Source organism: Haloarcula sp. H-GB4, from assembly GCF_030848575.1.
Classification (GTDB): Archaea; Halobacteriota; Halobacteria; order Halobacteriales; family Haloarculaceae; genus Haloarcula.
The window spans coordinates 169391-227061 of record NZ_JAVDDX010000004.1 but is presented as its reverse complement, the minus strand read 5'-3'; the positions used below and the strand labels follow the sequence as shown (position 1 = coordinate 227061).

Below are 57671 nucleotides of genomic sequence, written 5' to 3'. Positions count from 1 at the left end.
CCGGCATGACCGGTATCGGAGCCGTCGAGACGGAGTTGGCGTACGCACAGGAAGACGATGCCACGGTCACGATACGACGAGACGACTACGGCGTCCCACACATCTACGCCCGCGACGCTGACAGCCGCGCGCCGGTGTTCTACGGGTTCGGATACGCGACCGCGGCAGACCGGCTCTATCAGCTAGAACTGTACCGGCGGTACTATCACGGGACTGTCGCGGCGGTTCTCGGTTCAGGTGAGGGGGACACCGACTGGGTCCAGTTCGATATGGAGGCGCGGCGTAACACCGCCGGCGAGCCGTCACTCGACGAGCAGGCCGCTGAACAGTTGACGGCGGATCAGCGAGCGGTCCTGCAGGCGTTTACAGACGGTATCAACCGGTACATTACCGAAGTTCGTGACAGCGAGGAACTGGAATTCCATCAGGCATTTCAGGAGCACGGGTTCGAGCCTGAGGAGTTTACCACGACGGACGCCGCTGGGATGTTCGTCGCCAGTATGGCGTATTTCAGTGGCTTCCAGTTGGAGACGCTCGGTGCAACTGTTCTCGACGCACTCACGCAGGAAACCGGTAGCGAACAGCGTGCGATGGCGCTATTCGAGGACTTGCAGTGGGGCGACGACCCCGGCTGCCCGACCTCGACGGTCCAGTCATCGGATACCTACTCCCCTCCCTACACTGACGTGGGCGCAGGGCCAACACCCAACGTGGCTGGGGGCGAGCAGACAGACAGGGTAACGCGCGGGGCCAGCGGTCCGTCTGTGACACCGAGTAACCTGGTAACTGGCGGGGACTACACACCGCCAACTGACGCCGAAGGGATGCATGAAGGGGAGATAGAGCGGATGCGAACGCTCGCGTCCGGACTCGACAGCCTTGGCCTCCCGATCAAGTACGGCAGCAACGCTCTTGCTGTCCAGGGTGATATCACGGCCAGTGGCGATGCGCTACTGATGGGCGGACCGCAGATGGGGTTCAACACACCCTCGATAATGTACGAGGCGAGCCTGCATGGCCCGGATTTCGATGTCGCCGGTGTCACTGTTACGGGATACCCGTTCATCATGTTCGGCCACAATCGTAACGGGGCAATGACATCGACTGCTGGAATCGACAACTGCATCCAGATGTTCACGGAGTCGATCACGACCAACTCGTCCGGTCCGGACACGTACACCTTCCAGGGCGAGGAGTACGAGGTTGAGACGGCCGAGCAGACAATCACTGTCGCCGATGGCGAGGACGTGACGTACACTGAACGGTTCACACGCCACGGCGTTGTGACCCAGTGGGACCCCGACAACGGGGAAGCACTGGCACAGACGAAGTCATACGCCGGTCGGCACATGAACTGCTGGCGGGCCTTCTACGAGTGTCAGTTCGCAACGGATGCCGAGGAGTTCCGGGAGTCAGCAAAACGCTGTGACTACGCACTGAACTTCATGTGGGCCGACAAGGACGGTGACATCGCCTATGTGCATCTGGGTCGGTACCCGGATAGCGAAGCAGTCGACTGGGATACTCGGTTGCCAGCCGATGGAACACAATACGAACTCACATCGTCGGACTACCTTCGCGCGGCAGACGGTGATGTGCCCTATGCGATCAACCCCGACCCGGGATACTCAGCACAGTGGAACAACAAACCCGCGCCTGCGTGGAACAACGGCGATCTGAGCTATTCGTGGTCGACCGACCACCGCGTACAGCGGATCATCAATCTGGTCGAACAGCGGTTAGCACAGGAGGAGACAGTCGAATACGACTTCTTGAAGACTGTTATCTACGATATCTCCTTTACCGACCTGCGCTCGATTCGGTACAGAGACCACCTGCTTGATGCGCTTGCGGACGCAGACCTCTCCGATACCGAACAGCAAGCGCGCGACGAACTGGCCTCGTGGGACCACTTTGCACAGGCTGACGGCGAAGACAACGAAGGACGCCACTCTGCCGGATACACCATCTGGGACGCGACGTTCCCGTACATTCTGGAGGAGGTTTTCAGCGAGACGTTCGGGAGCGCCTACGGCCCGGCATCGTACTTCCTCGGCTACGACTACGGTCGCGGCACCCTGATGCGGGTCCTCAATCCGGCGGAGACAGCACTGGCAACGCAGGCCGAGTATGCCGATGGAGATGTCACGAACGCCCTGGTCAGCGCGTTCCAAACCGCCGTGAACGAACTCGCCGAGCAATACGACGGTGAACCGGCAAGCTGGCGGCGTGAGGCGGCCCTGCACGAGTTCGATAACCTCGCGCTGTTCGGGATGCCTATCGGCGTCACGTCCGCTGGGAACACGGCGCTGATGAACCGCGGGACTGAGAACCACATCGTCCGGCTCAGCGACGACCCGAAGGCAGAGAACATCCTTCCGCCCGGAAACGACGGCTATGTCGCTCCAGACGGCACTACTGGCGAGCATTACGATGACCAGCTGGCGATGTTCGAGAATTTCGAGTACAAACAGCTGTTGTTCGCCGATGCAGATATCGAGTCCGCTACAGCCGAGACTCGAGCGCTGTCGATGCCAGCAAATCCAGCTGGCGCCGCTATCGGTGACACGCCGACGAGTGACGGCACTGAGACAGACGAGAGTACTGTGGCGAGCGGCGCGACAACGACCGAAGAAACAGCGAGCGCGGACACAGCGACGGAAGCGAACACCGGGACTGAGGCCAGTGGGCCCGGCTTCACGACACTGACTGGAGTGACCGCAGTACTCGGGACTGCGCTGGCGTGGCTGTACAGGCAGGACGACAACACTAGCTAGATCACTGCGGTGGTGGGAGCGTAAGCGAGAGGACGCGATAGCGCCCTACTGAACGCAGCGAACAGCGTGAGACGCGCCGACAGGGGGCAAGGCTTTAATACGATTTGCTTAACAATAGATAATGAACCTATGTCGAACGAAGGTACCTCACCAGACAGTACTGTGGGAATCGACCGGTCACGGAGACAGTTCATCGCCGCTGCCGGGGCGGTCGGCGCGCTTGGCCTCGCTGGCTGTCAAGGCGGGTCAACAGGCGGCGAGGAGGCAGTAACTGTTGCGAGCCTGAACCCAATGACTGGCCCGTACAGCTCTCTCGGACCGGGCCAGCGCACTGGGGCTGAACTCGCTGTGACGGAGATAAACAACAACGACGACTACGACTTCGAGTTCGAGTTGGTGACGGGCGACACAGAAACCGAAGCTGGGGCCGCACAGTCAGAGGCTCAGCGTGTTGTTCAGGAGGATGGAGCAGAGTTCGTGTTCGGTGCGATTTCCAGTTCGGTTGCGCTTGGGCTGAATGACTTTGCCGCTCAGTCTGAGCATATCTACTTCCCCGGCGGTGCAGCGGTTCCGATCACCGGGTCTGCCTGCAACGAATGGGTGTTCCGTTTTGAGACGAATACTGCACAGATTGCCGAGGCGATATCGGCATACTCGGTCAACAATCTGGGGACCAATGTCTGGTTCCACTACGCGGACTACGCGTACGGCGACTCGGTGTACAACCGCACGAGCAGGCGCATGGAGAATGCCAGCGACGACTACACCGAGGTCGGAACATCAACGTCGGAGCTGGGTGCAAGCAACTACGGCTCGTTCATCACGCAGATCAGCAATTCCGAGGCTGACGTGGTCATGCTGGGGATGACCGGCGGTGATCTGGTGAACTTCACCAACCAGGCCGCGGACCAGGGCCTCACCGACCAGGTCGCTGTTGTCGGTCCGACCCAGACGTTCCAGAGTGTCCGTGCCGGGACCGGGTCGAACAGCGTTGGTACATTCGGTGGCGCTCGGTACGACCCCTCGATCGAGATGGGGGACAATCAGGCATTCGTTGAGGCCTACGCCAGCGAGAACGACAGAGAGCCCGGCAACTTTGCCCGCGTCGGCTACGACTCGATGCGACTGATGGCCAAGGGAATGCACGAGGCCGGGAGTACCGAACCGGGGGATGTCCGGGACGCACTCGAAGGTGGCACGTTCACGACAGTACTGGGGGACATCACGCTTCGGGAGAGCGATCACCAGGCCACCAATCCGACGTGGATGGCCGAACTCGTCGAGGGCGATAGTGATTCAGCGGATGTCGAACTCCTTGAGCAGGTCCCGGGTTCGGAGACGCTGCCACCAGCCAGTGACCTCGGCTGTGAGATGTAGGTAGTACAATGGTTGCTGCCGATTTCATTGAACAACTGCTGAATGGCCTCACCCTGGGGATGGTTTATGTCCTGTTAGCCGCCGGACTATCAGTCATCTTCGGCGTGATGGACGTGATCAACTTCTCCCATGGCGAGCTGTTCGCACTCGGTGCGTATCTCTCTTTGAGCATCATTGCGCCGTTCGGTGCGGGGACTGGGTTCTGGATCGCGATAGTGGTTGCACCGGTCGTCGTCGGTCTCATCGGTGCCGCTATCGAGCGAACGACTGTCCGGCCACTGTATGGCCGAGACCCGCTATATCATATTCTCCTGACGTTCGGGCTCGTGCTCGTCATCAATGACGTGATCCGTCTTATCTGGGGGACACAGCAACGACAGCTAGCTGTCCCTGAGTATCTGAGCCAGCCAGTGTCTATACTGGGCGTCCAGGTATCCGTGTATAATTATTTCATGATCGTCTTCGCAGCGTTGCTCGCGGTAGTGACGTGGTACCTGCTGAACCGGACAAAGTACGGGATGATCATCCGTGCCGGGTCGCAGGACCGCGAGATGGTTCGGAACGTCGGCATTGACATCGACCAGTATTACACGCTGGTCTTTGGCGTCGGTGCAGCGCTCGCCGCCGTCGCCGGGATTGTCCTTGGCGGCTACCAGAACGTGAACACTGGTATGGGGAACAGCGTCATCATTCCAGCATTCGTTGTCGTCGTCCTCGGTGGCCTCGGTAGCTTCAGAGGGGCTGTCTTCGGCGGATTGCTCGTCGGTGTCGTCCAGACGCTGATGCGGGCCTACAGTGGGAGTGTTCTGGCCACGTTTGGTGACACGACACTGAGCGTCCCCAATCTGGAAGGGTTGACCGTGTACCTGCTTATGATTGCGGTGTTGCTGGTGAAACCACAAGGGCTGTTTGGAACGCGGGGTGAAGAGTCAGAAGGTGAAGGCGAGATTCTCGTCGGCGGGTACGGCGGGATACTGGCAGACAGCACACGGGTACGGCTCGGTGGTATCGCCGTCGTCGCGCTTGCAGTTGCGCCAGTCGCGATTCTGTTCATGGGCGATCAGTACTACCTTGTCGTGCTTAATGAGATCCTCATCTGGGCCATCTTCGCACTGAGTCTGGATATCGTGATGGGGTACGCCGGACTGGTCCCGCTCGGCCACACGATGTTCTACGGCGTTGGCGCATACACCGCTGCGCTCGTCATGTTGCACTACTCACAGTCTGTTTTTGTCGTGTTACTCGGGGCTATTCTCATCTGTGCCGTCCTAGCCTGGATCGTCGGAAGCCTCTCTATTCGCGTTTCCGGCGTGTACTTCGCGATGATTACGCTGGCGTTTGCGGAGTTGCTCTACAGCGCTGTGTTCAAGTTCGACTTCACTGGCGGGAGCGACGGCCTGCTCGGCTTCGAGGCGTTCCTCGGACTCGGTAGTATCGGGGCGTCACTCTCGAACATCGAGTTCGGGGTCCTCGGGTATGAAGTCGGACAGCAGTTCGTGTTCTACTATCTCGCCCTGTTCATTGCCGTGCTCTCGCTCCTGTTCGCTCGGCGCATGATGAACGCGCCGTTTGGCAGTGTCCTGCAGTCGATCCGGGAAAGCGAAGAGCGAGCGGAGTTCATCGGGTACGACGTCAACAGATACAAGCGCCGAGCGTTTGTCATCAGCGGCGGTATGGCCGGACTGGCCGGCGGACTCCTCGCCATCAGTCCGTCAACTGTCATCATCTCACCGGACCAGACACTCAACTGGATCCACTCAGGCGAGGTCATTGTCATTGCGCTGTTCGGTGGGATGGGAACACTGTACGGTCCCATGATCGGCTCCGGTGTCTTCTTCGGCGCCGAGGAATTCCTCTCGTCGTACACCGACCAGTGGCGGCTTATTATCGGGACGATGTTTATCCTGTTCGTGCTGTTCGTCCCACGCGGTATCGTATCAATTCCGTCCCTCGTGGCACAGCGACTGGAGACGGCCAACAACGCGGATGGTACCGTAGATATGGATGAACCGGAGGTGAGAAGCGATGACTGAGACTGTACTCGAAACGGACGGACTGACGAAGCGGTTCGGCAAGCTCACCGCCGTTGACGACGTTTCACTGTCGGTTGCGGATGGTGAGTTCAGGAGCGTTATCGGGCCAAACGGGGCCGGAAAGACAACGACGTTTAATCTCATCACTGGCGCGCTATCGCCGTCAGAAGGCGTTGTGCGGTTCAAGGGTGAGGATATTACTAACGTCGCACCACACGAACGGGTCGGCCGGGGACTGGGACGGTCGTTCCAGATTACGAATGTTTTCGGCGGCCTCACCGTCAGAGAAAACGTGCGTCTGGCAGCACAGTCCGTCCACAGTGACGAGATCAATCCCGGCGAGGCACTGTTCCGTGACAAGAACGGCTTCGATGAAATTACGGAGCAAACTGGGACAGTGCTGGAGCAGATCGGTCTTCGAGACCGGGCTGACGAGCACGCAGAGGCTCTTGCGTACGGCGACCAGCGCCGACTCGAGCTGGGTCTCGTACTGGCGACAGACCCCGATCTCGTCATGCTCGACGAACCAACCGCCGGAATGAGTAGCGAGGAGACACAGGCCACGATGAATCTTATCGATGAGGTTCTCTCAGACCGGTCGCTGATGCTCATTGAACACGATATCGACCTTGTGATGCGTGTCTCGGACCGGATTACTGTCCTGACCCGCGGCGAAGAACTCGCAAGCGGGACTCCTGAAGAGATCGCAAACAACGAGGACGTCCGCGATGCGTACCTCGGTGGTGTTCGAGAATGACTGACCCGCTACTTTCTCTCGAGGATGTCCGGGCCGGGTACGGGATGACTGAGGTACTGCAGGGCGTCTCGATGGACGTCGAACGCGGAAGCGTTGTGTCGCTGGTCGGGCGCAACGGGGTCGGCAAGACAACGACGCTCCGGTCGATTGTGGGCAACATCACCCCGAACGGAGGGTCAATAACGTTCAACGGCGAGGATATCACGACACGCAACTCCGAGACGACGATCCGGCGCGGTATCGGGTTCGTTCCTGAAGAGCGCCGGATCTTCCCCGAACTCACCGTTCGGGAGAACATCAGAATGGGTGAGATTGGTGCCGAGTCGCCTGACGGGCCATCAGTCGACGATGTACTGGATATGTTCGAGAACCTCGCAGAGCGAGAACACAGAGATGGGTCGGTCCTTTCGGGTGGCGAACAGCAGATGCTTGCGGTCGGTCGTGCCCTGACTGCTGACCCGGATCTGTTGTTGCTTGACGAACCGACCGAAGGGCTTGCTCCCTATGTCGTCCGGCAGATAGAGGACCTCATCCTCGAATTGAACGAGCAAGGTATCACAGTGCTGGTCGTCGAGCAGAACATCCCGGTTGCACTCGAGGTCTCGGAGTATACGTACATCCTGGAAAAAGGCAAAATCGTCCACGAGGGAACTGCGGCGGAGATCCAAGACGACAAGGACGTACTCGACAGACACCTCGGCGTCGGTGTCACTGACTGATCTAGGCGACAATCAGCAGACATCGATCCAATCTCTGGTCATTAGCTCACATGGCGTAGGGGTCTGCTTGACACAAGTCCGACCACCCATCGCTTGAGTTCCATGCACGATCGGGAGCGGTTAAATAGTTGTGAACATATCTCACGGATCGTTCTATTCTCTTGAATGGGGGAGACTGTTGTGTCAGCGCCTTGCTGGGCGGGGAACAAACGGCCTCACGGAGAGATAGCCCAAATCAGTAGTGTTCGAGTCAGTAGAACTATTGATAGGATAGATTTACCTGTAGCTCGCCGGAGATTCCACGGATGAGGTCGGTCAGTTCGTTCTCGATGCGTTCCGAGTCTAGCCTGTTCGCCGGCCCCGAGACACTGATAGCACCGTACGTGTTGCCGGCGTTGTCTACCAGCGGTGCACCGACACCGGCTACGCCTTCGAGGAACTGGTCAATGCCGTAGGCAACCCCGCGGTCCTGAATCTCGTCAAGTTCCGCTTCGAGTTCCTGCCGATTTCGACCGTCTGGAAGGGGGTAGTCGTAGCCGTCAACGATTGATTGCCGTCGGTGTTTCGGCAATACTGAGAGAATTGCCATTCCACCAGCCAGCCTGTACAGTTCGGTGTACTGGCCGATTTGTGAGTTTGTCTGAATCGCCCGACTGCCGAGTGATTTCGCCAGGAAGACTGCCTTGCCGTTCTCTTCGACGATCCACCACGCTTTTTCATCAGTTTCGTCGGCTATCTCGTTCAGTTTTGGAGCGACTTCCTGATACATTTCCTGTCGCTCGCGGACTTTCATCCCAATATCAAGAAATCGTAAGCCCAGCCGATAGGCCTTGTTCTGGTCCTGTACGACGTAGCCTCGACTCTTGAGAGTTGAGAGATGAACGTGGACCGTGCTCTTGGGCATCCCCACCCGCTCTGCCAGTTCAGTGACGCCGAGTGCCTGCTCCGTTTTCAGTGCTTCAATAATATCGAGCACTCTTTCGGCGGACTCTATAGGGTCTTGTCCTGTCATACACGTATATTTAGCTAAGTGGTTATAAAATTATTCAACCAAATTGAACTCTGTCCAAGGACTGTTCTGCCCGGTGTATTCTCAGTGGCGTCGCGGTGACTGTACTGTGACACGGTCTCTTCGCCTCGCCGATCCACTCCACTCCCTGAATTTCCGTTCTTTCGGTCCACATGCTTGGTAACCACTGAAAAACGGAGGCGGGCAATCGTATATCGATGTCTAGTTCGACTGGTGTAGATATCGCACACTGGTACCCTTACTGCTCAATATTGCGTTCAATCTGATTGAATCTGATCTCAGTATACGAAATGCAGTGAAACCCTAGGAAAGATATCAGCGGCAACCGGGACAAATCTTGCCACCGTATCCCAATCCGCTCCGACTGGTCCTGTTCGTACTCCGCTCTCTCGCTGTACAACCGCCACTCCTTCACGTAGCAGTTTGATACTGGGTGTTACTGCACTCCACCACTATAACCCGAAATTGGCGAGCCTCAGTGCGAGAACCGATACTAGTAATAGGCGTACACATGTTATTTAGTGGTCGGCCCTCCAGAGGTTGCGAGCTATGGGTCCACAGTGCAACCATCAGGATATACTGTGAACTGTTCACTGCTGTTGAATCTCAGTCAGGGATGTGTCTGCCTCTCTGTTACTCTTGAGCGTTTGGTGAGAGATGTAGCCCGACCCGATAATGTATGTACATCTGTTATCTGTCCTCTCTAAAGATGTCGCATTACGAAACAAAGCAGTGGTACTATCCTGACGCTCCGCAACTATGGCAGTTCATCTAGCGAGTGATTCCGCCTTGCTAGCTACTTCTAGTGGCTATCCGAACAATTTCATATTACGAAACAAACTCTCACACTCGCTTGTGGGGAGAGAATATTGAATACTAAGCAAGTACTTCTCGGATCATATCGTCAGCCAGCCCTGCGCTCAGTGTGCCGGCAAAATGGGCTTGGCAGTGCTCTATTTCCTTCGGTGGCCGACTGGGTATTCTCCCGGTCGTCACTACCACTGGGTGTTCTTCTCTCAAGTCACGTCCTCTCGGGCGTTACCGGACAAGAAAATCAGGCGGCAACCGGACTCTCTTCGTCGATCTCCGTTTCACTGTTTTTGATCGCGGTGCCAGAGTCCGCATCAAAGAGATGGATGACATCCTCTGGGAACTTCAATCCGACTCTGACCCCATTCCCGAGGTTTGTCCCATCCTCGACGGTGACCGTATACTGCTGCCCATCAATAGTTACGTACACGTGAAATAGATCCCCAAGTGGCTCAACAACGTCGACGGTCGCGGTGACTGTCTGCTCCGGTCCCGTCGCGGTGCTGAGTTGAATATCCTCAGGTCGGACGCCGAGAATGACTTTATCGTGCCCGTCAAGTTGGGCGGCGGTTTCGGCAGATAGCGCATAGGTAAACTCCTGATGTACTAGTGATCCGTCCTCAACAGCGGCAGGAATGAAATTCATCGAGGGCGACCCGATAAATCCGGCGACAAACCGATTGGCTGGACGGTGATAACACTTCAGTGGCGTTCCAACCTGCTGTAATACGCCGTCGTCCAGAATAGCGATACGGTCGCCCATCGTCATTGCCTCCGTCTGATCGTGGGTGACATAGATGGTCGTAACATCGAGTTCGTTCTGGAGGCTCTTTAGTTCGGTCCGCATTTTCGTCCGGAGTTTGGCATCCAGATTGCTCAGCGGTTCGTCCATCAAGAACACTGCCGGGTCCCGGACGATTGCTCTTCCGAGCGCCACTCGCTGTTGCTGGCCGCCAGAGAGCTCCTTTGGCGGATCATCAAGCAGGTCCTCAATGCCCATCATCTCGGCTGTCTCGGTTACACGCTGTTCAATCGTCTCTGTATCCAGATCTGTCGTCATCTTCAACCCAAACGACATATTCTCTTTTGCGGTCATGTGTGGATAGAGCGCGTAGTTCTGAAAGACCATCGCGATGTCGCGGTCACGGGGCTCGGTGCCGATAACGGATTCATCTCCGATCAAAATATCGCCCTCAGTTACCGTCTCAAGCCCGGCAACCATCCGCAAGGTTGTCGATTTTCCACAGCCGGATGGGCCGACCAGTACCAGAAATTCGCCGTCGTTCAGCGACATATCCACCGTATCGACAGCGACAACCTCGTCGCTCCCGTCGGAGAACGTCTTGACAAGGTTATCGAGCGCTAACTGTGCCATGCGATATCTGTTATTGCTTCACAGAGATATATAATAGTTTGTGTTCTTCGATTATAGATGGGAACCTTTCATATACCTGGAGAAGGTTTGAGTTCGTATACAGGATTAGCGGTAGTGAAAAGAGCACAACTATGGTTCCATTCACAACAGAGTCAGAGTCAGTGTATCGTCAGTTAGGCGTCACGCCGGTCATCAATGCAGCGGGAACGAAAACGCGGATCGGTGGCAGCCTCATTCGGGAAGAAGCCGCGGACGCCATGCGCGCTGCTGCCGACGAATTCGTTCAGTTGAGTGATCTAGAAGCAAAGGCGTCCGAACAGATCGCTGAAATCGCTGGGGCGGAAGCCGGATACGTTTCGCCGGGCGCTGAAGCCGGTCTGTTGTTGGCCGCAGCTGCCGCGATCGCGGGGGACGACCCGAAGACTATGTCGGAGTTACCCCATCCGACAGACGCACCAAACGACATCGTGATGCCCCGGACTCACCGGACTGGATATGACCATGCATTGCGGGCGGCGGGCGCAAACATCGTCGATGTCGGGACAAACGATTACCACCTTGGAACCGGCGCAACAAACGTTGAACCCTGGGAAATCGAAAGCGCTATTGACCAGAACACTGCTGGGGTTGCGTACGTCCAGAAAACGTACACACAGCCCGAACTTTCTACTGTCTCGGAGATTGCACATCGACACGATGTGCCCGTGATTGTCGACGCTGCCGCCGAGGTTCCGCCCATTGAAAACCTCTCCCGTTTCGTCGAACAGGGAGCAGACATGGTGGTGTTCAGTGGTGGTAAAGGAATCCGTGGCCCGCAAACGACGGGTCTTATCGCCGGCAAACGTCGGTATATCCGCTCAATCGCGGCCCAGCATCAAGATATGCACGTCGACCGTCGAGTCTGGAACCCACCCAGTTCGCTTATCGATACGGAACGATTCGATGGGGTCCCCAGACAGGGTATCGGACGGTCGCTCAAGGTCGGGAAAGAGGAACTTGTCGGCCTCATTCGCGCGCTAGAACTATTCATCGAAGAGGATCAGGAGGCGCTTGTTGCCGAGTGGGAGAATCTCGCCCAGAGCATGGCAGGCCAGCTTGAGTCGGCGGGCGTGGCGACCACAGTTGTCGCTGGCGGTGAGCAGAGTGTGGCACCTCACGTCATTGTCGACATTCCCAGCTCCCAATCCACCTCCCCGGCAGCGACGCTGGTCTCAGAGCTTCAGCGGGAGGACCCCCGCGTGTATGTCGGTGAGGATCGTATCGACGAGGGGGAGATTGTTCTCAACCCAATGTGTCTTGATGAAGACGGTGCTGCGTACGTCGTTGACCGCCTGCTCACGCATCTGTGACAAAGAAAAGTATAAATAATAACTGACAATATCATAGCACAGCATGAATGTCCTCGTAGTAGTTGCCCACCCAGACGACGCAGATGTCTTCTGTGGCGGTACGATAGCAAAGCACGCTGAACGTGGTGATGAGGTTAGTATCGTACATATGACCCGGGGCGAATACGGCGGGCTACAAACGAACTCACAGGAAGCGGTCGGGCGAGTGCGCGAACAGGAGGCCCGCGACTCGGGAGCCGTGTTAGGCGCGTCAGAAGTCGCTTTTCTCGATTTCAAGGACGGGCGAATCACTTACTCCCTAGAGCACCGTGTCGAGATAGTGGATGTAATCCGGGAGTATGAGCCGGACATCATCCTCACGCATTACAAAGACGATATGCATCCAGATCATCGGGCGACTTCACGGTTAGTTACGGACGCGTACTACATGGCGTCGCTGCCACTCGTTGAGACGGATTTCGAACCCTGCGATCCGGACAACATCTACTACTTCGGCAAGCCGACATCGGAGTTTACTCCATCCATGTTCATCGATATTGATGGGTATCTGGAACAAAAGGTCACAGCAATTGAGAAACACGAGTCACAGGTGGAGTTCCTCGTTGAGCACGGCGGTATCGATGCTGAGTTCGATAACCTCATTGATGGACTTCGCGCCGAGAATCTCGTGTTTGGCAAACAGGCTGGTGCCCGCAGTGCGGAGGGGTTCGTCCCGCTCCACGAGTCTGCACAGGAATTCCTCGGATAGCGCCGTGGGCGCTTGACAAGCACCGTGTTTGAAGATACCTCACTCGGGAATTGTGACCGGCAGCGTCCCTGTTGGTTTGACTGCCCCTGCCAGTGTTTTCGCCGCTGCCTGAATCACACCCGGCGAGTAGTCGTATGTCGTCAAAAACGTCGCCGCGTCTGGACAGACAGCGAGGTCGTACGGGTTCCGCACAGCAAGGACTGCTACCTGCTCGTGGTGCGCAACGAGTGTCTGGAGTGTCTCTGCCTGTGCCTCGCTCGACAGGGCATCGTAACTGACGGCCACAATCTGCTCGTTTGCTGGCGTTATATCGACGGTCTCACCGCCAGCCATGGTATGCGTCGTAATTTCAAACCCGACCTCTCTGAGCGCAGCAGCGACCACCTCTGGGTCGTATCGGTCGTCCTCGGCGGGCGACCCCCGCGTCCCAGTAAAGCTAACCACGTGCAGATGACGTGACGTATCGAACGGCAGTGTCTCGTTGTCGTCCCTGACGAGTGTTATCCCACAGTTTGCGATTTCAGTTGCAAGCTGTTTCGACGCAGCCGCACAGCCATCCCACTCCGGCGCTTCGGCAGTCTCAGATTCACCCAGCCGTTGCTCTTTATAATGCTGGATGCGATGCAGCGACCGGTCGATTCGCTCCTCGGTAAGCCGTCCCGTCCGGACGGCAGTAAGAACGGCCTCAATCGCTGCGCGCTGTTGCTCAAGCGTGTGCGAAACAGTGACGATATCACACCCGGCCTCTATTGCACGGACAGCCCCTTCGGCGCTGCCGACGCCTTCAGCAATCGCATCCATCTCGAGACAGTCCGTGACGAGTAACCCATCAAACCCGAATTGCTCCCGAAGCAGTGCTGTCTGGACTGCTGAAGATATCGTCGCCGGCAGTTCCTCGTCCCCTGTTATCGCCGGAAAGGCGACGTGCGTGGTCATAATCGCGTCGATGCCGCCCTGTATCGCAGCTTCGAATGGGGGGAACTCAACGCGCTCCAGTCGGGGCCGCTCGTGGGCAACCACCGGCAGATCGAGATGAGAGTCGACTGCCGTGTCGCCATGACCGGGGAAATGTTTCCCGCAGGCAGCGACATCCACGGACTGGAGTCCCTGAGCCATGGCTGCGCCCAGTGCGCCCACACGCTCGGGATCTTCCCCGAAGGACCTGACACCGATTACGGGGTTCTCTGGGTTGTTGTTGACGTCGAGGACCGGCGCGAGATTCAGATTGATCCCGAGACTCCGTAGCTCCCGTCCGACGGTTGCACCTGCTTTCCGGGCCATCGCGTCGTCATCACAGGCCCCGATGAGCATCTGACTCGGCAGTTGCGTGCCCCAGTTGAGGCGTGAGACGACACCCCCCTCCTGATCGGTAGCGACGAACAGTGGGTGGCCAGCGCCGACCGCTGTGGCTTCTGACTGCAACTCCGCTGAAAGCGCTGTCACCTGCGATGGAGATGCGATATTTCTGGTGAAGTAAATGATGTTTCCGAGGTTGTACTCACGAATCAGTTCCCGTATTCCATCAGTCGGTTCGGAGCCATCGAAGCCAGCCATGAACAACTGGCCGACCTTCTGTTCCAATGGCATACTCGCTACTGTCTGCGTCGACATATAACAACATCCGACGTGCTGGGGATATAAAACTACGTTTGCGATCACAAGCAGCTACACTCGAAGATTACTGCTTGACACTCCCGGAAGTTAGCCCGGAAACGATCTGCCGCTGAAACACGACGAAGATTGCGAGCAGTGGCACAGCGGCGAGGGTCGAGGCAGCCATCATCTGGCCCCACATCGTCTGATCCTGTTGCTGGAAGTTCTGGATCCCAATAGAGAACGGCGTCACGTTGTCAGTCGCCAGAACTGACGCGAACAGCACCTCGTTGAACGCGAGCAGGAACACGAACATCCCAGTCGCGGCCAGCCCTGGTGCTGCGAGCGGCATCACGACGCGGAACAGGGCCTGCGTCCGCGTACAGCCGTCGATCCGCGCGGCTTCCTCCAGTGCGGTCGGAATCGTGTCGAAGTACCCACGAAGCATCCAGATGGTGAATGGGACAGTAAACGTCGTATAGAGGAATATCATCCCATGGTACGTGTCCTTCATCGGGATGTTCGCGGACTGGTCCATGACAATGAACAACAGAAACATCGGGATGAGGATGAGTACGCCGGGGATCATCTGCGTTGCGAGTGCCCCCATCTCGAACTTCTCCTTGCCGGGGAACTCGTATCGCGACAACGAGTAGGCAGCTAATCCACCGATAAGCAACGAGAGGACGGTGGTCACACTCGAAATGACCAGGCTGTTAACGTAGTAGTCAACAAGCGGGAACCGCTGGAACATCAGGAAGTAGTTCTGGACATAGGGGTCCGCTGGGATTATATCGAGCCCGAGCTGCAACACTTCATCGCGGGTTTTGAACGATGTCGTGAACATCATCCAGACGGGGAATATCGCGAATATGAGAATGAGGATGAGCACGGACCGCCAGAGCAGCTGGTATACGAGCTCTTTCCCATCCGCAGTTAGCCGCATTTCGTCGGGCACCGTCGTACTTTCTGACCCGACAGCAGCCATGAGCGAACTGAGCATCTCAGATAGCACCTCCGTCGTAGCTAGAGGCCACAACGCGTTTGTAATAGACGTATGCGATGGTCATCGAGAACAGGAACAGCATCGCGCTGAGTGCGGACCCGATTCCGTACGCACTCTGTTTGAAGCCAAAGGAGTAAATGAGCAACATCAGGACGTTCCCCGATTCGCTGGGTGACCCACCCAGCAAAATATACGGGACGGGGAAATTGATGAAGGTCCAGAGTATCAATAGCAGTAAAATGACGGCAGAGACGGGCTTCAACTGTGGCAGCGTGACGTACCGCAGTTTCCCCCATCTGCCGGCCCCATCGATCTCGGCAGCCTCGTACAACTGTTCAGGAATTGATTGCAACCCAGCGTACAACATGATTGCCGCATACGGGAAGTTCCGCCAGACGTTTGCGATGATTATCGCATACAGTGAGTTTGGACCCAGAAGCCAGAACAGGGAGCCCTCTATGAGTCCAGCCTGACGGAGTAACGCGTTGATGACTCCAGTATCGCTCCGGAACATCATCCGCCAGGTAAGCAGCGTGACGACAACCGGCGTCACATACGGAATCAGAATCACGGTTCTCGCGACAAGCTTGCCCCGGAACTGCTTATCGAGGGTAAGCGCGGTGACGAGCCCGAGACCGTACGTCCCTATCACCGACCCGACCGTATACAGAATGGTGACTTTGAGCGAGTTCCAGAACTGTGCGCCATAGATCGTATCTTTCTGGAACACCTTCGCGAAGTGGTCAAGCCCGACAAACGTCTCAGGGCGGAACCAGTCGGTGTATCTGAGCGACGGGAACTCATAGAAGCTCATAACGAACCCGAGAATGACCGGAATCCCGTGGACGAGAAGCATCATCGCCAGGGCCGGAGCAATGAGCTTGAGTCCGAACCGCTGGCTTGCAGGTAACGAGCTAACGTATGGGATATGGACTGCTGGGAGTCGACGTCTGACGCGCTGGTACGCGGACAAGAGCATACACAATCGATTATTATGCTATGTATTTAACCGTTCTGCACGACACTTGGGTACTACCGAACCGAGAAAGTGCACGTAGATATGCAACTGGACAAGCGGCGTAACGCACTGAAATGATCGTTTGCGGGGCTCAGCCCTGTAGCGCGTTCTCCGCCTGCATCGCAGCCTGCTGGAGTGCCGCCTCGGTATCGCCTTCGGACCAGGAGTTGGTTGCTGCCTTCGTGAGCACTTTCGTGACAGCCCCTTTGATTGCTCCGGAGACATCACCCCATCCCACAACTTGTGGCGCTGTCTTGGCATTTGTACTGTTCAGCACGTCTTCACTGAAAGATTGATACAGCTCACCCTGGAAGGCTTCTTGCTCGAAGCTACTCTTGATAGTCGGCAGGAAGCCAGACCCCTTCGCGAGCTCTGCGTTGACCGCTGGCTGCATCAGATATTCGATGAATGTCGCGGCTGCGCCCTTCTTCTTCGTCCAAGGATGGATACCCATGAGATTCACTCCGAAGAAGGTAGACGACTCTCCTCGGTGACCAGCTGGTGGCTTGCCGACGCCGAGTTCGGCATCAATCTCATTTGCAACCCTGAGCCCTTGCCACGTAGAGGCTATCCGCTTGCTGCTAAACGCGTTATTCCGTGCAACGCCGTTCCACTCGACTGACGCTTGTGGAGACGCCTTGTGCGTCGTCGACAGGTCCTTGTAGAAATTCAGCGCCTCCACCGCCGCATCACTGTCAAATGTCGGCTTGGACCCATCAATCACGCTCCCACCGTTTTGCCAGATGAGCATCATATAGTACTGGACGACGGCCCAGTTGTTCGCACCAGGAATGCCAAACAGGTATCTCGTGTTGTAGCCCTCCTGTTCCCACTTTTCGGCCTGTTCATTGTACTTCGTCGCATCATTCGCGAGTTCGTCCCAGGTCGATGGCGGGCCATCGATACCAGCTTCCTCGAACAGCGATTTATAGTAAATATGTCCACGTGGTCCCCAGAACCAGGGGAATCCAGCCCGGACACCATCGAACTCGCCTATTTGAAGCGGTGACTCGTAGATATTGTCTGTCGGCATTGAGACGCCGGCCTCGCCGAGGTCCATCCAGCCGTCAGAATTGACCTGTTGTGGCATCCACGTCGATGCGATTTCTTCGACATCTGGACCGGTCCGGGTCGAAATACTGTTGTTTTGCTTCTTCCGAGCGACGCCCCAGCCCATCGTTTCGAAATCCACCTTGATCCCGTGTTCTTTCTTCAGTATCGGATTGTGTTTCTCGTAGAACGTCTCAATGTGGTCATTGACGAAGTGACGGACTGTGAGGGTGGTTATACTGTTCGACTGGTCCCCGGTGCTCGCGCCGGAATCGCCATCCCCACCATCTCCGGGAGTACTCTCTGAACTGTCACTGCCGCCACAGCCTGCGAGTAGCGTGACCGTTGCCGCGCCGGCGCTTTTGATGAAGCGACGTCGCTTGCCACTCCGCAAACTACTGTCTGACATATGGTATCACCAACGAACCAGCTAGTATATATAATTAATTGTTTGGGATGTTTTCGTCGGTAGTGTTGTCCAAGTGCCACCTGAGATACCTATCGTATGGTTTTATGTCCCACTGTGATCAACTCGCAACCTAAGCGATCGCAGCGAGGCTCAACTCAGACAGAGAGCTGCCGGCTGACCAGAGCGCCTCTGTCGGCGCTGTCAGTAACATAACTGACCACGGTGGCTCCCCATGAACACCAAAATATGACCACACACGCAGTCTACAACGAGATCCGAACCGGTATCGACCGACTGAATGATTTCGAGATGAGTACTCATGACCTTTCCCAGCCACGCAAGCGTATTGCACACGCTGACAGAGTCCACTTCATCGGCTGTGGGTCTTCCTACTGGACAGGAGTGATCGGCCAGTATGCGTCGTTCCAGCGTGGTATCGACGCAACAGCGTACGCCGCGTCGGAGTATCTGTTCACTGGCCCACCGATTACTGATCGAACGGTTGTTGTTGCCTACTCCCAGTCCGGTGAGACATCTGAAACTGTTACAGCCGCTCGACGGGCAAAGGAGCGGGGTGCGGTCGTTATCGGTATTACAAACAGCGACGATTCATCACTCGGGTCAGTAGCAGACGAGGTCCTTGTCACGCCAGCGGGGACCGAGAAGGCAGTCCTTGCTACCAAAACAGTGGATGCCGCGGTGATGCTGACGCTCTCGTTGCTCGAAAGCAAATACAGCGAGCGCACATCGAGCGAGTTGCAACGCACGTGCCGGAACGTGATTACTCAGAATCTCGAGGCAGCCGTATCCGTCCTTGCGGAGGCCGAGACGCTCTACACGCTCGGCCGGGGGATCGAATATGGACTTGCGGGCGAGGCTGCGACGAAGTTCGGTGAGGGGGCACTGTTGCACACGACACCACTCCCAACACCCGAGATCAGCCACGGTCCCATCGCAAACGCCGCCGGTGAGCCCGCACTCATCATTGCTACCCAAGAATCGAAGTCATCATTGACCAGCGAGGTCGTTTCGAAGCTACGCGACGCCAGCGTGACCACAATTGTCCTGCGGCGGCCGACGAATGAGTACGGTGGCGACATCGCAATCGAACTCCCCGCTCAATCACCAGACCACCCCATCGTCCCGTTGAAAATCTTGCAATCGCTCACGTATAAGACGGCCGTAAAAAAGGGATACAATCCAGATGACCCACCAGAACTCTCGAAACATGTTGAGTGGAGTGCACTGGGATAGCGAGTCAGACCGGCAACCCAGGCGAATGACGCATCTCGATTGTCGATGAGAGGCCTGCGGTGGCGGACATCAGGATACACAGGCGTACCACGTTTTGATCGATCAATAGCTGAAGTATGCCGGTTGTAGCATGAAGGTTAATCACAGTCCCGCTGCGAGACAGTAGTATGCAAATCACCGGATACGAACTGTTCGAAATCCCACCCCGCTGGGTTTTCTTGAAGCTAGAAACCAGCACCGGGCTTTTGGGCTGGGGTGAGCCTGTTATCGAGGGCAGAGCGAAAACAGTTCGGGCGGCAGTCGAGGAGATGCTGGACCAGTACCTCATCGGGAAGGACCCGTTTCGAATTGAGGACCATTGGCAAGCGCTGTATCGGGGCGGGTTCTATCGCGGCGGGCCGATCCTGATGTCCGCCATTGCTGGTATCAATCAGGCACTCTGGGATATCAAGGGGAAACATTTCGATGCACCTGTGTATGAACTGCTGGGTGGGAAAAGCCGGGATAAGGTTAGAGTGTATAAATGGATCGGTGGCGACAGGCCGGAGGATGTCGCTACGGAAGCGACGCGGTTAGCTGAGGCTGGCTACACCGCGCTCAAAATGGATGCGACAAATCAGACTCGATTCATCGAAACAAGAGCGTCGCTCGATGAGATCACAGAACGAATTCAGCACGTTCGAACAGCGGTGGATGACCGAGTAGATATTGGGATCGATTTCAGAGGCCGAGTATCAAAATCGATGGCCAAGACCCTTGCTAACCGCCTCGAATCCGTCGAGCCGATGTTCATTGAAGAGCCAGTGCTTCCGGAAAACATCGAACACCTTCCGAACATCGCAGCCCAGACCCACGCACCTATCGCAGCAGGTGAGCGACTGTACTCGAGATGGGATTACAAAGACCTCCTGAAAACGGGAGCGATTGACGTGATTCAGCCCGATGTCTCGCACGCAGGCGGCATCTCGGAGATGGTTAAACTGGCAAACATGGCGGAATCACACGATGTCGCCATTGCACCGAACTGCCCGCTCGGGCCAATTGCGCTGGCTGCGTCAATCCAGGTCGATACGGTCGTTCCGAATCTGCTAGTACAGGATCAGGGGTTCGACGTTCACTCTGAGACGACCAGTCCCGCACACGACCTGCTGAATTCGAACCCGTTTGCGTTCGATGATGGCTACCTGAAGACGTTGGACGGCCCGGGACTGGGTATCGATGTAGCACTAGACGTAGTTCGGGAGAAGGCAGAAGCCGACCTCGACTGGCATAATCCAATATGGCGGCACGAGGATGGCAGCGTCGCCGACTGGTAACGACCGTTTCATAATAATAAAAACTTAAGATACAGACGGAATTAGCATTCCTATGACCGATAAAACTGAGACCGCGACACTCACAGCACCCATGAAGACGTTCGCCATTGTCGACGCGCTCAGAGATGCCGATGGGCCGCTTGGTGTCTCAGAGGTGGCCGAGCGACTCGGGTACACTCGGAGTACGACGTACAAGCACCTGAATACGCTGTTGCAATCTGGCTACGTGAGAAAGAGTACAGGGGACTATCAGTTGACGTTACAGTTTGCCGATATCGGCGAACACATCAAATCCCAGACACCCATCTATCACGACACGAAGCCCCAGATAGACCAGATATCAGCGACGACCGGCGAGTCTGCCGGACTGGTTATCAAGTGCGAAAAGCAGATTGCCGATGTCTATCATACCGCCGTTGACGACTCACCGAGACACGTAAACTCCCCGTGTTTTCACTGCAGCGCTCCGGGAAAGGCAATCCTCGCAGCGACCGGTCCAGAGGAGGTCGATGCTATTTTAGACCACACTGGGCTGCCTGCAGCCACCGAAAACACGATTACGGACCGCCAGACGCTTACCGCCGAACTCGATAATATCCGGGACCGGGGTATCGCGTTCGAGCGTCGTGAGCAGTATCCGGACGTAAACTGCGTTGCGATTCCGATTCGGGATCAGTCCACAACCGCCGCTGTGTACGTGGCGGGACACGCTGATCGGTTGAGCGGGAAGCGGTTACAGGAGGATGTTCCCGGGATGATACTGAGCGCTGTCAGACAGCTCAATGCGGAGCAGGTCTGACCTGATTGTTGTTGTCTCTTTATCGGTGCTGTCATGATACTCTAGACTTAGCAATGCGCGGTATACCTCGATCAACTGTGTTTCTATCCGACGCAAGATACTTTCAGTAACGCCGATACATGCCTCAACAGAAATTTTTATCCGAAATAGAGTATTTCCTTTAGTGAAATTCTTTCCTAGCGGTCGGCACATGTAATAACAGGCGTACACTTGTTTTCCAAATTTGGTCTGGTGAATCCAGCGCTCTCCAGATATGCACAGATCGTAATATAGAGGCACTGTGCTGGTCCCATGCCATCCGATCGCCTTTCAGCACCATTGTCGTTCATCAGAGTTCCAGCACTCAATAACTTTTCATAATAAGAAACAAAACCGAAGAAGTGCCTCTGTCTACTGGTCGAAACATTCAAATGTTGATGGATGATGGCTTTCACTCACGAGGATATCTATCACAATGGATGCAATCGCTGTCAAGCGGGGGAAGACTCGGCCAGAACGCATCGATATCGAGCGTCCGGAACCGGACCAGGGAGAAGTCCTCGTGAGGACTCTCCGAGTTGGCATCGACGGAACGGACTTTGAGGTACTATCGGGGTCACACGGTGGGTTTCCGGAGGGTAGTGATCACCAGATACTGGGGCACGAGGCCGTCGGTATGGTTGAGTCCGCAAACGGGACAGCGCTGAACGAGGGAGAGATTGTTGTTCCAACGGTCCGGCGGCCCGCAGACATATCGAGCCGGTTTTTCGAGAACAATGAGCCTGATATGGCACCACCCGGTGAGTATGTCGAACGCGGGATTGCGGGGGCGCACGGCTATATGGCTGAGTACTTCACCACACCCGAATCGTTTCTCGTTTCAATCCCGGAGTCGCTTGCGGATGTCGGATTTCTGGTCGAACCGATCAGCAATGCCGAAAAGGCACTCGAGCTGGCACAGCGGTCTAGATCGACCTTCGAGTGGCAGGAGTCTGCCGGACTCGTCCTTGGAAACGGTCCGTTAGGACTGCTTACACTGGCGATGCTTGCAGACCGGTGTGAGCGAACGTACTGTCTCGGTCGTCGTGAGCGGCCGGACCCGACCATCGACATCATTGATGAACTGGGGGCCACGTACATCAACTCTCAACAGACGGCTGTGGATGAAATCCCTGCAGTTCACGAACCGATGGACCTAGTGTTTGAGGCGACGGGGCACGCAAAACACGCATTTTCCACGATCGAAGCACTCGGTGCGAACGGGGTTGGCGTCCTCCTTGGCATTCCGGAGGACTGGGAATTCACTGTCAATGGCGGCGCTCTCCACAGACAGTTGGTCCTCCAGAACAAAGCGCTGCTCGGGAGTGTGAATTCAAATGTTCGGCATTATAAACGCGCTCGTAGCACACTTGCAGAATACCCGGACTGGTTCCTTGCATCTATTATGACGACTCAGTGCTCGGTGTCAGAGTTTGCAGATGCATTCGCGGAATCACCGGATACTATCAAATCGTACATTGAGTTTAGCACCTAAGTAACAGCGTACCCGCAATATACACGTATCTAGCTCAAAGAGTTGTATCCTCTCCCATATACGCTTATTAATAATAATCTTAATTTTCTTTTAGCTCTGTTTGGGTAGATATCACTGTTTTAGAGCTGTTTATGCCAATAGATATTGTACTATGGCGACACATCTCCTACGTTTAGACGCAGACATCTGCTAAACGAGTAGAAATAAACTGCTATCCTCAAAATACGGGCGAGGGAAACCAGTGGGTAGTGTCTTCGGGTACCGGCGACCTCGAAGCTACCGACTGTCAACAAGGCGTTGGATTACGCAGTTACTATCCGTGCCTATGAAGGACTAAATCCGCCGATCGATTCTTCAGCAGGGGTGCTATCGTTTGGGCTAGTGGCTACGTTTGGGAGTACTCATCAACCCACTCCTGCAGCGTGATACCCATCGTTGACTGCGTAATCGCGTTCGAGGACGCGGAGTTTGCACTCTTGACGAGTTCGGCTTCCAGTGTCCGCGTCGGGATCTCACCGATAAAGTGTGGAATCGCTCGCTGAACCGCCAGCGGACAGCCGACCTCGTGAGCAAGTGCATAGCCAGACAGGGAGTGTGGGATCTCTTCAGTTGCGTATCTGGGGTCCGGGTCGAGTAGCTTCTCGCCCTCGACAAAGTCAACGTACTCATAACATTTTCCGACATCGTGGAGTAATGTCGCCGCAATGATGACGTCGATATCGGGGTCGGCCCCGTGGAACTCCTGTTGCTCGATAGCGGATTCCCGTGCGATTCTGGTGACACCGCGGACGTGCCTGACGTTGGTCACCTCGTGGATATTCCAGGCGTAGGGAATGTCCATAATGTCGCGCCAGCCACCCCGTTCAAGCGCGAGTGTCCACGCTTCGATGACTTTGCTACGAAGGTCGTCCGATGAGATGTAGTCGAGTTCCGGGAACGCCTGCGTGATCTGCGCCTCGTAGTTAGGCATACTACCCCTCGTCCTTGACGAGCTGTTCCTGTCCGATAAACCGGGGCCGCTCGTCGATAGCCAGGAAGTTGTTCACGTCTTCGCGGGCCGCTTTCGCCTTGCCTCTGTCCGGCGCGTAGTCCCGTGAGCCTTCGCTGCCGAGAGCGTCGTATAGCTTCTCGATGTCGTCGAAGTAGAGTTCGGCGACACCGTCGAACTCGGCGTTTTCGGGGTTTGTTGGGATGACCGTATTGTACTTGACGACGCCCTCGATTTCACGGGCAATCGGCGTATGGTTGGTCTGCCAGTAGTCGACGAACTCTTCGTGGGTCATGTCATCTTGCCGGACGAGAAACGCCGAGTGCTTGTAGAGACCGTCAGTGTCGCCATCGACCTCGTCTTTCTGCACGATCTCTTCGCCGATAATACGCGGCCGCTCCTCGACAGCAAGGAAGTTATTCACGTCTTCGCGGGCCTTTGCGGCGATCTCCTTGGTAGGGTCATAGTCCCGGGAGCCGGGACTGCCTAGCGCCTCGTGTAGGTCTTCAAGCGTCTCGAAGTACAGTTCCGCCAGTCCGTCAAATTCGGCGTGTGCTGGCTCTGTTGGAAGGACTTGCTGGTAGCGAACCACGCCCTCGATGTCCTTCGCGATCGGCGTGTGATTGGTCTGCCAGTAGTCAACGAACTCCTCGTGAGACATATCGTCCTGTCTGACTAACAGAGCTACGTGCTTGTACATCATCAGCACATTTCTGACCTATGAGTATAAAAGCTAACGTTGTTTCCTGTCAGAGTATTTAGGCCAGTAAAGATTAATGTATGCATGACGCCGAAGATTGAACCGATATGGAGGCAGTCAACCCGGCTACGGGCGAGCGGCTGGACGTGTACGACCCTGACGATGACGAGGCAGTCGAACGAAAACTGGACCGTGCCACGTCGACGTTCGAGGACTGGCGTGAGGTCCCGTTGCGCGACCGCGAGCAATTGCTGGTAAACGCCGGCGAGGTTCTACGGGAGAACAAACAGCGGTACGCTGAGCTGATGACCCGGGAGATGGGCAAACCGGTCACGCAAGCCGTCGCTGAAGTCGAAAAGTGTGCATGGGCGTGTGACCATTACGCAGAATACGCACACAAGTATCTCTCCGAGGAACACCACCCCAGTCCAGCGGGAACGGAAGTAAAGACGGTCCATGACCCGCTCGGGCCAGTGCTTGCAGTGATGCCCTGGAACTATCCGTTCTGGCAGGTCATTCGCTTTGCTGCGCCCTATCTCACTGCCGGCAACGTTGGCCTCCTCAAACATGCTTCAAACGTTCCCGGCTGTGCGCTCGCACTGGAAGAAGTGTTTGCCGAAGCCGGCTATCCTGAGGGCGCGTTCCAGACGCTGATGGTTGGCTCCAGTAACGTTGACGGCATCCTCGCAGACGACCGTGTCCGTGCGGCGACGCTGACCGGAAGTGGTCCCGCCGGCCGTGCCGTCGCCGAAACCGCCGGCAAACATCTGAAAAAGACTGTGCTGGAACTCGGTGGGTCTGACCCGTTCATCGTCCTCGACGACGCAGACCTCGATGCGGCCCTCGAAACTGGGGTGCAAGCACGGACACTGAACGGCGGCCAGTCGTGTATCGCCGCCAAGCGCTTTATCATTCACACGGATGTCTACGAGGAGTACGTCGATCGCCTCGTCACTGCCTTCGAAGACCTCACTGTCGGTGACCCACTGTCCGACGAAACTGACGTCGGTCCACAGGCGGACCCTGACCTCATGGCCGAACTCCACGATCAGGTACAGGCCAGCGTCGACGCCGGTGCAACGCTGTTGACTGGGGGCGAGCCGCTTGACCGGCCCGGTGCCTTCTACCCACCGACAGTACTGACTGATGTTCCTTCGGGATGTCCTGCGGACACCGAGGAGACGTTCGGCCCAGTGGCGACCGTCTACGAGGTCGCCGATGCGGAGGAAGCGATTGAGGTCGCGAACGACACCCGGTTTGGCCTTGGTGCAAGCCTCTGGACAGCGGACCGGGAACGTGGTCAGCGTCTGGCACGGGACATTTCCGCAGGCTGTGTCTATATCAACGAAATGACCAAATCTGACCCGCGAGTCCCATTCGGCGGCATCAAGGACGCCGGGTACGGTCGTGAGCTCTCGGAGATGGGCATCAAAGAGTTCGTCAACAAAAAGACGGTCTGGATCGAATAACTGCCACAGGTGATATTAGGTGGTATTCTATTGCTAACGCACCCGGTTTTCACGTGATGGCAGCAGCGTACGGTCGGTAGCGATTCGCGTGACAGGACAAAGCTTCTTGTTTCACGGGGCGTTATGCAGGTGCATGGAGTTAGCTATCTTGGGCGGTACTGGTGACATCGGTGAGGGACTTGCGATGCGGTTTGTCGCCGATACGGACCATACGATTACGATCGGCTCGCGGGACGCTGCAAAAGCCAGCGAGCGAGCCAGAACGTACGAAGAACGGTTGTCCGATCACGGTGTCGAGACTGAAATCAACGGGACGGACAACAGTAGCGCCGCGGCCAGTGCAGACGTGGTTATCCTGGCCATTCCGCCACACCACGTCGGCGATACAGTTGAAGCACTGGCAGAAGATGACGCACTCTCGGACCAACTGCTCATTAGCCCTGCTGTCGGGATGAACGGCGATGGGGACGGACTTCACTACCGACCACCGTCGACGGGGAGCGTTACTGAGTTTGTTGCAGAGCGGGCCCCCGAGTCTGTTCCAGTGGCCGGGGCGTTCCACAACCTTGCAGCGGATCGGCTGGCGGATCTAGAGGCCACGCTCGATGTGGATACGCTGGTGGTCGCGGACGACCCGGCGGTCAGTGAACGAGTCGTGGCGCTAACTGCTGACCTCACAGGCGTCCGACCGATCCCTGCTGGGCCGCTTTCGAACGCCGCGGAAGTTGAGAGTCTGACGCCACTGCTAATCAACATCGCCCGATACAACGAGGATATGCACGACGTCGGTGTGAGTTTCAGTTAGACCCCGGCAGCGCTTCTGTCCTCCGCCGTGATTCAAGTAGTATCGTAGCGAGGTCGATTGCGTTCTCGCTACTGCCTGTATCTGCAAACAGTCACACCCAGACAGTAAAGTATTTTACCGCGCGTTGTCGATTTCGTCGATTGCATCGGGATTCTCGATACTTGAGAGGTCCCCCAGCTCTGCGCCCTCGTAGACGCTCTGAATGATTCGCCGCACAATCTTCCCGGACTGCGTCTCCGGAAATTCATCAACGAAGCGGACTTCACGCGGACGGAACGGCTTGCCAAGCGCTGTCCCGACCTGCGCGCGCAATGTCTCGCGAAGGTCGTCTGACTCCTCGTACCCTTCGTTGAGAATGACGTATGTGACAACCGCAGTCCCCTTCGTTTCGTCGTCCGCTCCGATCGCAACAGCGGCGTTGACCGCATCGTGTTCGATAAGTGAACTCTCGACCTCAGCCGGGCCGACCTTCCGGCCGGCGACGTTGAGGACGTCGTCCGAACGACCGTGTAAGAACCAGAAGCCGTCCTCGTCTTTCTGTGCCCAGTCGCCGTGGTCCCACATATCGCCGAACCGCGACCAGTACTCTTCGAGGTACCGCTCGTCACCACTCCACAGCGATTTTGTCATCGATGGCGCTGACGACTGACAGACCAGATACCCCTTCTCGTTGTCTTCGGCAACGGATGCCCCCTGTGCATCGACAATGTCGATGTCCATGCCGAGCGCCGGGCCACCAAGCGTCCCCGGCTTCAGCGAATGCAGTGGCGTCGGCTGCAGGAAACAGCCGAAGATCTCCGTTCCCCCGGAGATGTTCATAATCGGTGTCGTGCCGTCGCCGACGTTCTCCAGAAACCACTCCCAGGAGTCCGGGTCCCACGGCTCGCCGGTCGAACCCAGCAGGCGCAGCGTCGAGAGGTCGTGGCCCTCCAGCCACTCGTCGCCGTGCTTCTGTAGCGCACGGATCGCTGTCGGTGAAATCCCGAACACCGACAGATTGTGGGTATCGATCATCTTCCAGAACCGGTCCGGCTCGGGATAGTCGGGTGCCCCCTCATACATGAAGACGGTGCCACCGTGGGCGTGATTGCCGATCAGCGTCCACGGCCCCATCATCCAGCCGATATCCGAGACCCAGAAAAAGCGGTCTGCGGGCTTGTGGTCGAACGAAAAGAAGAGTTCTTTCGCCGGCTGGACGAGCCCGCCAGCATGTGTGTGGACGATGCCCTTCGGTTTGCCTGTTGTCCCGGATGAGTACAGCAGCATCGACTCGTGGTCGGCGGGGAGCGACTTGGTCTCGTAGTCGTCAGACTGGGACCCGACTGCGTCCGCCCACCATTCGTCACGATCGGGGTCCCACGAGAGGGCAGACTCCGCAGAACCCAGCCGATTATAGACAATGGTGTGTTCGACGTGACCGGCCGGCTCGATAGCCTCGTCTGCGGCCGACTTCAGGTCGATTTCGCTGCCCCGGCGGTAGAAGCCATCACCGGTGAACAGGACTGAACACTCGGCGTCTTCGATGCGGGTTGCTGTCGCGTCGACCCCGAACCCGGAGAAAATAGGGACGGCAATCGCACCGACCTTGAAACAGCCATACAGCAGTGGGACGATTTCCGGTACCATCGGCATATACAGTCCGACGGTGTCACCGGTTCCGATACCGCGCTCTTCCAGTGCATTGGCAACGCGATTGGCCTGTTGGTGGAGTTCGTGGTAGGTTATCTCACGGACTGTCCCGTCTTCACCTTCCCAGATTGTCGCGACTGTATTCCGGTTCTCAGCGTCGGGGGCTGCATGACGGTCGACGACGTTGTGAGCGATATTGAGTTCCCCACCGACGTACCAGTCCGTGAACTGCGGGCCATCCGTGTCATCGCGGACCTGTTCGTACTCCTCGTAAAACTCCAGGTCGAGATAATCGACTATCTCATCCCAGAACCAGTCCAGTCCGGATGCCGGTTCACCGTCGATGTCGGTGACCGTCCGCCTGTGAAGTTCTTCAAAGTCCTCGATACCGTGCTTTTGCATGAACGCGTAGACGTTGCTCTCGGTCACGAACGTCTCGCTCGGTTCGTACCGTTCCTCGTCGAGTGCTGTGAGTGAATCTGACATTGGGATTAGTGTGACGATGTTCAGAAGCTGCCCAGTTGCTGCAGCCGAGCTACCCTGTCTTGTAGACGCCGCGTGCATCCGCGACCTGTGTGCCGTCTTCGGCGTACACTTCCACATTGACGACGCCAACATCACCACCGTGACGAACCACGTCCGCTTCCGCTCGGAGGTCCCCTGTCCCAGCTTCGAGGTAATCGATGCGCATATCGATGGTCGGCACCGGCTGGTCGACGAGAGACACGAGAGCGGCCCCACCAACGGTATCAGCGAGGGTGAACGTAACGCCGCCGTGGGCCATTATCCGCTCCTCGTTCCACGACAGTTCTTCGCGCATTTGGATATGCCCTTCGGCGTGCCCGTTATCGACAGTGGTTATCTCGATGTCGAGCAGGTCGGCAAACGGCATGTTCTCGAAGAATGCTTCGATGTCCATACTCATCAATTCGGTTCTTCACCTGGGGAAATAAGTATTGGTGTTCACAGGGGTCCGAAACCCACGGGCGGTACATAGCGAGCCACTGGCGCTCGTGGTGTCGCAGCCCATCCGGGTCAGACAGCATCTGAAGGTTCAACAGTCACCGACACGACGTGCCAGTCTTAGCTGATCTTCGGCCGCACCTCTTCACCCAGCCGCCGGATACACTCGGCCATCTCCTGCGTTCCGGTTCCGGGGTGGTACGTCCGGAAGATGAAGTGAATGTCGTCGCCCAGCGCCTCGCGGTACGTTTCGAGTTCCTCCGTGACCTGGTCGGGTGTCCCGAAGATAGCCTGTTCTTTGAGTTCCTGCTTGCGTTCCTCGTCGAGTTCTGCAATCGTCTCGCCGGAGAATATCTCCTCGTACCGGCGCTGGATGTAGAGGTAGCCGTCACGCATCTGCGCCCATGCGTCCTCGCGGGAGTCACCGATGAACCCGTGCTGGAGGACATACACCTGAAAGTCGCCCTCGATATCCTCGTCGTCACGGACGTTTCGGATGTCCTCGACGCGCTTCCGGACGCCATTGACCGACAGCGACGACGGGGCACACCATGCGTCAGCGGTCCGGGCGGCCCGCCGGACGGCAGGCCGCGACGCCCCACCGAGCATGAGGGGAACGTCGTGTGCAGGTTTCGGTGTCACAGTGATGTCCGACGAGATGTCGTGGAATTCCGGCTCGTAGTCGAGCGGCCCGTCAGACCAGGCACCGCGAAGCGTGTCGACCGTATCGGCTAGCCGTTCAGCCCGTTCGTCGTCGGGAATTCCGAAGGCGTCAAACTCGGAGACGTTGGACCCGATAGCCATCCCGAGCGTTGTTCGGCCACCGGAGATCTGGTCTACGGTTGCGATATCTTCGGCGAGCCGGATTGAATCATACAGCGGCGCGAGTGCGATACAGGACCCGATTTCAATGTCGTCGGTGACTGCAGCTAACGCCCCAAGCGCCGGTGTGACGCCCGACAGATAGTCGTCGTCAAGGAAGTGATGTTCTGAGACCCAGGCGCTATCGAGACCCGCGTTGTCGATAACTTCTCCCAGTTCGAGCATTTCGTCGTAAATCTCGCTGGTTTCGCGGTCATCGTCCGGGCGCTGCTGACAGGTAAACAGGCCTGTTCCCAGTTGCATAAATTTCCGTAACGGCGCGACCGACTTAACGGTAGTGGCACGCCGGCGACCAGACCGTGCCTGAGACCGGTCGCGATGCCTGCCAGTCCGTTTAGTAGTCGATCCGCGTGATCTCCGAAACAGGCCACTCACTGAGTATCTCGACGCCGTTTTCGCGGACGACAACCATCTCTTCGACGCGGACGCCCTGCCGCTCCGCGGGTTGCATCGTCTCGACAGCCATCGTCATGCCCTCCTCGATTTCGATCGGGTGGTCCGGTGAGAGTCCGCGCCAGATGAGCGGCGTTTCGTAGAGCTGCAGCCCCAGCCCATGCGCCCAGTGGTTGGTTGTCATCTGCCAGAACTCGTCGGCGTCGTACCAGTCCATATGCTCACCCTCTCTGTCGGGGAAGCCCTTGCATATCTCGTCGGTCGTGGCCCCCGGCTCGATCCGTTCGAGGACGTCATACAGGTCGTCACGGGCTTTTTCGTAGGCATCTTTCTGTGCCTGCGTCGGTTCGCCCATGCTGAACGTCCGGTAGTAACAGGAGCGGTAGCCCAGATAGCCGATGTTGTAGAAATCAGCGTACACGAGGTCATTCGGTCGAATCATCCGGTCGGTCGTGTTTGCCTGATGTTTCGGCCAGGTGTTCGGGCCGGAGGTAACGTAGCCGCCTTGGGCCATTGCGCCGTGCCCCCAGAGTTCGCCGACCGCATCGCCCCAGACTTCTGATTCGCGCTTGCCTGGCTTGGCACTCTCCGTAATCTTCTGAAAGCCTGCCTCACAGATGGCAGCGACCTGTCGCAGACACTCTATCTCGTCGCGGGTTTTGGTCTTCCGCGCGTCGAGCATAATATCAGTCGCCGCACTGGTGTCGACATCGACGCCGCGGTCTTCGAACTTCTCGATAAGCGTCCCGTTCCCCACGTCGATGCCCATTGGCTCCCGGTCGACACCGTACTCTTCCATGGCCGTATACACCGTCTCAGCCATCTTGTCTTTGAGCCAGTCGCGCGCGGAAGCGCTGCCTGACGCCCGGGGAACGTTGCCGAGTCCCGGACAGGCATACCGAATGTCATCGAGCCAGGGACAGTTGAACCGCTGGTTCGATGCGTGGTCCGCAGTGTCCCAGTGGACGACATCGCCGTCTTCGGTCAGGAGCGTGTAGTGATCTGCCCCGCTCCCGCCAGTCATCGCCAGCCCAGTGACATACCGGACATTCGGGTCGTTGATGAGCAGCATCGACCCAAGTTCCGAGTCCTGTAGTCTGTCGAGGGCTCGCTCTTTGCGCTCGCGTCGCATCCGCTTGACGTCGATCCGTTCTTCCCAGTCGACGGCCATGGTGCCACGCGTTCCTTCCATGAAGTCGCGCTCGTACATCACCTATGCGTACAGGCAGGTCCCTAATCAAACACTGGGTTCACTCTGGCCGATACGAGACAAACGCGAGCACCCACGGTACGCACGTCACACAGGACGGCGGGACTGGTGTATCAGAGCGATTCGAGCCCGTTCTCTTCCCGGAGCGTGTTGATGTAGGACCGGAACCCGGATTCGAGGTCGTACTCGACCTCGTAGCCGAGGTCTTCCTGCGCGGCGGTCATATCGAGGTTCTGGGTCCAGGGGAGTTCGCCCTCATCAGAGACCTCAAGATCGGCATCCGGGACGATTTCTCGGACAGCGTTGGCGGCTTCGCGGATCGTCGCGAGGACGCCGCGGACGTTGTAGATGCGCTGGCTGAGGTCGTCCTCGTCGACAAACGTTGCTTTCCGGAACGCCTGTGCGATATCACGGGCGTGTTGCCAGTCGATCACCTGATCGCCGTACTCGACGCTGAACGGTTCGCCGAGTGCCGGCTTCTCGATGATGTTTGCGAGGAACGCCGACCCACCGGTTTCGCGGTAGGGGCCGTACGCCACAGTCGGGCGAAGTCCAACGTGGTCGACATCGTAATCCCCGTGATAGACACGTGCCTGATGTTCGTTGTATTCCTTGGTCGCGCCGTAGAGTGTATCAGGATAGACCAGTTCGTCCTCGTCGACATACTCGGCGGCGTAGTTGTGTGGCGGCGCGTACACCGCCGCGCTGGAAGCCCAGGTGACACGCTCGATCTGGTCGTCGAGAGTGCGTGCGGCCTCGAAGACGTTGTTTGTCCCCTTGATATTGACATCGAGGCCAGCCCGCGGGTTGTCCCGAGCTGTGTTCGTCAGCAGTGCCGCAAGGTGAACGATATGGGTCGTCCCCGTCTCCTTGACAGCACGAATCACATCCGTCGCCTCGGAGACATCACCGCGCCGGATGGTCACATCGTCGGCGACACCCAACTTCGAGAGGATATGGTCGTCCGTCGAGAGGTCGTAGGCGACGACGTTGTGCCCGTGTTCGATGAGATCCTCGACGACATACGAGCCGAGGAAGCCGGTTCCGCCAGTGACGAGTACTGTCGTATCTGTCATTGTTGTATCAATGTGTGTTGCGTAGTTGATTTATATTCTTTGCTAAACCATGTCCGGGAGTTCATTCGTGCAGCCCGCCGACTTCTTTGTAGAACGACGACTGGAGGGACTCGACCATCTCTTCGTCACGGTCGATGCGAACGTCGATAACGAAGGGGACATCGGCGCTGGTCCCCTCTTCGAGTGCAGTCGCAAGTTCCGCAGGCGTTACTGCCCGCGTCGCTTCAGCGCCGAACGCCTCGGCTGCCTTCACGAAGTCGGTGTCGTGGAACTCGACGCCAGCGATATCGCCCTCCTCGTGTTGCATCTGACGAACCATCCCCAGGCTGGTGTCGTTGAGGACGACGAACGTGGGCGCGACGCCGTTCTCGACGGCTGTCTCGACACTGGTCATCGTCATCGTGAAACCACCATCGCCGGCGACGGCGATGATATCTTTCTCCGTCGTGATAGCAGCTGACACCGCGGCCGGTGTTGCCCACCCCATCGCGCCGACGCCACCACTCCCGTAGTAGGTCCCGGTGTCCGGTGTCTGAAGGTAATTGAGCAACCAGAACCGGTTGTTACCGGAGTCGGCGGTCACAATGGTCTCCGAATCAACGACAGCCTCGATTTCTTTGACTGCACGCTGTGGCTTGATCGGCGACGCATCCGACTCGCATACGGGTGCATAGAATGACTCCTGTGCTGCGGCCGCACGGTCACGTGCCCAGTCGTTTCCAGCGCTTTCGGGGAGGTTCGTCGCCAGGTCGTCGAGACTGTGTGCCGCATCACCGATGAGTGCGACATCTGCGGGGTAGACCCAGCCGGCGTTGCGTGTGTCGATATCTGCGTGGATGATGGTCTGCTCGTCGGGTCGGATGAACTCCGGGGACTGCCAGTTCGTGTCCATCGGGTTCATGCGACAGCCTACGACGAGAAGGACGTCCGCTTCACTGACAACCTGATTTGCGCCTTCGTGACCGAAGGAGCCGATAACACCCGCAGCCAGCTCGTGGGTTTCGGGGAACGTCGACTTGCCCAGATAGGAGGTTGTGACGACGGCATCAGTCGCCTCCGCGACAGTCTCAAGCTGGTCGTAGGCGTCAGCGGCGTGAACGCCGTTGCCGGAAATGATAACCGGTCGGTCAGCCTCGCTTAGCGCTGTAATCGCTGCCTGAACATCCTCTTGGGCTGGTCGCGCTTCCCAGTTTTGCACCTGATCATGGCCGTCCCAGACCGGCGGAATCGGGTCTTCGGGCATCTCCTCGGTGACGGCGTCGCCGTCGAGGATTAGTGCCGTTGGCCCGGGCCGGCCGGCCGTCGCGTGTTTGAACGCGAGCTGGAGGCTCCGTACCGTCTCCGTTGGTGAGCGCGGGAACCAGTTTTCCTTGGTGTAGGCATCGAGCGCTGATGGAAGGTCTAACCCCCCGTAGTCACCGCGAGCCTGCTGGTACGGCGCGAGCGTTGAATAGTCGCCACGCTCGCTCGCCTCGGTAATAACGACCATCGGAGAGGAAGCGAGCTTTCCTTCCATCTGGCCGATTGCACCGAGGCTCCCGATCCAGGGCCCCTGTCCTGCGAGGACCCCGGGATTGCCGGTGAGTCGTCCGTGCATCTCGGCCATGACGCTGGCTTCACGTTCATCGCGTGGTCGGACCATCTCAACGTCTGCATCCGGGACGTGATCAAGGATCTCGATGGCACGACCACCGGGATATCCGAAGACGTACTCGACGCCTTGCTCGTCCAGTTCTTCGACAAGGCGCTTTCCTGTTTCAGTCATGGGTAGTGAATTTGGGTGTCATTATCGATTGTCGCGTTACGTCCCACTGTGGGTAACTCCCAAGATATAGAGTTTGGGGTGCAACGTTGCAGCAGCCACGGTTGCATAGGCGGCCACTCGGAGGCCTGTGAAACCAACTGTTCTGCTGTGGTGTTCAAGTAAGCCGACTATGCTATAGCGCCTGTTTCGATCACTCTCAAGCGTTTTACTGTCTGAATTCCGTAGTTTCCTGTGTGAAACTTGTTCTAATAGTTGGGACGATGTATATTCCAACACTTTCAGCATAATAATATATCTGGTTGGGTATAAAAACTCACTCACAAAGCTCTTAAAAACTCTTTATCCGCTTTCTCGCCTTCTGGACGGGGAGGCTGCATCCTGCAAGCTCGGATACAGCCGACAATGGATTACAGCGTTACTGCTGTAACAGATATGAGCCTCGGCCGTGAAACCTGTTACACCTATATGCTTGTAACAAAAATCCCATCCACAGACCAACTTATGTAATATTCACATTTTCTATTACATGTATTTACGAATACATGGTATCTGTGGTGGAACTTCTGTTCTTCAACACTGTAGCTGCAATAGCGGTTTTGGGGAGTCAATGGTAAGTGGCATTCCGTGATCAAACTACACAGGGATGGCCGAAGTAGGCATCGCCACTTTCTCGTTCTAATAATTCGAACCGCTATACTCTACAACTAGTTTATATATTAACGGAGTCTGACTGGTGGCCTGTCTGATCGGGAGGAGACAACGGAATTTCGGACCTGAGACTGTCTCCCGAGATGAAATCTGTCCTGAACGCTCAGTATCGACAGTCCGGCGCAGGTGACTAGTCTGACGCCCGGAATCTGGATTCGTGTCTCGGATAACCGTGCCTATGCGGGTCGGAAGTGCCCTGTGCGGACTATAGGGTACTGAGGCCGCCCTGTCACCGACACCGTTCGTCTGATTCGAACACGTATCGGCACTGGCGCGGCACAGACATGACTTTGAGGAACATACAGGCACTTTAGATGAGAGTCGTCTGAGTAACTGTGTGGATTGGTGTCGGAGAGGGGCCCGCCCGCGGTCAGCGACAATACAGTACCGTAAGCGGGGCAACCGGAGCGTTCCCCGCATCTGACTCAGACCTTCTCAGAGCCCGCTTCGTCTCTGCGAAGAACCGCTACGGCTCATAATAACGTTTATCACGAAAGATTGTGTCATGGGGAGTGTTGCGATGCACGATACAGTCAGCCGTCGAACTGTCATGAAGAGCATTGGTGCCGCAGGCGCTGTCGGACTTGCCGGCTGTTCGACAGACGGTGGTAGTAGTGGCAACACCATCAGCATGGGCATCCTAATGGGGGTAACGGGTGGTTTGTCCGAAGTTGGCCCCGCAATTCGGGATGCAGCAGAACTAGCTGTAAAGGAGGTTCGGGACGCGGAAAACGGGTTCTCAGTCGATACGCAGTTTGAGAATACTGAGACCAAGCCGAGTCGGGGCGTGAGTGGCGCAGAAGCACTCGTGAATGGTGGCTATCCGATGATTTGCGGCGGATTAGCGTCATCAGTGACACTGCAGGTCGCAGAGAACGTCGGAATTCCGAATCAGACGGTGATGTGCTCACCATCGGCGACGTCACCTGATGTCTCCTCACTGGAAGATAACGACTTCGTATACCGGACGCCGCCAACGGACAAGCTGCAGGGATCACTGCTGGCACAGATCGCGGCCGAGCGGCTTGAGAAAGAGAGCGCAGCTATCCTCTTCCTCAATAACGCGTACGGAAACGGCCTGTCAAACGGCTTCACGAAGACGTTTGAGGGAGAATACAGTGGTGAAGTCCTGAATCAGGTCTCGTACTCGGCGGGTCGTTCCTCATACACGTCACAGTTGCAAAACGCCCTTGACGGTGACCCGGAGACGCTCGTGATTATCGGCTACCCTGAGAGCGGGAACAAAATCTTCCGGAACTTCTACGAGAACTTCGACAGAGCGGACATGGATATACTGGTCCCAGACGGACTCAGGGCCGATGACTTGCCAGGGAACGTGGGCCACGACATGACAAACGTCCGCGGGACCAATCCATCCTCAGCCGGACCGGGAATCGAGTACTTCAAATCTGCGTACCAAGACGAGTATGGCTCTGCACCGGGGCCGTTCAATCAGCAGTCGTTCGATGCTGCGGCAGTCCTCATGCTGGCACGCGCGGCAGCCGGTGAAGATGACGGGACTGCAATCCGCGATCAGATGCGGGCGGTCACAGACCCTGGCGGTGAGGCAGTTGGACCTGAAAACCTGGGAGAAGGCGTTTCGCTGGCGGCTGACGGGAACGAAATCAATTATCAAGGCGTTTCGGGCCCAGTTGAGTTTGACGACAATGGGGATCTGGCGAGTGCCGTGTACAATTACTTCAGGTATACAGAGAACGGCACGGAGAATATCGAGCAGGTGGAAGTGTAACGAGAACACCGCGGGCCCCACTCCGGAGTACGATTACCCTGCAGGTACGGCAAACTGGATGGCTTTTGTGCCATACCGTAACTCAGGGAGAGACTATTCGTCATATTGTCCGGCAGGGCCGGTGTCATAGTCATTATCACACAACCCAAAGACTATAATCAAATACTGTTATAGTTGTGAACTGATGTCTCAGTACGCAGCACGCGTCGAAGAGATGGATATCAGTGGCATCCGAGAAGTCTTCGAGGCAGCAGGCGAAGACGCAATAAATCTGGGTCTCGGTCAGCCTGACTTCCCAACTCCAGAACACGCCCGGGAGGCCGCGATGAGTGCGATTCAGGATGGGATGGGTGATTCATATACGTCCAACAAGGGGATTCCAGAACTCAGAGAAGCCATCAGTGACCGCTATGCTACCGACAATGGACAGGACATCCCGCCCGAAAACATCATTGCCACCGCCGGCGCAAGCGAGGCGATTCACGTCGCAATCGAAGCCCACGTCCAGCCAGGCGACGAAGTGCTCTGCCCTGACCCCGGGTTTCTGGCCTATGAACAACTGGTGCTACTCGCCGGCGGCGAGCCAAAGCGGGTCGAACTCAGAGATGACCTGACCCTCGATCCCGCTGCTGTCGAGAATGCCATTACGGACAACACGTCACTGTTTATCGTTAACAGTCCTGCGAACCCCACCGGTGCAGTGCAATCGAAACGAGATATGGCAGAGTTCGCGCGAATTGCGGATGAACACGAAGTCATTTGCCTCTCCGATGAGGTCTACGAGAAGATCGTCTTCGATGGGGAACACCATTCGCCGGCGGAATTCGCTACCTCTGACCGGGTGATCCAGGCCAGCGCGTGCTCGAAAACGTACTCGATGACAGGCTGGCGGCTCGGGTGGGTGGCGGCCAGTTCGGAGCGAATCGAACGGATGCTCCGGGTGCACCAGTACGTGCAGGCGTGTGCCAGTGCCCCATCACAGTACGCTGCCGAAGCGGCGCTCACCGGTCCACAGGAACCGGTGAGAGAGATGGTGTCGGCCTTCGAGGAGCGCCGAGACGTCCTTCTCGATGGGTTAGAGGACATCGGCCTCGACACGCCAGTGCCGAAGGGCGCGTTCTACGCGATGCCCCACGTCCCGGACGGATGGACTCAGAAGATGCTGGACAACGATGTTATTGTGGTCCCCGGCGAAGCGTTTGGGCCGGGTGGCAAGGGGCAGGCGCGCATTTCGTATGCTACGAGTACAGCTGAACTGAAAGAGGCGCTGGAAGTTATGCGAACAGTCACGAACTCTCTGTAGCGCACCAGCAGTGACTCGCGACTGACTGTGTTATTCGGCAAGTGGGCTCATATCTGCCGTCCGGTACGCGATTTTATATCCCTTATTGCGGGCGTATGCGTCCGCGATTATATATCGAATCCTGCTTTCGATACCTGTGGTTGCAAAGTCCGTCTGATCTAGCTGTCACGTCTAGTATTGTGAAAAAGTACCGTGTGTAATACTAGCATGAATGTGGCACATATCTTCGGTTTCGCGGTATCTATGACTATTTTACATCAAGATTTTTAAGACTGGGTACAGAGCACCAAAGTATGGCGGCACGAGACTACTACAGCCGTGGACAGAATCTGGTATACAACCGTCCAGTACTTGTTATATTGGCAGTTATCGGCGTGTTTTTTGTATTCGATGTCCTTCGACAGTTAGGCACTGGAACAGTTGCCGTCACAGATCTTCTGAGTTATCTCTGGAACGGACTGGTGCTTGGAATGTCACTTGGACTGGCCGGTGTCGGTCTCTCGATGACATACAGTATCCTCAATTTCGCGAACTTTGCCCACGGTGATCTGATTACGAGCGGTGCGTTCGCCGGCTGGGCGACGGCGTTTCTGATTGCCGGGCTGGGAGAGTTCTCTGTCGAATCGCTCATTCTTATCGGCGGACCAATCGCAGTCGGTTCGAATGAGCTTGGCATCAATGTCGTCAATACTCCACTGGCGCTTCTGGCTGGCTTACTCGTCGCTGCGGTCCTGACAGCCGCTCTTTCCCTTTTGCTGGATCGAATCGTGTTCAAACCGATGCGCAGTGCCGATGGTGTGACGCTGATGATTGCCAGTGTCGGCGTCGCGCTGTTCCTTCGTAATTTCCTCACCTATTCCTTCCTGACCGACAGTCGCGGGCTGACAGGCGGCAACGTCCCCCAGATTACCGTTGCGGGCGTCACGTTCGGCGGACACCAGATTACGCTGGTTGTCGTCGCCGCACTCCTAATGCTCGGAACGCACATTCTACTCCAGTACACAAAGATCGGCATGGCGATGCGTGCAATGGCCGCGAACAAGGACCTCGCAAAGGTCACCGGCATCCCAACGGAGCGCGTTGTCAAGCTCACGTGGATTATCGGCGGCGGGCTTACCGGGTGTGCAGGCTTTCTTATCGCATTACAGCAGGGGACGCTCACAGTGACAATGGGGTGGGACCTGCTGTTACTGGTGTTCGCAGCGGTCATCCTCGGCGGTGTCGGTTCGATCTACGGCGCCATGGTCGGCGGCGTCATTCTCGGTATCGCGAGCCGACTTGCGCTTGTCTGGATTCCAGCCAGCTTCCTTCTGGTTGCGGCATTCGTTATCATGATCGTCATGCTGCTCGTGCGTCCGTCGGGGCTGTTCAGTGGGAGGATGACGGCATGAGTACCGGCTCTATCCAGGCGCGGGCTGAGGGCTGGCTTGGCAACAACGACGTGCGCTTGCTTATCGCCCTGGCACTCGCGATTGGGGGCTTGTACGCGCTTTTCAGTATCGTCCTTGGGTTCCAGCTGAATGGCACAGTCAACACGCTTCGTCGTGTCGCGTTCCTCTCGGTAATTTATGCCATGTTAGCGCTCGCACTAAACCTTCAGTGGGGGTACGCAGGTCTGTTCAATCTCGGTGCGGCCGGGTTCATGGCCATCGGTGTGTACACGATGGGGATACTGGCTGCTCCAGTGACGGCCAGTCCGCCCGGTTTCGGGCTGCCACTTCCGGTCGCGATTGTGGGTGCTATTCTCGTGACTGGGGTCATCGGCGGCCTCGCTGCGTTGCCTGCGATCCGACTTCGTGCGGATTATCTTGCGATCGTTACTGTTGCATTCTCGGAAATCGTTCGCCTCACACTTCGTGCACCGGAGTTCGCGAATACTCGCGTTGCTGGCGTTGCATTTGGGACGGGCGGTGCGACGGGGCTGTCGCTGCCATCGAATCCGATCCGGATTCTATTTTACACAGACCCGGCCGCAACAGCCCCAGCACCCAATGCTCTGGGTGCGGCGATATTCAGCGCTGTGGAACCGCTGGGGATTGAGGAGACGCTGGTCATCGGCTGGGCGTACGTAGTTATGTTATGCCTCTGCCTCGGCCTCCTGTACTGGCTGATGGTCCGCATCGGGAAGTCACCCTTCGGACGGGTCCTCAAGAGTATTCGCGAGGACCAGCAGGTCACACAGGCGCTGGGGAAAGATACGCGCCTGTTCAAGATCAAGACGTTCGCGCTTGGCTGTGCGCTTATGGGCCTGATTGCCATTCTCTGGCGTCTTTCCGGAGGCTATGCATCGCCACGGATGTTCAAGCCGATACAGACGTTCTACATCTTCATTGCGCTGTTTATCGGCGGGACCGGCTCGCCCACAGGGAGTATTGTTGGCGGTGCCCTATTCGCGAGTCTGCTCTTCGAAGGCCCCTCGTTCATCCGCCGGGTCGTGGCAGAGTACCTCCAACTCAGCAACGCTCCCGATACGCTTGTCGGTGCGCTTGCCGAGCTGGGGACTCTTGATGTCACGCCGCTGCTGGCGTACTCCGTGCAGGACGTGAGTATTTCGGCTCTCAGATTGATGTTGTTAGGCATCGTTCTGGTGTACCTCATGCAACGGCACCCGGATGGGCTGCTTGGCCATCGAAAAGCAATCGCATCGAGCGTTGATCTCTCACAACAGGCGACTCGCGAGGACGACAATGAGTAAGAACGTACAATCAGCACGGAGCGACCAGACCCAGAACGGACAGCAAGAGCAGATACTCAAAGTGGAGAATCTACGAAAGACGTTTGGTGGTATTACCGCTGTCGCTGATGTCTCTTTCCACGTCGAAAAGGGGTCGATAACCGGTCTGATTGGTCCAAACGGTGCTGGCAAGTCGACGACGTTCGACCTGATTACCGGTGTGCAACGTCCAGACGGGGGCGCAGTCGAATTCAACGATACGGAGATAACGGGATATCGGTCAGATCAGGTCGCAAATCAGGGACTCGTCCGGACCTTCCAGATAGCACGAGAGCTCTCAGAGATGACCGTGCTCGAAAACCTCATGCTAGCACCACAGAACCAGGCCGGCGAAGCACTCTGGCGAACGGTCCTCCCGCGAGCCAGAACACAGGTCGTCGAACAGGAAAAAGAACTCCGAGAACAGGCCTGGGAGATGCTCGAACTGTTTGAGATTGAGCACGTTGCGCACGAATCCGCCGGCAATCTCTCGGGGGGCCAACGGAAACTGCTGGAGATGGCGCGTGTGCTCATGACCGACCCCGAGATGGTACTGCTGGACGAACCACTTGCGGGAGTCAATCCGACGCTCGAGGAGAAACTCATCGACCGGTTACATACGCTCAAAGAGCAGGGCTACACCTTCCTCTTCGTCGAACACGACATGGACGTTATCATGAACAACTGCGATACGGTCATCGTGATGCATCAGGGGAGTGTGCTCACAGAGGGGCAACCGGACGCAGTGAAAAATAACGAGAAAGTGCTTGACGCATATCTTGGGGAAGAGGTGAAAATATGAGTCTGCTGTCAGTACAGCAACTGGACGCCGGGTACGGTGATCTGCAGATCCTCACAGATGTCGACATGGAAGTCGGACAGAGTGAGTACATCACCATTGTCGGCCCGAACGGTGCGGGCAAGTCCACTGTAATGAAATCAGTGTTCGGACTGACGACATACATGGGGGGTAAAATTGTATTCAATGACAGGGATATCGCCGGCGAACAACCGGAAGATATCATCTCATATGGGTTGAGCTTCGTCCCCCAGAGCAACAACGTGTTTGAGCCATTGACGGTCACAGAGAACCTCAAGATGGGCGCATACACGCTGGACCAGTTCCCGGAAGACCGGCTACAGGCGGTTTACAACCGGTTCCCGATACTGGAGACTCGGTCGGAGCAGAAGGCAGGCACACTTTCAGGGGGCCAACAACAGATGCTGGCGATGGGCCGTGCGCTCATGCTCGATCCAGATCTGCTACTCCTTGACGAGCCCAGTGCAGGCCTTGCACCAGACCTCGTCGATGAGATGTTTGACCGCATTGACGAGATCAACGACGCCGGTACTGCTGTTCTCCTCGTCGAGCAAAACGCCAAGGAGGCATTGCGGCGGTGTGATCGCGGCTATGTCCTTGTGCAGGGGCAGAACCGACACGAGAACAGTGGGGAGGCACTTCTCAACGATCAACAAGTTCGCGAGGACTTCCTCGGCGGGTAGCTCCTGTGCCCACCACTGGCTTGGTGACTACGCTTTGCAACGGGAATACCATCTACGTGTGATACTGTACAGGCCGCTGAGTCCGTGGCAGCGCTCATAACCAGCGCACAGATTTTCACACCGTAGACTCGGCTCCAGTGAAGTTATAGACAATTGAGTATATCTATCTTTTACAGCGGTTCTCGATCTTGTACCGTCGGTAAGAGTGCCGGAATATCGCCCGTACCGACATCATCTCAAAATGTCGCATATAGGGATAATGGTCAACTATGTTTTACTTACTACACCCGCCACGCCGCTTCGGGCCAGCAGCTGTCACCGTTCACACCGGAATGGCTACTGTGGCGTGTGAACGGCTGTCGCACAAACAATAAGTATCTACCATGTTAGTTTCGATATATGCATCCGGGCTTGAACCCTATCGCCTGCCCTGCAGGTCAGCTGTCCCGGCAGTTAATGGATTGGGCACTGCCCTCTTCCACAGCTACATTCTTTACATTTTCGACATTTAAACTGGCGTAGACTGCCAGCGCACAGTTCGCCCCTGTGCCTGGTGGAAAACGCCAGCCTTGAACACGCTCGGGGAGCCGTAACCAGCGGCTGTTCGGGTTATCAGGGTCTGCTGAGGGAGCGTCTGTCGAATACAAAAAACATCATCGAAAACAATGAACATGAAAAACGAAGCAGGAAGCAAAGACGTGCCAGCGGCCGTCAGAGAAGACTCGGAGCTGGTCCAGATACTGGATGCTGAAGGCAACGTACTGCCACAGGCGTCTGTCCCGGATATTTCAGATAGGCAGTTACTTGAGCTGTATGAGACAATCAAGCTCGCTCGGCACTTCGACCAGCGGGCGATCAGCTTCCAGCGACAGGGGCGGCTCGCGACGTACGCACCAATGACCGGACAAGAAGGGTCACAGGTCGCTACGAGCCTGGCACTTGCCGAGCAAGACTGGTTGTTCCCGACCTACAGAGAGCACGCGGCGAAGTACGCTCATGGAATGGATCTGGTATCCCTTTTCGAGCCACTGCGAGGCTATAGAGACGGATACGCGATCCCGGACGACGTCAACGTGATGCCGGAGTATATTCCGATTGCGACCCAGGTTCCACAGGCTATGGGAATGGCGTGGGGACACAAGCTACAGGGAAAGACCGATACGGCCGTCCTGTGTCACCTCGGTGATGGTGCGACCTCCGAAGGAGATTTCCACGAAGGGCTGAATTTCGCCGGGGTGTTCGATGTCCCCGCTGTATTCGTCTGTAACAACAATCAATGGGCAATTTCGGTCCCTCGAGAGCGACAGACCGCGAGCGAAACCATTGCTGAAAAGGCACAGGCATATGGCATTGACGGCGTTCGAGTTGACGGACTGGACCCGCTGGCGGTGTATAAAGTCGCTAGTGAGGCACTGGCGAAAGCCCGGAATCCGGGCCCTGGAGAGCGACGCCCAACGCTTATCGAGTCTGTCCAGTATCGCTTCGGTGCACACACCACTGCGGATGATCCGTCCGTTTACAGAGACGAATCAGAAGAGGAGGCCTGGCGGGACCGCGACCCTGTGGACCGTATTGAAACGTATCTGTACAACGAGGGCATCCTCGATTCCGCCCTCGAGAGTGAGATTCAAGACAGTATCGAACAAGAAGTCAGCGAGGCGATAGAAACGGCAGAGCAGACAGAGGCGAGTCCGGACAACATCGTTGAGCATGTGTACGAGGACGTTCCAGCGCGACTCGAAGAACAGCGGGACGAATTGAACCGGCTGCGCGAGAAGTATGACGAGGGCGCGTTCTCGGAGGTGCTGGAATGAGTTCGACAGCCAGCACGCAGACACAGCAAAACGCACAGAGTCTCACCCTCGTGGAGGCGATACAGGATGGCCTGTACACAGAGATGGCACAGGACGACAGCGTCGTCGTTCTGGGTGAAGATGTCGGGAAAAACGGTGGTGTCTTCAGAGCAACCGACCAGCTATACGAAGAGTTCGGCGAAGACCGCGTTATCGACACGCCACTGGCCGAAGCCGGAATCATCGGGGCTTCGATTGGACTCGCCCAGACCGGGATGAAGCCTGTTCCTGAGATGCAGTTCATGGGCTTCATGTATCCTGCCTTCGACCAGATCGTCAGTCACGCTGCACGCCTCCGGAGCCGCAGTCAGGGGCAGTACTCGGTGCCGATGGTGATACGGGCGCCATATGGTGGCGGCATCCGAGCCCCAGAACATCACTCCGAGTCAAAGGAAGCGTTCTTCGTGCACGAGCCCGGGCTCAAAGTCGTCTCGCCGAGCACGCCATACGATGCGAAGGGGCTCCTAGCGGCGTCCATCCATGACCCGGATCCAGTTATTTTCCTAGAGCCGAAATTAATCTACCGTGCCTTCCGTGAAGATGTCCCGACGAAACCGTATGAAGTGTCGTTGAATGAGGCCGCTATCCGGCGTGAAGGGAGCGATATCTCAGTCTACACTTGGGGCGCGATGACTCGGCCGGCGCTGATCGCTGCGGAGAACCTTCACCAGTCACATGACATCGACGTCGAAGTCATTGACCTGCGAACCCTGTCACCCCTCGATATAGAGACGATTACTGAATCATTCAAAAAGACCGGGAGAGCCGCGATTGTCCACGAAGCACCGAAGACTGGTGGATTAGGGGCGGAAATCGCAACGACGATTCAGGAAGAAGCGCTCGTTCATCAGGAGGCGCCAATCAAACGAATTGCTGGGTTCGATGCTCCCATGCCACTCCATTCGCTGGAGGATTACTACCTGCCACAGGCGGTCCGTATTCAGGACGGAATCCGCGAAACAGTCGATTTCTAACATGGTACGTGAATTTGAACTACCTGATGTCGGTGAAGGTGTCGCTGAGGGCGAAATCCTTCGATGGCGGGTTGCGCCGGGCGACTCAGTTTCCGAAGACCAACCGGTAGCGGAAGTCGAGACTGACAAAGCCGTCGTTGATGTCCCATCGCCGGTTAATGGTGTCGTTGAAGAACTTCGTGCCGCGGAAGGAGAGATAGTCCCAGTCGGTGATGTGATTATCGTCTTTCGGGTTGAGGGTGAAGACGAACCGGAGAGAACTGAAACAGCGCCGACAGACGACACCACTGCGGACAGTGGCCAGCAACCCGACGTTGGAGCCACAGCACAGCCAGCCGAAGATCCACAGTCAGAACCGGTAGTGACAGAGCGGGTCCAAGTCCCCGCCCCGCCGTCTGTGCGGCGTCTCGCGCGCGAACTGGGCGTCGATATTTCCAGCATTGCGGACTCATCTCCGGGGCGTATAACTGAGTCAGATGTTCGCGCGTACGCGAGTGCGGAATCTTCGACTCAAGAGCGTTCAAGTCAACAGACCGCTGCTGCGGAGCAACCAAAACAGCAGGCAGCCCCGGAGCAGTCTGTCAGTCCGGTACAGACGAGAGAAACGGCGGACCGGGAGACGACGGTGGCCGTCCCGAAAACAAGACACATTGCAGCCGAAGAAGGGATTGATCTCGATACTGTCCCCACTGATGAACAAAAAGACGGAGAACCCTTTGTCACGCTCGAAACGGTCCAGGAGTATGCAAAGGCACAACAGCAGGCACAGAAAACGGATCGAGAAGCGGTAGCTGAGGGGACAACGGCGGACGAGCCAGCGCGCCCCGAGTCTCGGAAGCCGTATAACGGGATCAGGCAGACGATTGGATCGGCGATGATGTCGTCGAAATACACGGCCCCGCACGTCACTCATCAGGACGAGGTCGATGTTACTGCGCTGGTCGACGCTCGTTCAACGCTCAGACAGGAGGCCGAGGAACATGATATCCGACTGACGTACATGCCGTTCGTTATGAAAGCGTGTGCCGCGGCTCTGCAAGAGAATCCACAGGTGAATATCTCTCTCGACGAAGCAAACGAAGAGATTGTGGAAAAGCAGTATTACAACATCGGTGTCGCAACAGCAACTGATGACGGACTACTGGTTCCCGTTGTTGAGGACGTAGATGCGAAAGGCCTGCTGGAGGTCGCATCGGAGACCAACGAAAAAACCCAGAGGGCGAGAGAGCGCAGTCTTTCGCCAAAAGAAATGCGTGGCGGGACATTTACTATCTCGAACATCGGCGGGATTGGCGGGGAGTACGGAACGCCAATCATCAACCAACCGGAGAGCGCCATCCTGGCACTGGGAGAGATCAAAAAGAAGCCACGGGTTGTCGAAGCTGATGGTGAAGAGACGATAGAACCTCGACACATCATGACACTATCCCTGTCGTTCGATCATCGAGTGCTTGACGGCGCAGACGCCGCACGGTTCACAAACTCCATACAGAAGTACCTGCGAAATCCAAACCTGCTACTACTAGAATAATGGTTGTCGGAGATGTAACTACGTCGACTGACGTACTGGTTATTGGCGCGGGCCCCGGCGGATACGTCGCCGCAATCCGTGCTTCACAGCTTGGCCTTGATGTCACGCTCGTTGAAAAGGGGGAGTATGGGGGAGCCTGTCTCAATCGTGGTTGTATCCCCTCCAAGGCCCTGATAAACGGTTCAAAACTGGCATCGGAGGCGGGCCATGCGGAAGAACTGGGGATTTACGCAGACCCAACAGTTGCGCTTGACGAGATGATTAGCTGGAAAGATGGTGTCGTCGACCAGTTAACGAGTGGTATCGAGCAACTGTGTACGGCGGCTGGCGTGAACTTGTTGCAAGGGACTGCCGAATTCGCTGATGAAAACAAAATCAGAATCGTCCATCAGGGTGAGGGACAGGGGTCTGAGTCGCTGAAATTCGAAAACTGCATCATCGCAACGGGGTCCAGACCGATTGAAATTCCGGAGTTCGACTTTGATGACGAGCGTATCGTCTCGTCAGACGGCGCGCTGAACTTCGAAACAGTACCCGACGAGCTCGTAATCGTTGGAGCCGGGTACATCGGCATGGAGCTAGCGACTGTCTATAGTCGACTTGGGAGCGACGTATCGGTAATTGAGATGCTAGAGCAGGCGCTCCCCAGCTATCAGGAAGACATTGCCTCGATAGTCAGGAAGCGAGCAGAACGTCTCGGTGTGGATTTCCATTTCGGATACACTGCGGACAGTTGGACAGAGTCGGACGGTGAGGCTGTCCTGACTGCTGTCCCCGCAGATGAGGCGGCGCATGATAGCGCTATAGAACTCACTGCTGACAGAATACTCGTCGCCGTCGGCAGACGCCCGGTGACTGATACGCTCAGTATCGACGATGCCGGCGTCGAAACTAATTCTCAGGGGTTCATTCCAACGGATAGCAGATGTCGGACGAACAAGGAGCATATTTTCGCGGTCGGTGACGTTGCGGGTGAACCGATGCTCGCACACAAGGGATCGAAAGAAGGGGAAGTTGCAGCGGAAGTAATCGCCGGTGAAGCCGCTGCAGTCGATTATCAGGCACTCCCGGCTGCCGTGTTTACCGATCCGGAAATCGGAACTGTCGGGTTAACGGAGAACGAAGCAGCAAACGAAGGTATTACACCTGTCACAGGTGAGTTCCAGTTTCAGGCGTCTGGACGAGCACTAACAGCAAACCGGACAGAAGGCTTTGTCCGAATTGTCGCGGAAAAAGAAACTGAACGTGTGATCGGTGCACAGATTGTCGGTCCGGAAGCATCCGAGTTGATTGCAGAAATCGCAGCCATGATTGAAATGGGTGCAAAGCTTCAGGACATCGGCTCAACTGTTCACACACATCCAACATTAAGTGAAGCGATAATGGAAGCTGCACAGAATGCGAGAGGGAAGGCAATACACAGACGAAACTGACCGAACCATATTGACGCCTCAGTCACTATATCCACAACCAAACCGAACAGATATTCACCCAGACATCGTACATCCAATACTGTTTGCCGATTCGAAACCGCAGTTCCGGAACAAACAGTCTCTACGGGGGTTCAATGATCTCTCTTCGGTGTGTATATTACGTTATCCCGCAGAGGCTGCCGACTACGATCCAGATTTAGTCGTTAGCGACCGTCTGGGTTGCGCCACCGTCACTGGCACTTAGCTTGTTCTCCTCCTCTTCTTCTGGTCTCGGTACATCTGTTGGAAGGTTTTCGTATAGAATTCCCTTGCTTGCGTTGTAGCATGTCATACAATGGCATGGCTGATGAAAACATATAAACTCGTCCCTTATTCTGTACCACTGAATATTAACATTTCGAGAATATTTATATATCGGACAATGTCTCAGAACAGAATAATAGCGTATCTGTTTAGATTCAGTAAAAATCTAGATACGCACGGACTGTTTTTTGCGTTGAAGATTTAGTTGTTGTATCATGTGCCGGTACTTCTTATCACTTCGTTTTCCGTAATGCCGAAGCTAACCCGAAGATCTTGGATTATATACTCTCTCGTTATAAATCCAAGGTTGGTTCTGCTCCCAATCCAAACAGGTTTGCTATATGTTGGGGTATTGCGATGTCATGCATTCTTCTTCACAGAAGAAGTGCTCTGTTATCCCTCCGTCTGAGTCGCGTATCGTAACTCCGCTGTACTTCATCTGCTCGTTGATCACCTGGCCGCAGTAATCACAACGGTAGTTCGGTGACCCACCGACCAAGGTCCGCGTTGACTTGTTCTGGATATTTAGTTCGGCAGCGGCTGTGTTGCCGCTGGCTTCCATAGCACAGCGAGCAGTTGTTAGTGATTGCTCCGCCTCAGATTGTCCATTCATTGTTTGCCTCGATTTATTGTTGACAGCGGTCTACTCGTTCTGTCTACTGTTACACATGAATCTGGTGCCCCTATGGTCGTTTCACCGACGTTTTCCACCTGTGCCGGGTTACTGCCCGGACTGTAGTGGTCTACGCAGGTTACCGGGTAGGCAGTGTAAAAAACGGATAGCCAATCGCTACAGCCACTGATCGAATCGTTTTCCGGGACGCTTCTACCGTCTGGATACCCGGGTTCATATCTCTCTATACTAAACTGTCGTATTTAATAATTTGGATAACCCCCATCAGTTCCGCCACTGAGATGGGACTTCTCACTCACTCGAATAACTGTCGAGTGTGAACATCACTCACATAATCATTAAGTGTACATCCATTAAAGATATGTCTATGAATCTGGGCGTCGACTGTACGGCTTGGGAGGCAAGCCTCTTGTCCCAGCACTTGATCGGTGCAGACCGTTCTACATCCGGTTTTACATTTTTTACATTTTTCAAATTGTAAACTGACGTAGACCACCACAGTGCGGGCAAGCGCCGGCACACAGGTGGAAAACGTCAGTCCTGGCTGGTCCCAAAGCACCAGCCGACGGTTTTCGGGTCGTGACGGCCCACCTCACGAAGCGGTGCGACACCAACTACACAATCATAATCAGCGACATCATGAACGCACAAAACACCCAGAAGTACCGTAGCCAACAATCAGCAGACATCGCAAACGCAGACCAAGCGCGGAGGGCAGTCCCTGAAAGCGTTGAGAGCCAGTCTATCAGGGTCGTAATTAGCTCGATTGCAACGCGACACTGCGATCACTGTGGAACGCCGATCAGCGACAACGTCCGGTATCGAAATGTCACTACCAGAGATAGTGCTGGCAACGTCACGGAATACGCGTTCTGCGATGTCGATTGTAAGACCGCTCGATTCTCGAGGCTTGGCTGACCGATTGCTGTCGTGGGGTAGTGTCTGCCTACAGGGTCGCCGGCTGGGCTACTAGCTTCCTTTTGACAATAAGGACAGCTGACCTCATGTGGTTTGGCAGTCGCAGCCACCCTGCTCCAGAAACGCGACAATATCGTAGCTACGGCCGCAGTCCTCACACAACACCTGTACTTCGTTGATAATGCTGAAATCGCCTGCTGAGATAGCGTCATTTTTTTCCAGACTCTCGATTGTTTGTCTCGTTACAGCGGTTGTTCGGCCCCGGAGACGCTGTATTGAATCAATAGCGTTTTCTTTCCGTTCTGCGGGCGTCTGCTCGGGTCGGGCCGCGCCACGGTCGTTCTTGAGATAGCGATACACCGTCTGGTGGGAAATAAAATCAGCCATCACAGATTCGACATCGACTCCGCTCTGTTCGAGGCGGGAGCGTATGAGCGGGGCGTCGGCGTCATCCTCGCGAAGTGACTGATAGACCTGCTCGATATCGCCGCTCAATGTTGGAGCGTCACTCCCCTCGATGGCGGACTCAAGCACCGATCGGTTGAAATAGTCAGCAAGGTCGCGAGTACTTTCTTCCGCCCCGTCAGCACCAACCCACCGATTCTCAAGCTCTGCACCCATCCCGACAAGGTCATATTTTTGAATTACGGCTTCGACCTTGCTCGTTCCCCCACCGGACTGTGAGTCGTCTGTGGTCATGCTCCGATTTATGTGTGCCCCATAGTTACTAAACACTCTCGCATATCGGGAGTACTGCCGAGGCTCCTCACACGCAGAGCTTTATCGACTTGTGCGCTAGTATGAGTTGATCGATTCACGAACCGACCTACTCATCTGATTCGGATTCAGGCTCGCGAACCCACGTCACCGGGACTGGGGACTTTCGGACGATTTTGGCGCTGACGCCACCCATGACGTACCTGCTGAAATCAGTTTGTCCGTGTGTCCCCATAACCGCGAGATCGACTTCATTCGCGTCGATGTAGTCGCAAATCACCTTCGAGGGGTCACCGTACTCAATGACGCTGGTTATCGTGTCAAGCGATGTGTCGTCGATCTTCTCAGTCGCTTCAGCGATAATCTCATCCGCCCGCTCGGCCAACTCCCCCTCTTTCAGGACGGAGCGTGCATCAGGCCCGAGACCGCCGGTCTCGACAACGTGAAGCAGATGGAGTGTTGCGCCCGTCGCCCTCGCGACAGCAATCCCTTCTGCCAGTGCGAGATCTGCACCACGGCTCCCATCTGTCGGGACGAGGACGTGCTGTGGCGGATACACGAGTGACCGATCTCTGTCAGGGTTGACCGCAGTGACAGGAACTTCTGCTGTGTTGATGACACGCTCAGTCACGCTTCCGAGCAGTATTCGCTTGATCCCACGCTGTCCGTGAGTCGGCATAACGATGCAATCACTGTCGGACTGTTGGCTGTAGTCGACTATCGTCTTGTGCGGGTCACCCTGGAGGACCGCAGAGACGGCGGGAACGCCGGCGTCTTTCGCATATTGTTCGGCTTCCGCCACGATGCGCTCGCCTTCTGTTTCGAGCACGTCGATGACCTCGCCACGAATCGTGGTGACGCTGTCTCGGCCAGTGTCGGCGACGTTGAGGATGTGTATCGTCGCCTCATGTTCGGCTGCGATCTGTAGCGCGTATTCAAGTACCGATTCTGCGGCGTCGCTTCCGTCGGTCGGGAACAGGATGGTGTCGTACATACTGGTAGTCGCGTGTTTGCATGCCAGTCAGCTATCTGGGCAACGGAGGGCGTAGCGCGGTACTCAGAGACGGGTCCCTATTCGCTCCTCGTTGAGTGTGGCTTCTGCGTCTCAAACTGTTCGCATCGATGCCTTCTCAGATGCATGGTACTTCAGAGACGCTGTTTGAAGAACTACACAGGGGCTTCTAATAACATCTCGCCTGCAGAGTGTCTGTCATCTGTACCCGGATAGCGAACGGATAGCACCGTCGTTAGGTGCCTCGATACGTTTCGTGCGGTGACTGTGTGGTGTTGGCACACATTTTTATTATAACCCCTCGCGTGTTGTGATATGGCAGCAGTCCGACGCCTTGTCATCGATGTACTGAAACCACACGACCCGCCGCTACTGACGTTCACCAATCAACTGGCCGAAATTGAAAGCGTCGAGGGCGTAACGTCGTCTCTGATCGAACTAGATCAGGAAGTGCAAAACATCAAGCTAACCTTTGAGAGCGATGATCTGGACTTCGAGGCGATTGATGAAACAATCAAAAACCTCGGTGGGTCCGTACACTCTGTGGACCAGGTTGCCTGCGGTGATTCCGTTGTTACGGATCGACGGACGTTACAGGATGGCTGAGACGTCGTGGCGTCCATTCGACAACTCTTCAGACGGCTTCTTGAGAAGGAAGATGTCCTTGCAATCTCCCGTCGGTATTTCGTCTCAAACGGCTTCGACGGGACGCTCACAAGCATTGGCATCATCGTTGGCGCTGTTCTCTCGGGAGTTCCGGACGGGTACACTGTCATCAAAATCGGACTGGGCGCGGCAGTCGGGCTCGGAACTTCTGCGGTCTGGAGCGTCTGGGAAATCGAACGTGCTGAAACCCGGGCGGAAATCAGGCGTATCGAGCAGGCGATGCTCACGGATCTTGATGATACCCGCGTTCAGCAGAACCAGCGCGGTGCTCGCTTCGTCCACGCTACGATGAGCGGGCTGGGGCCACTTATCGGGATTCTGATTCCACTGGCCCCATTTCTTGTAGCAGGGTCCGTCGTCACAATGGCAGAGGCGGCACTCATTGCAGTCGGTCTGGGTATCGGTGTGTTAGGTGTGTTCGGCGCCTACATGGGATCGATTTCGGGCCAGCGGTGGTACGTTGCCGCCGCCCGGATGGGACTTGCCGGATTGGTAGTCGCAATTCTCAATCTCTTTCTTCCAGGGTGAGCAGCCGCCACTCTGTTTCCGTTCTGGAACACAAATCCCAACTTGCTTTCCACTGGCCGCCATATCTGGTAGTAGATGCGTGTTGGCTTGCGGCAGTTCAAACGGCCGTTGTGCTACGTGATGGCGCTCCTGTATGTCGTTGCTGGGATATTACATTTCGTCGTACCGGAACTATACGTCCAGATCGTCCCACCGGTCTTGCCGGCGCCACTTGCGCTGGTGTATCTGTCCGGCGTCGCCGAAATCGCCGTCGGGCTTGGTCTGCTGGTCCCGCGGACGCGCTCGTACGCTGCCTGGGCGACGATCGCATTGCTCGTCGCGATCTTTCCCGCGAACGTCTATATGGCTGTCTCAATGGTCACCATTGAGGGAACGGGTGGCGGCGATCCATCTGCACTGGTCCGCTGGGCACGGCTGCCCGTTCAGGGCGTGTTGATCCTCTGGGCGTACTGGTACACTGACTGAGCGGGGGAATCCCCGGGGCGATCGGGATCTGTTTTACTTCCGCGACAGCACCGACGGGATTGTTCGGGTTCTGGAAAGCGATGGAACCGAGCGGGACGCGTTCGGGTACACCTTGTCCAATGGGTGTAAAATCTACACGTTGCTTTCGAGTAGCGCGACTGCTCTCGGTGTGACGATAGTTGTGGGATACCAGCCGCCACATCACGGGAGACGCTGTGACAACACGAGATCGATCTCAACGAACGGGCAGTCGGTGGACCTGTAGCCAAGTGGCGGTAGCGGGGAGAGAACCCGCGTGGCAGCCGTCAGAAAGCTGCTGTCCCGATACTTGCCCTGACACGATCAGGTGGGGGCAGCCCTTCCTTTCGACGGGCCGCCAGTATGCGGATTCTGGCAAGGCTCGAACGTCGAGCATGTAGTATTGGGTTCTCTCAGGGACCGACACCGGCGGCACGCATGTACTCGTCCAGTTTCTCCGCCAGTGCCCGTGCAAACGCCTCGTCGTTGATGGAAACCTCCATTTCGAACAGTTCGACAGCCGGGTCGATGTGCTCGTGGATGGCGTCGAACAGCGCCGCATCCGCCTCGGGGTCGTAGAAGTCCTCTCCCTCGACATCGAGCATCGAGATCCCGCCGAGCGGGAGTGCCACTGCCGCTGGGCCAGTCGCGGCATTCAGCTTTGTTGCGAGGATTTCGCCCAGCTCCGCACATTCCTCAGGCGTGGTTCGCATCAGCGTCACCTGTGGGTTGTGGACGTGGAACTGCCGCCCCTCGAACTCGTCGGGGACCGAATCACGCGGGCCGAAGTTTACCATGTCGAGCGCCCCCGTTGAGACAACCTGTGGAACGCCCGTCTGGGCTGCGGCGTCTAATCGCTCCGGCCCAGCGCTGAGCACACCGCCGACGAGTTCGTCCGCCCACTCGGTTGTCGTTATGTCAAGCACGCCGTCGATGATACCTTCCCGGATCAGCCGCTCCATCGCCTGCCCGCCAGTGCCGGTGGCGTGGAAGACGATGGTCTCGTACCCCGCTTCTTCGAGGTGTTCTCTGGCCGCCTGAACGCAGGGCGTAGTGACGCCAAACATCGTGATACCGACGGTTGGACGGTCCTCGACCGTTACGTCTGACTCGGTAGTGCCCATCCCGACCATCGCCAGCGCAGCGTTCGAGATGACCTGCCGTGAGAGCTGATTGAGTCCCTCAATGTCGGCGACGGAGTACATCATCGCGATGTCAGTCGAGCCGACGTACGGCTCGGTGTCACCCGAAGCCATCGTCGAGACCATCAGCTTCGGCACGCCCACTGGGAGTGCCCGCATCGCCCTTGTCGCGATCGACGTATTCCCGGAGCCGCCGAGTCCGAGGACGCCCGCCAGCTCCCCCGACTCGAAGAGGTCGGTGACGACGGCAGCGGCTCCTTCACCCATCGCTGTCATCGCCTCTCCCCGATCGCTATCCGCACGTAACTCGTCGAGGGTCGTCCCGGCAGCTTCGGCCACCTCGGCGGCGGTCGTGTCCGGCTCAAACCCGGCGTCGTCTAGCACGCCAACGTCGATGACGTGTACGTCAACGCCCTGTCCCTCAATGACATCGCGAGCGAAGGCGAACTCCTCGCCTTTTGTATCGAGCGTCCCCACGAGAACGATCGCCATCACTTCGCCTCCGGGTCGACGTTTTCCGGCGTCGGCAGTTTGCCGGCTGGAACAATCTCACACTCCGGGAGGTCACGAAGCACGTCTTCCGGTCCCGGCGGCGCGTAGACCGCAAACAGGACGAGCGGTTCCCACCCGGTGTTGACCGTCCCGTGTTCGACGCCCTCAGGAATGAACACCATATCGCCGGTGGCAATATCGCGAGTTTCGTCGTCGACCTCCTGTTCGCCCTCGCCGCGAACGACGTACAGGATCTCGTCGCTCTCGGGGTGGGTGTGTCGCTCGTGGCCCTTGCCGGGTTCGAGCTTCACGACACCGGCGCTGAACCGCTCTCCGTCAGTGACCTCGGGCGTGCTCATCCATTTGAGTGCGCCCCAATCGAACAGTTGACTCTCCACGTCGTCGGGGGCGACGAAGTAGTCGCTCATTGGATGTCGATTCCCTTGAACTCGCGAGCCTGGTTCTCGATGGCTTCCTCTGTCGGCAGCCGCTCAATGCTGGAGGCTCCGAAGAAGCCGACGACGCCGTCGGTATGTTCGAGGACGTACGCAGCGTCATCAGGCCACGCAATCGGGCCGCCGTGACAGATAACGAGGACGTCTTCGTTCACGTCCTTCGCAGCATCGTGATGGGCCTGTACCCGCTCGGCTGCCGCTTCCAAATCGAGTGCCGTCTCCGCACCGATGTCGCCGGATGTCGTCAGCCCCATGTGTGAGACGATGACGTCAGCGCCCGCCTCGGCCATCTCACGGGCCTGTGTCTCGCTGAACACGTACGGGCAAGTGAGCATGTCCTGACTGGCCGCCTCTCGGATCATGTCAACTTCCTTGTCGTAGCCCATCCCGGTCTCCTCGAGGTTCTGCCGGAACCCGCTGTCCTCGTCGATGAGGCCGACTGTCGGGAAGTTCTGCACTCCGGAGAACCCTCGCCGTTTTAGATCTTCGATGAACACGTCCATTTGCCGAAACGGATCAGTGCCGTTGACGCCCGCAAGCACCGGCGTGTCTTCGACGACTGGGATGACCTCGTGGCCCATTTCACAAACGATCTCGTTTGCGTCACCGTACGGGAGTAGCCCGGCGAGTGACCCGCGCCCATTCATTCGGTAGCGGCCGGAGTTATAAATGATGAGCAGGTCGACACCGCCGCGCTCGGCGAACTTCGCGGAGATTCCTGTCCCCGCACCGGCACCGATTATCGGCTCTCCTTGCTCGACTGTCTCTCGAAGTCGCAAGAGCGACTCCTCACGTGTGTATTCCATGTGTGAGATTTTACAATAGTCTGGTAGTCTCATTAATATTTCTCCAGAATACCGAGGCGTTTGATGATGAGCGGCCCCACGCCCGCCTCTAGTCTGGGTGGATACCGGCTCAGAATACTGTCATACGCCACACACTGCTTGATATGTGACGCTCACCCACACTAGTTCGACTCCCGATTCAGTCGAGAAGTATGACCGGAAGAATCACCAACAGTGCAAGCAACAGACCCGCTCCGACAATAGCAAACACCATCTCTGAGAGTCCCGCCGTCGTCACGTAACCGTACGACAAAACAACGGCCGTGGTGGCTGAGACCGCTACAAAAAGCAACTGGCGAACCTCAGAAGACAACTGTCTGGAGGGCAGATTCATATCATTTGATACAACGACCACCGGTAAATATCTAACCGGAGTAATTACCGGACACGTAAACTGACTAGGGTCTTTTATTAGGTAGACGTGGCAGACGTAGCATAATGGTTCTTGAACTCCTCTTTCCCGGCCTGATCGGATTCGTGTTTGTGATGATTGCAGCCTATGCCGGCTCACTTCGGGCTCTGGAGGTCTATTTCGACCCGGAGCAAGACAGTATCTTCCTCTCAGATGACTACGAACCGCCAGGTGAGCAGTAGCGACATTGTCTCAGCCATGGTCGAGGCTTGTGCTGAAAGCTGGAGGCGGATGTTCCGACCCTTCGCCTCGCTGGTAGAGGTGTTCATGACGAGTCGGGGGGTGGGAACCTCACGGAGTGTGGCTACAGGTGGGAAACTGAGAGTGGCTACAGGTCTATCAAGCGGTTCGTGGCCGCGACGGCGTCTAGGGATTTCGGCTACGGTTCTTCTACTCTGCATTTGCCTGCCTGTTGTACTCGACCTGGCGAACGATGGGCTTGCTTGTGCAGGTCGAGTTGACCGGTAAGTCCGAACATTCGCC

General features: G+C 56.6%; 47 protein-coding genes and 1 pseudogene (2 of these 48 running past the window's edge). 28 read left to right on the top strand and 20 right to left on the bottom strand.

Going from position 1 to position 57671, the window contains the following annotated elements:
• From RBH20_RS19020 to RBH20_RS19000, 5 genes are all read left to right on the top strand, one after another.
• Positions 1-2777, top strand: the 3' portion of a protein-coding gene (locus RBH20_RS19020; protein ID WP_306711615.1) for a penicillin acylase family protein. It extends 73 nt beyond the left edge of the window; 2777 of the gene's 2850 nt are visible here — the last part of the coding sequence; its start codon lies beyond the left edge, outside the window; it ends in the stop codon at positions 2775-2777.
• A gap of 129 nt (positions 2778-2906) precedes the next feature.
• Positions 2907-4154, top strand: a complete 1248-nt coding sequence (locus RBH20_RS19015) for an ABC transporter substrate-binding protein (RefSeq protein ID WP_306711613.1) — start codon at positions 2907-2909, stop codon at positions 4152-4154.
• A gap of 8 nt (positions 4155-4162) precedes the next feature.
• Positions 4163-6187 carry an ABC transporter permease gene (locus RBH20_RS19010; protein ID WP_306711611.1) on the top strand — a complete coding sequence of 675 codons (2025 nt, stop codon included), beginning with the start codon at positions 4163-4165 and terminating at the stop codon, positions 6185-6187.
• The gene (locus RBH20_RS19005) at positions 6180-6944 is read left to right on the top strand and encodes an ABC transporter ATP-binding protein (RefSeq protein ID WP_306711609.1); all 765 of its coding nucleotides are present in this window, start codon (positions 6180-6182) and stop codon (positions 6942-6944) included. Before RBH20_RS19010 ends, RBH20_RS19005 begins: the two co-directional genes overlap by 8 nt.
• A complete protein-coding gene (locus RBH20_RS19000) occupies positions 6941-7663 on the top strand; it encodes an ABC transporter ATP-binding protein (protein WP_306711607.1) in 723 nt (240 codons plus the stop codon). Before RBH20_RS19005 ends, RBH20_RS19000 begins: the two co-directional genes overlap by 4 nt.
• 259 nt (positions 7664-7922) lie before the next feature.
• Here the strand turns inward: RBH20_RS19000 and RBH20_RS18995 are convergent, their stop codons facing one another.
• Together RBH20_RS18995 and RBH20_RS18990 are read right to left on the bottom strand one after the other, a co-directional pair.
• The gene (locus RBH20_RS18995) at positions 7923-8675 is read right to left on the bottom strand and encodes an IclR family transcriptional regulator (RefSeq protein WP_306711605.1); all 753 of its coding nucleotides are present in this window, start codon (positions 8673-8675) and stop codon (positions 7923-7925) included.
• A gap of 1072 nt (positions 8676-9747) precedes the next feature.
• Positions 9748-10878, bottom strand: coding sequence for an ABC transporter ATP-binding protein (locus RBH20_RS18990; protein WP_306711603.1), 1131 nt, complete (start codon positions 10876-10878; stop codon positions 9748-9750).
• A gap of 131 nt (positions 10879-11009) precedes the next feature.
• Between RBH20_RS18990 and RBH20_RS18985 the strand changes: the two genes are divergently transcribed.
• Positions 11010-12227, top strand: a complete 1218-nt coding sequence (locus RBH20_RS18985) for an aminotransferase class V-fold PLP-dependent enzyme (protein WP_306711601.1) — start codon at positions 11010-11012, stop codon at positions 12225-12227.
• A gap of 103 nt (positions 12228-12330) precedes the next feature.
• Positions 12331-12975, top strand: a complete 645-nt coding sequence (locus tag RBH20_RS18980) for a PIG-L deacetylase family protein (RefSeq protein WP_306711734.1) — start codon at positions 12331-12333, stop codon at positions 12973-12975.
• Between the two features lie 39 nt (positions 12976-13014).
• Here RBH20_RS18980 and nagZ read toward each other — a convergent pair whose 3' ends face one another.
• The 4 genes from nagZ to RBH20_RS18960 all read right to left on the bottom strand — a co-directional run bounded on the left by nagZ (position 13015) and on the right by RBH20_RS18960 (position 18051).
• Positions 13015-14586 carry a beta-N-acetylhexosaminidase gene (nagZ, locus tag RBH20_RS18975; protein ID WP_306711600.1) on the bottom strand — a complete coding sequence of 524 codons (1572 nt, stop codon included), beginning with the start codon at positions 14584-14586 and terminating at the stop codon, positions 13015-13017.
• Between the two features lie 67 nt (positions 14587-14653).
• Positions 14654-15571: a carbohydrate ABC transporter permease gene (locus RBH20_RS18970; RefSeq protein WP_306711598.1), complete on the bottom strand. Its 918-nt coding sequence runs from the start codon at positions 15569-15571 to the stop codon at positions 14654-14656.
• A 1-nt stretch (position 15572) separates the two neighbouring features.
• Complete coding sequence (locus RBH20_RS18965) at positions 15573-16433, bottom strand: carbohydrate ABC transporter permease (protein WP_373567987.1); 861 nt, start codon at positions 16431-16433, stop codon at positions 15573-15575.
• 250 nt (positions 16434-16683) lie between these two features.
• The gene (locus tag RBH20_RS18960) at positions 16684-18051 is read right to left on the bottom strand and encodes an ABC transporter substrate-binding protein (RefSeq protein WP_306711595.1); all 1368 of its coding nucleotides are present in this window, start codon (positions 18049-18051) and stop codon (positions 16684-16686) included.
• Between the two features lie 246 nt (positions 18052-18297).
• On the opposite strand from RBH20_RS18960, the gene RBH20_RS18955 reads away from it, so the two are divergent.
• The 4 genes from RBH20_RS18955 (at position 18298) to RBH20_RS18940 (ending at position 22933) form a co-directional block, all read left to right on the top strand.
• Complete coding sequence (locus RBH20_RS18955) at positions 18298-19305, top strand: SIS domain-containing protein (RefSeq protein ID WP_306711593.1); 1008 nt, start codon at positions 18298-18300, stop codon at positions 19303-19305.
• A 167-nt stretch (positions 19306-19472) separates the two neighbouring features.
• Positions 19473-20621 carry a galactonate dehydratase gene (dgoD, locus tag RBH20_RS18950; protein ID WP_306711591.1) on the top strand — a complete coding sequence of 383 codons (1149 nt, stop codon included), beginning with the start codon at positions 19473-19475 and terminating at the stop codon, positions 20619-20621.
• Between the two features lie 52 nt (positions 20622-20673).
• Positions 20674-21420: an IclR family transcriptional regulator gene (locus tag RBH20_RS18945; protein ID WP_306711589.1), complete on the top strand. Its 747-nt coding sequence runs from the start codon at positions 20674-20676 to the stop codon at positions 21418-21420.
• 454 nt (positions 21421-21874) lie between these two features.
• Positions 21875-22933, top strand: coding sequence for a glucose 1-dehydrogenase (locus RBH20_RS18940; RefSeq protein ID WP_306711587.1), 1059 nt, complete (start codon positions 21875-21877; stop codon positions 22931-22933).
• A gap of 385 nt (positions 22934-23318) precedes the next feature.
• On the opposite strand, the gene RBH20_RS18935 is transcribed toward RBH20_RS18940, so the two are convergent.
• Together RBH20_RS18935 and RBH20_RS18930 are read right to left on the bottom strand one after the other, a co-directional pair.
• Positions 23319-23903, bottom strand: a complete 585-nt coding sequence (locus RBH20_RS18935; protein WP_306711585.1) for an HD domain-containing protein — start codon at positions 23901-23903, stop codon at positions 23319-23321.
• A 1-nt stretch (position 23904) separates the two neighbouring features.
• Entirely contained in the window at positions 23905-24624 is a 720-nt protein-coding gene (locus RBH20_RS18930; protein ID WP_306711583.1) for an EthD family reductase, read from the bottom strand.
• A gap of 104 nt (positions 24625-24728) precedes the next feature.
• Between RBH20_RS18930 and RBH20_RS18925 the strand changes: the two genes are divergently transcribed.
• Both RBH20_RS18925 and npdG read left to right on the top strand, forming a co-directional pair.
• On the top strand, positions 24729-26090 hold the full coding sequence (locus tag RBH20_RS18925) for an NAD-dependent succinate-semialdehyde dehydrogenase (RefSeq protein WP_306711581.1): 1362 nt from the start codon (positions 24729-24731) through the stop codon (positions 26088-26090).
• A gap of 133 nt (positions 26091-26223) precedes the next feature.
• Positions 26224-26895 carry an NADPH-dependent F420 reductase gene (gene npdG, locus RBH20_RS18920; protein WP_306711579.1) on the top strand — a complete coding sequence of 224 codons (672 nt, stop codon included), beginning with the start codon at positions 26224-26226 and terminating at the stop codon, positions 26893-26895.
• 114 nt (positions 26896-27009) lie between these two features.
• On the opposite strand, the gene RBH20_RS18915 is transcribed toward npdG, so the two are convergent.
• From RBH20_RS18915 to RBH20_RS18890, 6 genes are all read right to left on the bottom strand, one after another.
• A complete protein-coding gene (locus tag RBH20_RS18915) occupies positions 27010-29010 on the bottom strand; it encodes an AMP-binding protein (protein ID WP_306711577.1) in 2001 nt (666 codons plus the stop codon).
• A gap of 49 nt (positions 29011-29059) precedes the next feature.
• Positions 29060-29443 (bottom strand): PaaI family thioesterase, encoded by a 384-nt coding sequence (locus RBH20_RS18910; protein ID WP_306711732.1) that lies wholly within the window; start codon positions 29441-29443, stop codon positions 29060-29062.
• Positions 29444-29607: 164 nt separating this feature from the next.
• On the bottom strand, positions 29608-30612 hold the full coding sequence (locus RBH20_RS18905; protein WP_306711575.1) for an LLM class flavin-dependent oxidoreductase: 1005 nt from the start codon (positions 30610-30612) through the stop codon (positions 29608-29610).
• A gap of 91 nt (positions 30613-30703) precedes the next feature.
• Positions 30704-31972 (bottom strand): M24 family peptidase, encoded by a 1269-nt coding sequence (locus tag RBH20_RS18900; protein WP_306711573.1) that lies wholly within the window; start codon positions 31970-31972, stop codon positions 30704-30706.
• Positions 31973-32085: 113 nt separating this feature from the next.
• The gene (locus RBH20_RS18895) at positions 32086-33048 is read right to left on the bottom strand and encodes an NAD(P)-dependent oxidoreductase (protein WP_306711571.1); all 963 of its coding nucleotides are present in this window, start codon (positions 33046-33048) and stop codon (positions 32086-32088) included.
• Between the two features lie 61 nt (positions 33049-33109).
• On the bottom strand, positions 33110-34813 hold the full coding sequence (locus RBH20_RS18890; RefSeq protein WP_306711568.1) for a thiamine pyrophosphate-binding protein: 1704 nt from the start codon (positions 34811-34813) through the stop codon (positions 33110-33112).
• Positions 34814-36071: 1258 nt separating this feature from the next.
• Here RBH20_RS18890 and RBH20_RS18885 point away from each other — a divergent pair.
• From RBH20_RS18885 to lpdA, 10 genes are all read left to right on the top strand, one after another.
• Positions 36072-37271, top strand: coding sequence for an ABC transporter substrate-binding protein (locus tag RBH20_RS18885; RefSeq protein WP_306711730.1), 1200 nt, complete (start codon positions 36072-36074; stop codon positions 37269-37271).
• 184 nt (positions 37272-37455) lie between these two features.
• Complete coding sequence (locus tag RBH20_RS18880) at positions 37456-38574, top strand: pyridoxal phosphate-dependent aminotransferase (RefSeq protein WP_306711566.1); 1119 nt, start codon at positions 37456-37458, stop codon at positions 38572-38574.
• A gap of 293 nt (positions 38575-38867) precedes the next feature.
• A complete protein-coding gene (locus tag RBH20_RS18875; protein ID WP_306711564.1) occupies positions 38868-39965 on the top strand; it encodes a branched-chain amino acid ABC transporter permease in 1098 nt (365 codons plus the stop codon).
• Entirely contained in the window at positions 39962-41269 is a 1308-nt protein-coding gene (locus RBH20_RS18870; protein WP_306711563.1) for a branched-chain amino acid ABC transporter permease, read from the top strand. Before RBH20_RS18875 ends, RBH20_RS18870 begins: the two co-directional genes overlap by 4 nt.
• A complete protein-coding gene (locus RBH20_RS18865) occupies positions 41262-42089 on the top strand; it encodes an ABC transporter ATP-binding protein (protein WP_306711561.1) in 828 nt (275 codons plus the stop codon). The genes RBH20_RS18870 and RBH20_RS18865 overlap by 8 nt, the downstream gene beginning before the upstream one ends.
• Positions 42086-42790, top strand: a complete 705-nt coding sequence (locus tag RBH20_RS18860; protein WP_306711558.1) for an ABC transporter ATP-binding protein — start codon at positions 42086-42088, stop codon at positions 42788-42790. Before RBH20_RS18865 ends, RBH20_RS18860 begins: the two co-directional genes overlap by 4 nt.
• A gap of 665 nt (positions 42791-43455) precedes the next feature.
• Positions 43456-44604, top strand: coding sequence for a pyruvate dehydrogenase (acetyl-transferring) E1 component subunit alpha (pdhA, locus tag RBH20_RS18855; RefSeq protein ID WP_306711556.1), 1149 nt, complete (start codon positions 43456-43458; stop codon positions 44602-44604).
• Entirely contained in the window at positions 44601-45617 is a 1017-nt protein-coding gene (locus RBH20_RS18850; RefSeq protein ID WP_306711554.1) for an alpha-ketoacid dehydrogenase subunit beta, read from the top strand. The genes pdhA and RBH20_RS18850 overlap by 4 nt, the downstream gene beginning before the upstream one ends.
• A gap of 1 nt (position 45618) precedes the next feature.
• The gene (locus RBH20_RS18845) at positions 45619-47148 is read left to right on the top strand and encodes a dihydrolipoamide acetyltransferase family protein (RefSeq protein ID WP_306711552.1); all 1530 of its coding nucleotides are present in this window, start codon (positions 45619-45621) and stop codon (positions 47146-47148) included.
• A complete protein-coding gene (lpdA, locus tag RBH20_RS18840) occupies positions 47148-48581 on the top strand; it encodes a dihydrolipoyl dehydrogenase (protein ID WP_306711550.1) in 1434 nt (477 codons plus the stop codon). Before RBH20_RS18845 ends, lpdA begins: the two co-directional genes overlap by 1 nt.
• A gap of 1939 nt (positions 48582-50520) precedes the next feature.
• Here the strand turns inward: lpdA and rdfA are convergent.
• The gene (gene rdfA / locus RBH20_RS18835; protein WP_306711548.1) at positions 50521-51135 is read right to left on the bottom strand and encodes a rod-determining factor RdfA; all 615 of its coding nucleotides are present in this window, start codon (positions 51133-51135) and stop codon (positions 50521-50523) included.
• A 127-nt stretch (positions 51136-51262) separates the two neighbouring features.
• Positions 51263-52147, bottom strand: coding sequence for a universal stress protein (locus RBH20_RS18830; RefSeq protein ID WP_306711546.1), 885 nt, complete (start codon positions 52145-52147; stop codon positions 51263-51265).
• Positions 52148-52480: 333 nt separating this feature from the next.
• Here RBH20_RS18830 and RBH20_RS18825 point away from each other — a divergent pair, with 333 nt between their 5' ends.
• The 3 genes from RBH20_RS18825 to RBH20_RS18815 all read left to right on the top strand — a co-directional run bounded on the left by RBH20_RS18825 (position 52481) and on the right by RBH20_RS18815 (position 53824).
• Positions 52481-52771 (top strand): DUF211 domain-containing protein, encoded by a 291-nt coding sequence (locus tag RBH20_RS18825; RefSeq protein WP_306711544.1) that lies wholly within the window; start codon positions 52481-52483, stop codon positions 52769-52771.
• A gap of 6 nt (positions 52772-52777) precedes the next feature.
• Entirely contained in the window at positions 52778-53359 is a 582-nt protein-coding gene (locus tag RBH20_RS18820) for a VIT1/CCC1 transporter family protein (protein ID WP_306711542.1), read from the top strand.
• Positions 53360-53434: 75 nt separating this feature from the next.
• Complete coding sequence (locus tag RBH20_RS18815) at positions 53435-53824, top strand: MauE/DoxX family redox-associated membrane protein (RefSeq protein WP_306711540.1); 390 nt, start codon at positions 53435-53437, stop codon at positions 53822-53824.
• Positions 53825-54255: 431 nt separating this feature from the next.
• Here RBH20_RS18815 and RBH20_RS18810 read toward each other — a convergent pair whose 3' ends face one another.
• The 4 genes from RBH20_RS18810 to RBH20_RS18795 all read right to left on the bottom strand — a co-directional run bounded on the left by RBH20_RS18810 (position 54256) and on the right by RBH20_RS18795 (position 57110).
• Positions 54256-55476 (bottom strand): Tm-1-like ATP-binding domain-containing protein, encoded by a 1221-nt coding sequence (locus RBH20_RS18810; RefSeq protein WP_306711538.1) that lies wholly within the window; start codon positions 55474-55476, stop codon positions 54256-54258.
• On the bottom strand, positions 55476-55904 hold the full coding sequence (locus tag RBH20_RS18805; RefSeq protein WP_306711536.1) for a cupin domain-containing protein: 429 nt from the start codon (positions 55902-55904) through the stop codon (positions 55476-55478). The genes RBH20_RS18810 and RBH20_RS18805 overlap by 1 nt, the downstream gene beginning before the upstream one ends.
• On the bottom strand, positions 55901-56737 hold the full coding sequence (locus RBH20_RS18800; RefSeq protein WP_306711534.1) for a phosphoenolpyruvate hydrolase family protein: 837 nt from the start codon (positions 56735-56737) through the stop codon (positions 55901-55903). Before RBH20_RS18800 ends, RBH20_RS18805 begins: the two co-directional genes overlap by 4 nt.
• A 178-nt stretch (positions 56738-56915) precedes the next feature.
• A complete protein-coding gene (locus RBH20_RS18795) occupies positions 56916-57110 on the bottom strand; it encodes a hypothetical protein (protein WP_306711532.1) in 195 nt (64 codons plus the stop codon).
• A 104-nt stretch (positions 57111-57214) separates the two neighbouring features.
• Between RBH20_RS18795 and RBH20_RS18790 the strand changes: the two genes are divergently transcribed.
• Together RBH20_RS18790 and RBH20_RS18785 are read left to right on the top strand one after the other, a co-directional pair.
• Positions 57215-57370, top strand: a complete 156-nt coding sequence (locus RBH20_RS18790) for a hypothetical protein (RefSeq protein WP_306711530.1) — start codon at positions 57215-57217, stop codon at positions 57368-57370.
• A 96-nt stretch (positions 57371-57466) separates the two neighbouring features.
• Positions 57467-57671: pseudogene (locus tag RBH20_RS18785) on the top strand (transposase); its annotated part runs 58 nt beyond the window's last position; the annotation flags it as partial.

What these genes read in the sequence shown, in the direction of transcription:
- RBH20_RS19015 (WP_306711613.1), top strand. Translation starts at nt 2,907, where the DNA reads ATGTCGAACGAAGGTACCTCACCAGACAGTACTGTGGGAATCGACCGG.
- RBH20_RS19010 (WP_306711611.1), top strand. Translation starts at nt 4,163, where the DNA reads ATGGTTGCTGCCGATTTCATTGAACAACTGCTGAATGGCCTCACCCTG.
- RBH20_RS19005 (WP_306711609.1), top strand. Translation starts at nt 6,180, where the DNA reads ATGACTGAGACTGTACTCGAAACGGACGGACTGACGAAGCGGTTCGGC.
- RBH20_RS19000 (WP_306711607.1), top strand. Translation starts at nt 6,941, where the DNA reads ATGACTGACCCGCTACTTTCTCTCGAGGATGTCCGGGCCGGGTACGGG.
- RBH20_RS18995 (WP_306711605.1), bottom strand. Translation starts at nt 8,675, where the DNA reads ATGACAGGACAAGACCCTATAGAGTCCGCCGAAAGAGTGCTCGATATT.
- RBH20_RS18990 (WP_306711603.1), bottom strand. Translation starts at nt 10,878, where the DNA reads ATGGCACAGTTAGCGCTCGATAACCTTGTCAAGACGTTCTCCGACGGG.
- RBH20_RS18985 (WP_306711601.1), top strand. Translation starts at nt 11,010, where the DNA reads ATGGTTCCATTCACAACAGAGTCAGAGTCAGTGTATCGTCAGTTAGGC.
- nagZ (WP_306711600.1), bottom strand. Translation starts at nt 14,586, where the DNA reads ATGTCGACGCAGACAGTAGCGAGTATGCCATTGGAACAGAAGGTCGGC.
- RBH20_RS18970 (WP_306711598.1), bottom strand. Translation starts at nt 15,571, where the DNA reads ATGCTCAGTTCGCTCATGGCTGCTGTCGGGTCAGAAAGTACGACGGTG.
- RBH20_RS18965 (WP_373567987.1), bottom strand. Translation starts at nt 16,433, where the DNA reads ATGATGCTTCTCGTCCACGGGATTCCGGTCATTCTCGGGTTCGTTATG.
- RBH20_RS18960 (WP_306711595.1), bottom strand. Translation starts at nt 18,051, where the DNA reads ATGTCAGACAGTAGTTTGCGGAGTGGCAAGCGACGTCGCTTCATCAAA.
- RBH20_RS18955 (WP_306711593.1), top strand. Translation starts at nt 18,298, where the DNA reads ATGACCACACACGCAGTCTACAACGAGATCCGAACCGGTATCGACCGA.
- dgoD (WP_306711591.1), top strand. Translation starts at nt 19,473, where the DNA reads ATGCAAATCACCGGATACGAACTGTTCGAAATCCCACCCCGCTGGGTT.
- RBH20_RS18945 (WP_306711589.1), top strand. Translation starts at nt 20,674, where the DNA reads ATGACCGATAAAACTGAGACCGCGACACTCACAGCACCCATGAAGACG.
- RBH20_RS18940 (WP_306711587.1), top strand. Translation starts at nt 21,875, where the DNA reads ATGGATGCAATCGCTGTCAAGCGGGGGAAGACTCGGCCAGAACGCATC.
- RBH20_RS18935 (WP_306711585.1), bottom strand. Translation starts at nt 23,903, where the DNA reads ATGCCTAACTACGAGGCGCAGATCACGCAGGCGTTCCCGGAACTCGAC.
- RBH20_RS18930 (WP_306711583.1), bottom strand. Translation starts at nt 24,624, where the DNA reads ATGATGTACAAGCACGTAGCTCTGTTAGTCAGACAGGACGATATGTCT.
- RBH20_RS18925 (WP_306711581.1), top strand. Translation starts at nt 24,729, where the DNA reads ATGGAGGCAGTCAACCCGGCTACGGGCGAGCGGCTGGACGTGTACGAC.
- npdG (WP_306711579.1), top strand. Translation starts at nt 26,224, where the DNA reads ATGGAGTTAGCTATCTTGGGCGGTACTGGTGACATCGGTGAGGGACTT.
- RBH20_RS18915 (WP_306711577.1), bottom strand. Translation starts at nt 29,010, where the DNA reads ATGTCAGATTCACTCACAGCACTCGACGAGGAACGGTACGAACCGAGC.
- RBH20_RS18910 (WP_306711732.1), bottom strand. Translation starts at nt 29,443, where the DNA reads ATGGACATCGAAGCATTCTTCGAGAACATGCCGTTTGCCGACCTGCTC.
- RBH20_RS18905 (WP_306711575.1), bottom strand. Translation starts at nt 30,612, where the DNA reads ATGCAACTGGGAACAGGCCTGTTTACCTGTCAGCAGCGCCCGGACGAT.
- RBH20_RS18900 (WP_306711573.1), bottom strand. Translation starts at nt 31,972, where the DNA reads ATGTACGAGCGCGACTTCATGGAAGGAACGCGTGGCACCATGGCCGTC.
- RBH20_RS18895 (WP_306711571.1), bottom strand. Translation starts at nt 33,048, where the DNA reads ATGACAGATACGACAGTACTCGTCACTGGCGGAACCGGCTTCCTCGGC.
- RBH20_RS18890 (WP_306711568.1), bottom strand. Translation starts at nt 34,813, where the DNA reads ATGACTGAAACAGGAAAGCGCCTTGTCGAAGAACTGGACGAGCAAGGC.
- RBH20_RS18885 (WP_306711730.1), top strand. Translation starts at nt 36,072, where the DNA reads ATGAAGAGCATTGGTGCCGCAGGCGCTGTCGGACTTGCCGGCTGTTCG.
- RBH20_RS18880 (WP_306711566.1), top strand. Translation starts at nt 37,456, where the DNA reads ATGTCTCAGTACGCAGCACGCGTCGAAGAGATGGATATCAGTGGCATC.
- RBH20_RS18875 (WP_306711564.1), top strand. Translation starts at nt 38,868, where the DNA reads ATGGCGGCACGAGACTACTACAGCCGTGGACAGAATCTGGTATACAAC.
- RBH20_RS18870 (WP_306711563.1), top strand. Translation starts at nt 39,962, where the DNA reads ATGAGTACCGGCTCTATCCAGGCGCGGGCTGAGGGCTGGCTTGGCAAC.
- RBH20_RS18865 (WP_306711561.1), top strand. Translation starts at nt 41,262, where the DNA reads ATGAGTAAGAACGTACAATCAGCACGGAGCGACCAGACCCAGAACGGA.
- RBH20_RS18860 (WP_306711558.1), top strand. Translation starts at nt 42,086, where the DNA reads ATGAGTCTGCTGTCAGTACAGCAACTGGACGCCGGGTACGGTGATCTG.
- pdhA (WP_306711556.1), top strand. Translation starts at nt 43,456, where the DNA reads ATGAACATGAAAAACGAAGCAGGAAGCAAAGACGTGCCAGCGGCCGTC.
- RBH20_RS18850 (WP_306711554.1), top strand. Translation starts at nt 44,601, where the DNA reads ATGAGTTCGACAGCCAGCACGCAGACACAGCAAAACGCACAGAGTCTC.
- RBH20_RS18845 (WP_306711552.1), top strand. Translation starts at nt 45,619, where the DNA reads ATGGTACGTGAATTTGAACTACCTGATGTCGGTGAAGGTGTCGCTGAG.
- lpdA (WP_306711550.1), top strand. Translation starts at nt 47,148, where the DNA reads ATGGTTGTCGGAGATGTAACTACGTCGACTGACGTACTGGTTATTGGC.
- rdfA (WP_306711548.1), bottom strand. Translation starts at nt 51,135, where the DNA reads ATGACCACAGACGACTCACAGTCCGGTGGGGGAACGAGCAAGGTCGAA.
- RBH20_RS18830 (WP_306711546.1), bottom strand. Translation starts at nt 52,147, where the DNA reads ATGTACGACACCATCCTGTTCCCGACCGACGGAAGCGACGCCGCAGAA.
- RBH20_RS18825 (WP_306711544.1), top strand. Translation starts at nt 52,481, where the DNA reads ATGGCAGCAGTCCGACGCCTTGTCATCGATGTACTGAAACCACACGAC.
- RBH20_RS18815 (WP_306711540.1), top strand. Translation starts at nt 53,435, where the DNA reads ATGCGTGTTGGCTTGCGGCAGTTCAAACGGCCGTTGTGCTACGTGATG.
- RBH20_RS18810 (WP_306711538.1), bottom strand. Translation starts at nt 55,476, where the DNA reads ATGGCGATCGTTCTCGTGGGGACGCTCGATACAAAAGGCGAGGAGTTC.
- RBH20_RS18805 (WP_306711536.1), bottom strand. Translation starts at nt 55,904, where the DNA reads ATGAGCGACTACTTCGTCGCCCCCGACGACGTGGAGAGTCAACTGTTC.
- RBH20_RS18800 (WP_306711534.1), bottom strand. Translation starts at nt 56,737, where the DNA reads ATGGAATACACACGTGAGGAGTCGCTCTTGCGACTTCGAGAGACAGTC.
- RBH20_RS18795 (WP_306711532.1), bottom strand. Translation starts at nt 57,110, where the DNA reads ATGAATCTGCCCTCCAGACAGTTGTCTTCTGAGGTTCGCCAGTTGCTT.
- RBH20_RS18790 (WP_306711530.1), top strand. Translation starts at nt 57,215, where the DNA reads ATGGTTCTTGAACTCCTCTTTCCCGGCCTGATCGGATTCGTGTTTGTG.